This is a genomic window from Methylocystis rosea (assembly GCF_003855495.1).
In the GTDB taxonomy this organism is placed as follows: domain Bacteria; phylum Pseudomonadota; class Alphaproteobacteria; order Rhizobiales; family Beijerinckiaceae; genus Methylocystis; species Methylocystis rosea_A.
The window spans coordinates 2,491,256-2,547,439 of the sequence record NZ_CP034086.1 but is presented as its reverse complement, the minus strand read 5'-3'; the positions used below and the strand labels follow the sequence as shown (position 1 = coordinate 2,547,439).

Annotated in this window: 52 protein-coding genes and 1 other RNA gene (2 of these 53 only partly in view); 28 read left to right on the top strand and 25 right to left on the bottom strand. The window is 63.7% G+C overall.

The features are described from left to right. On the bottom strand, window positions 1-564 hold the 5' portion of the coding sequence (locus EHO51_RS12255; protein WP_245434576.1) for an MFS transporter. Its footprint begins 1,053 nt before the window's first position; the window shows 564 of its 1,617 coding nt (coding positions 1-564); the start codon lies at window positions 562-564; the stop codon falls past the left edge of the window. A 172-nt stretch (window positions 565-736) separates the two neighbouring features. Here EHO51_RS12255 and EHO51_RS12250 point away from each other — a divergent pair, with 172 nt between their 5' ends. Both EHO51_RS12250 and EHO51_RS12245 read left to right on the top strand, forming a co-directional pair. Then, window positions 737-1,948 (top strand): cation:proton antiporter, encoded by a 1,212-nt coding sequence (locus EHO51_RS12250; protein WP_124739136.1) that lies wholly within the window; start codon window positions 737-739, stop codon window positions 1,946-1,948. A gap of 125 nt (window positions 1,949-2,073) precedes the next feature. After that, window positions 2,074-2,316, top strand: coding sequence for a hypothetical protein (locus EHO51_RS12245; RefSeq protein WP_018405898.1), 243 nt, complete (start codon window positions 2,074-2,076; stop codon window positions 2,314-2,316). Window positions 2,317-2,352: 36 nt separating this feature from the next. Here EHO51_RS12245 and EHO51_RS12240 read toward each other — a convergent pair whose 3' ends face one another. Beyond that, entirely contained in the window at window positions 2,353-3,921 is a 1,569-nt protein-coding gene (locus tag EHO51_RS12240) for a phytoene desaturase family protein (protein ID WP_124739135.1), read from the bottom strand. A gap of 120 nt (window positions 3,922-4,041) precedes the next feature. On the opposite strand from EHO51_RS12240, the gene msrB reads away from it, so the two are divergent. From msrB to EHO51_RS12170, 13 genes are all read left to right on the top strand, one after another. Next, the gene (msrB, locus tag EHO51_RS12235; protein ID WP_124739134.1) at window positions 4,042-4,443 is read left to right on the top strand and encodes a peptide-methionine (R)-S-oxide reductase MsrB; all 402 of its coding nucleotides are present in this window, start codon (window positions 4,042-4,044) and stop codon (window positions 4,441-4,443) included. A 685-nt stretch (window positions 4,444-5,128) separates the two neighbouring features. Next, window positions 5,129-6,862 carry a formate--tetrahydrofolate ligase gene (locus EHO51_RS12225; RefSeq protein WP_124739132.1) on the top strand — a complete coding sequence of 578 codons (1,734 nt, stop codon included), beginning with the start codon at window positions 5,129-5,131 and terminating at the stop codon, window positions 6,860-6,862. A gap of 63 nt (window positions 6,863-6,925) precedes the next feature. Beyond that, the gene (locus tag EHO51_RS12220; protein WP_124739131.1) at window positions 6,926-8,119 is read left to right on the top strand and encodes an aminotransferase class V-fold PLP-dependent enzyme; all 1,194 of its coding nucleotides are present in this window, start codon (window positions 6,926-6,928) and stop codon (window positions 8,117-8,119) included. 90 nt (window positions 8,120-8,209) lie between these two features. After that, the gene (locus tag EHO51_RS12215; protein ID WP_124739130.1) at window positions 8,210-9,151 is read left to right on the top strand and encodes a D-2-hydroxyacid dehydrogenase; all 942 of its coding nucleotides are present in this window, start codon (window positions 8,210-8,212) and stop codon (window positions 9,149-9,151) included. 166 nt (window positions 9,152-9,317) lie between these two features. Next, window positions 9,318-10,178 (top strand): NAD(P)-dependent methylenetetrahydromethanopterin dehydrogenase, encoded by an 861-nt coding sequence (locus EHO51_RS12210; protein WP_109025184.1) that lies wholly within the window; start codon window positions 9,318-9,320, stop codon window positions 10,176-10,178. A 12-nt stretch (window positions 10,179-10,190) separates the two neighbouring features. Next, window positions 10,191-10,823 (top strand): methenyltetrahydrofolate cyclohydrolase, encoded by a 633-nt coding sequence (gene fchA, locus EHO51_RS12205; protein WP_124739129.1) that lies wholly within the window; start codon window positions 10,191-10,193, stop codon window positions 10,821-10,823. A 34-nt stretch (window positions 10,824-10,857) separates the two neighbouring features. Beyond that, complete coding sequence (locus tag EHO51_RS12200) at window positions 10,858-12,030, top strand: malate--CoA ligase subunit beta (RefSeq protein WP_124739128.1); 1,173 nt, start codon at window positions 10,858-10,860, stop codon at window positions 12,028-12,030. A gap of 17 nt (window positions 12,031-12,047) precedes the next feature. Continuing rightward, a complete protein-coding gene (sucD, locus tag EHO51_RS12195) occupies window positions 12,048-12,935 on the top strand; it encodes a succinate--CoA ligase subunit alpha (RefSeq protein WP_124739127.1) in 888 nt (295 codons plus the stop codon). Between the two features lie 101 nt (window positions 12,936-13,036). Then, on the top strand, window positions 13,037-15,790 hold the full coding sequence (locus tag EHO51_RS12190) for a phosphoenolpyruvate carboxylase (RefSeq protein WP_124739126.1): 2,754 nt from the start codon (window positions 13,037-13,039) through the stop codon (window positions 15,788-15,790). 22 nt (window positions 15,791-15,812) lie between these two features. Then, complete coding sequence (locus EHO51_RS12185; protein WP_018405886.1) at window positions 15,813-16,784, top strand: HpcH/HpaI aldolase/citrate lyase family protein; 972 nt, start codon at window positions 15,813-15,815, stop codon at window positions 16,782-16,784. Between the two features lie 172 nt (window positions 16,785-16,956). Continuing rightward, a complete protein-coding gene (locus EHO51_RS12180) occupies window positions 16,957-19,086 on the top strand; it encodes a hypothetical protein (RefSeq protein ID WP_124739125.1) in 2,130 nt (709 codons plus the stop codon). Next, window positions 19,056-19,808 carry a DUF3142 domain-containing protein gene (locus tag EHO51_RS12175; RefSeq protein ID WP_124739124.1) on the top strand — a complete coding sequence of 251 codons (753 nt, stop codon included), beginning with the start codon at window positions 19,056-19,058 and terminating at the stop codon, window positions 19,806-19,808. Before EHO51_RS12180 ends, EHO51_RS12175 begins: the two co-directional genes overlap by 31 nt. Before the next feature lie 129 nt (window positions 19,809-19,937). Beyond that, window positions 19,938-21,212 (top strand): glycerate kinase type-2 family protein, encoded by a 1,275-nt coding sequence (locus EHO51_RS12170; RefSeq protein ID WP_124739123.1) that lies wholly within the window; start codon window positions 19,938-19,940, stop codon window positions 21,210-21,212. A 159-nt stretch (window positions 21,213-21,371) separates the two neighbouring features. Here EHO51_RS12170 and EHO51_RS12165 read toward each other — a convergent pair whose 3' ends face one another. Continuing rightward, window positions 21,372-21,635: a BrnA antitoxin family protein gene (locus EHO51_RS12165; RefSeq protein WP_124739122.1), complete on the bottom strand. Its 264-nt coding sequence runs from the start codon at window positions 21,633-21,635 to the stop codon at window positions 21,372-21,374. Next, window positions 21,619-21,921 (bottom strand): BrnT family toxin, encoded by a 303-nt coding sequence (locus EHO51_RS12160; protein ID WP_124739121.1) that lies wholly within the window; start codon window positions 21,919-21,921, stop codon window positions 21,619-21,621. The genes EHO51_RS12165 and EHO51_RS12160 overlap by 17 nt, the downstream gene beginning before the upstream one ends. Window positions 21,922-22,010: 89 nt before the next feature. Here EHO51_RS12160 and EHO51_RS12155 point away from each other — a divergent pair, with 89 nt between their 5' ends. The 3 genes from EHO51_RS12155 to EHO51_RS12145 are packed head-to-tail and all read left to right on the top strand — an operon-like array spanning window position 22,011 to window position 24,916. After that, a complete protein-coding gene (locus tag EHO51_RS12155) occupies window positions 22,011-22,862 on the top strand; it encodes an NADPH-dependent oxidoreductase (protein WP_124739120.1) in 852 nt (283 codons plus the stop codon). 23 nt (window positions 22,863-22,885) lie between these two features. Further along, window positions 22,886-23,593, top strand: coding sequence for a class I SAM-dependent methyltransferase (locus tag EHO51_RS12150; protein ID WP_124739119.1), 708 nt, complete (start codon window positions 22,886-22,888; stop codon window positions 23,591-23,593). 3 nt (window positions 23,594-23,596) lie between these two features. Next, the gene (locus tag EHO51_RS12145) at window positions 23,597-24,916 is read left to right on the top strand and encodes an MFS transporter (protein WP_124739118.1); all 1,320 of its coding nucleotides are present in this window, start codon (window positions 23,597-23,599) and stop codon (window positions 24,914-24,916) included. 111 nt (window positions 24,917-25,027) lie between these two features. On the opposite strand, the gene EHO51_RS12140 is transcribed toward EHO51_RS12145, so the two are convergent. Both EHO51_RS12140 and EHO51_RS12135 read right to left on the bottom strand, forming a co-directional pair. Beyond that, entirely contained in the window at window positions 25,028-25,489 is a 462-nt protein-coding gene (locus EHO51_RS12140) for a pseudoazurin (RefSeq protein WP_124739117.1), read from the bottom strand. A 178-nt stretch (window positions 25,490-25,667) separates the two neighbouring features. Further along, window positions 25,668-27,479 (bottom strand): ABC-F family ATP-binding cassette domain-containing protein, encoded by a 1,812-nt coding sequence (locus tag EHO51_RS12135; RefSeq protein WP_124739116.1) that lies wholly within the window; start codon window positions 27,477-27,479, stop codon window positions 25,668-25,670. A gap of 100 nt (window positions 27,480-27,579) precedes the next feature. Here EHO51_RS12135 and EHO51_RS12130 point away from each other — a divergent pair, with 100 nt between their 5' ends. Next, window positions 27,580-28,254, top strand: a complete 675-nt coding sequence (locus EHO51_RS12130) for a class I SAM-dependent methyltransferase (RefSeq protein ID WP_124739115.1) — start codon at window positions 27,580-27,582, stop codon at window positions 28,252-28,254. On the opposite strand, the gene EHO51_RS12125 is transcribed toward EHO51_RS12130, so the two are convergent. The 11 genes from EHO51_RS12125 to EHO51_RS12075 form a co-directional block, all read right to left on the bottom strand. Beyond that, window positions 28,243-29,886, bottom strand: a complete 1,644-nt coding sequence (locus tag EHO51_RS12125; protein ID WP_124739114.1) for a L,D-transpeptidase family protein — start codon at window positions 29,884-29,886, stop codon at window positions 28,243-28,245. The genes EHO51_RS12130 and EHO51_RS12125 overlap by 12 nt on opposite strands. A 458-nt stretch (window positions 29,887-30,344) precedes the next feature. Continuing rightward, window positions 30,345-30,629: a type II toxin-antitoxin system HicB family antitoxin gene (locus tag EHO51_RS12120; protein ID WP_124739113.1), complete on the bottom strand. Its 285-nt coding sequence runs from the start codon at window positions 30,627-30,629 to the stop codon at window positions 30,345-30,347. A gap of 86 nt (window positions 30,630-30,715) precedes the next feature. After that, window positions 30,716-31,039: a HigA family addiction module antitoxin gene (locus tag EHO51_RS12115; protein ID WP_124739112.1), complete on the bottom strand. Its 324-nt coding sequence runs from the start codon at window positions 31,037-31,039 to the stop codon at window positions 30,716-30,718. Then, the gene (locus EHO51_RS12110) at window positions 31,011-31,289 is read right to left on the bottom strand and encodes a type II toxin-antitoxin system RelE/ParE family toxin (protein ID WP_124739111.1); all 279 of its coding nucleotides are present in this window, start codon (window positions 31,287-31,289) and stop codon (window positions 31,011-31,013) included. Before EHO51_RS12110 ends, EHO51_RS12115 begins: the two co-directional genes overlap by 29 nt. Before the next feature lie 46 nt (window positions 31,290-31,335). After that, the gene (locus tag EHO51_RS12105) at window positions 31,336-33,708 is read right to left on the bottom strand and encodes an ATP-dependent helicase (protein ID WP_124739110.1); all 2,373 of its coding nucleotides are present in this window, start codon (window positions 33,706-33,708) and stop codon (window positions 31,336-31,338) included. A gap of 170 nt (window positions 33,709-33,878) precedes the next feature. After that, window positions 33,879-34,163, bottom strand: coding sequence for a ribbon-helix-helix domain-containing protein (locus tag EHO51_RS12100; protein WP_124739109.1), 285 nt, complete (start codon window positions 34,161-34,163; stop codon window positions 33,879-33,881). Continuing rightward, a complete protein-coding gene (locus EHO51_RS12095; RefSeq protein WP_124739108.1) occupies window positions 34,160-34,357 on the bottom strand; it encodes a DUF4169 family protein in 198 nt (65 codons plus the stop codon). The genes EHO51_RS12100 and EHO51_RS12095 overlap by 4 nt, the downstream gene beginning before the upstream one ends. Then, a complete protein-coding gene (locus EHO51_RS12090) occupies window positions 34,357-34,947 on the bottom strand; it encodes an SspB family protein (protein WP_124739107.1) in 591 nt (196 codons plus the stop codon). Before EHO51_RS12090 ends, EHO51_RS12095 begins: the two co-directional genes overlap by 1 nt. Window positions 34,948-35,046: 99 nt before the next feature. Next, window positions 35,047-35,404: a transfer-messenger RNA gene (ssrA, locus tag EHO51_RS12085) on the bottom strand. Between the two features lie 50 nt (window positions 35,405-35,454). Then, window positions 35,455-36,060, bottom strand: coding sequence for an aminoacyl-tRNA hydrolase (pth, locus tag EHO51_RS12080; protein WP_124739106.1), 606 nt, complete (start codon window positions 36,058-36,060; stop codon window positions 35,455-35,457). A 64-nt stretch (window positions 36,061-36,124) separates the two neighbouring features. After that, window positions 36,125-36,766 carry a 50S ribosomal protein L25/general stress protein Ctc gene (locus tag EHO51_RS12075; RefSeq protein ID WP_124739105.1) on the bottom strand — a complete coding sequence of 214 codons (642 nt, stop codon included), beginning with the start codon at window positions 36,764-36,766 and terminating at the stop codon, window positions 36,125-36,127. Window positions 36,767-36,956: 190 nt separating this feature from the next. Here EHO51_RS12075 and EHO51_RS12070 point away from each other — a divergent pair, with 190 nt between their 5' ends. After that, on the top strand, window positions 36,957-37,346 hold the full coding sequence (locus EHO51_RS12070) for a PepSY domain-containing protein (RefSeq protein ID WP_245434575.1): 390 nt from the start codon (window positions 36,957-36,959) through the stop codon (window positions 37,344-37,346). 16 nt (window positions 37,347-37,362) lie between these two features. On the opposite strand, the gene EHO51_RS12065 is transcribed toward EHO51_RS12070, so the two are convergent. From EHO51_RS12065 to EHO51_RS12055, 3 genes are all read right to left on the bottom strand, one after another. After that, window positions 37,363-38,847, bottom strand: coding sequence for a CoA transferase (locus tag EHO51_RS12065; protein ID WP_124739104.1), 1,485 nt, complete (start codon window positions 38,845-38,847; stop codon window positions 37,363-37,365). A gap of 37 nt (window positions 38,848-38,884) precedes the next feature. After that, complete coding sequence (gene aspS / locus EHO51_RS12060) at window positions 38,885-40,666, bottom strand: aspartate--tRNA ligase (RefSeq protein WP_124739103.1); 1,782 nt, start codon at window positions 40,664-40,666, stop codon at window positions 38,885-38,887. Between the two features lie 238 nt (window positions 40,667-40,904). After that, complete coding sequence (locus EHO51_RS12055) at window positions 40,905-41,093, bottom strand: DUF1192 domain-containing protein (protein WP_124739102.1); 189 nt, start codon at window positions 41,091-41,093, stop codon at window positions 40,905-40,907. Between the two features lie 221 nt (window positions 41,094-41,314). On the opposite strand from EHO51_RS12055, the gene ppdK reads away from it, so the two are divergent. Further along, a complete protein-coding gene (ppdK, locus tag EHO51_RS12050) occupies window positions 41,315-43,993 on the top strand; it encodes a pyruvate, phosphate dikinase (RefSeq protein ID WP_124740140.1) in 2,679 nt (892 codons plus the stop codon). Between the two features lie 109 nt (window positions 43,994-44,102). Here ppdK and EHO51_RS12045 read toward each other — a convergent pair whose 3' ends face one another. Next, the gene (locus tag EHO51_RS12045; RefSeq protein ID WP_124739101.1) at window positions 44,103-44,774 is read right to left on the bottom strand and encodes a cyclic nucleotide-binding domain-containing protein; all 672 of its coding nucleotides are present in this window, start codon (window positions 44,772-44,774) and stop codon (window positions 44,103-44,105) included. A gap of 107 nt (window positions 44,775-44,881) precedes the next feature. Here EHO51_RS12045 and EHO51_RS12040 point away from each other — a divergent pair, with 107 nt between their 5' ends. Together EHO51_RS12040 and EHO51_RS12035 are read left to right on the top strand one after the other, a co-directional pair. Then, entirely contained in the window at window positions 44,882-45,298 is a 417-nt protein-coding gene (locus EHO51_RS12040; protein WP_124739100.1) for a secondary thiamine-phosphate synthase enzyme YjbQ, read from the top strand. Window positions 45,299-45,455: 157 nt separating this feature from the next. Continuing rightward, window positions 45,456-46,730, top strand: a complete 1,275-nt coding sequence (locus tag EHO51_RS12035; RefSeq protein WP_164479391.1) for a cell wall hydrolase — start codon at window positions 45,456-45,458, stop codon at window positions 46,728-46,730. A 729-nt stretch (window positions 46,731-47,459) separates the two neighbouring features. Here the strand turns inward: EHO51_RS12035 and EHO51_RS12030 are convergent. Continuing rightward, window positions 47,460-48,125 (bottom strand): aminotransferase class IV, encoded by a 666-nt coding sequence (locus EHO51_RS12030; protein ID WP_124739098.1) that lies wholly within the window; start codon window positions 48,123-48,125, stop codon window positions 47,460-47,462. Continuing rightward, window positions 48,074-49,258 carry an aminodeoxychorismate synthase component I gene (locus tag EHO51_RS12025; protein ID WP_124739097.1) on the bottom strand — a complete coding sequence of 395 codons (1,185 nt, stop codon included), beginning with the start codon at window positions 49,256-49,258 and terminating at the stop codon, window positions 48,074-48,076. Before EHO51_RS12025 ends, EHO51_RS12030 begins: the two co-directional genes overlap by 52 nt. Before the next feature lie 122 nt (window positions 49,259-49,380). Between EHO51_RS12025 and EHO51_RS12020 the strand changes: the two genes are divergently transcribed. Beyond that, a complete protein-coding gene (locus tag EHO51_RS12020) occupies window positions 49,381-50,223 on the top strand; it encodes a TIGR00282 family metallophosphoesterase (protein ID WP_124739096.1) in 843 nt (280 codons plus the stop codon). 23 nt (window positions 50,224-50,246) lie between these two features. On the opposite strand, the gene EHO51_RS12015 is transcribed toward EHO51_RS12020, so the two are convergent. Beyond that, window positions 50,247-51,296 (bottom strand): bile acid:sodium symporter family protein, encoded by a 1,050-nt coding sequence (locus EHO51_RS12015; RefSeq protein ID WP_164479390.1) that lies wholly within the window; start codon window positions 51,294-51,296, stop codon window positions 50,247-50,249. Between the two features lie 183 nt (window positions 51,297-51,479). Between EHO51_RS12015 and ypfJ the strand changes: the two genes are divergently transcribed. After that, a complete protein-coding gene (gene ypfJ / locus EHO51_RS12010) occupies window positions 51,480-52,367 on the top strand; it encodes a KPN_02809 family neutral zinc metallopeptidase (protein ID WP_124739095.1) in 888 nt (295 codons plus the stop codon). A gap of 6 nt (window positions 52,368-52,373) precedes the next feature. Here ypfJ and EHO51_RS12005 read toward each other — a convergent pair whose 3' ends face one another. Beyond that, window positions 52,374-52,943, bottom strand: coding sequence for a transposase (locus tag EHO51_RS12005; RefSeq protein WP_124739094.1), 570 nt, complete (start codon window positions 52,941-52,943; stop codon window positions 52,374-52,376). Window positions 52,944-53,012: 69 nt separating this feature from the next. Between EHO51_RS12005 and EHO51_RS12000 the strand changes: the two genes are divergently transcribed. From EHO51_RS12000 to EHO51_RS11990, 3 genes are all read left to right on the top strand, one after another. Continuing rightward, window positions 53,013-54,551 carry an NAD(P)H-hydrate dehydratase gene (locus EHO51_RS12000; protein ID WP_124739093.1) on the top strand — a complete coding sequence of 513 codons (1,539 nt, stop codon included), beginning with the start codon at window positions 53,013-53,015 and terminating at the stop codon, window positions 54,549-54,551. A gap of 236 nt (window positions 54,552-54,787) precedes the next feature. Next, window positions 54,788-55,435 carry a carbonic anhydrase gene (locus EHO51_RS11995; protein ID WP_124740138.1) on the top strand — a complete coding sequence of 216 codons (648 nt, stop codon included), beginning with the start codon at window positions 54,788-54,790 and terminating at the stop codon, window positions 55,433-55,435. A gap of 41 nt (window positions 55,436-55,476) precedes the next feature. After that, window positions 55,477-56,184, top strand: the beginning of a protein-coding gene (locus tag EHO51_RS11990) for a SulP family inorganic anion transporter (RefSeq protein ID WP_124739092.1). Its footprint extends 858 nt past the window's final position; only the first 708 of its 1,566 coding nucleotides appear in the window; the start codon lies at window positions 55,477-55,479; the stop codon falls past the right edge of the window.

Here is a 56,184-nt window from a genome sequence, read left to right as displayed (position 1 = left end):
CATCACATTGGAATAAAACAGCCAGCGCCAGTTGAAATATTCGGCCCAGAAGCCGCCCATGAAAACGCCGATGGTGAAGGGCGCCATGCTCATGACGCCCCAAAAGCCGACGCCGAGCGTGCGCTGATCATCCCGATATTGCCCAAGCGTCACGGATTGCGCGAGCGGAAGGGCGACGCCGCCAATAAGGCCGAGCAGAAAGCGCATCGGCGCGAAGAACCAGATCGTCTCGCTCGCTGCGCACATCAGGGAAACGGCGGCGTAGGCCACAAGGGCGCCGACCAGCACGCGATAGGCGCCAAGTCGTCCCGAGAGCCACCGCGATAATGGAAGGCCGAGCGCGATCCCCACCATATGGTCGGTCGTCGCCCATGTGCCATAGCTCGGCGTGACGCCCTCGAGGCTTCCGGCCGCGTAGGGCGCGAGCACCGTATAGCCCGGCACATTCGACAACATAACGACGTTGGCCGCGCCCGCCGCGACGTTGAGCAGCAGGAATCGCCAGCCTTTCATTCGCGCCTGTGTGACCACCGTTACGCTCCAGCCGGGAGCGCGGAGCGCCAAGCCGATCGCAGGTCGCCTGAAGAGCGCAGGTTCATCCGTTTTCTCATTTGCGCGTGCGAGTCATGGCTCAAAAAAGCGCATTTGTCACGAAGCGCATGTGCGCGAATAACGCCGCAATCTTGTCAATGGCCGGCGCCATGCGCCATACCAGCCGCTTGGAAGGGGAAGGCCTATGACGGGGATCTGGTTTCAGGTGGCGCTCATACTCGGCCTCGCGCTCATCGCCGCGATGATCGCCGCGAGATTTCGCATCTCGACGGCGCTGACCGAAATTATCGTCGGCATGTGCGCCCGGACGATTTTCGCCGCGACTGTCGGCGCCGAAATCTTCAGCGTCCAGGAGCCTTGGGTTAAAACGCTCGCCGGATTGGGCGCCATCGCGCTGACCTTTCTCGCGGGCGCCGAACTTGATCCCGATGTCTTTAAGATGAAGTGGAAGGAGGCTGCGTCGGTCGGCGCTGCGAGCTTCCTCGCCCCCGCCATCGGCTGCTGGGCGGTCGCCTATTATCTGCTGGGGTGGGAGAGTTCGCCGGCGCTGCTTGCCGGCATCGCGCTCGCCGCCACCTCGGTCGCCGTCGTCTATACGGTGATGATGGAATATGGCTTTAACCGCACGGACTTCGGCAAGACCATTCTCGCCGCCTGTTTCATCACCGATCTCGGCACCGTCGTGACGCTCGGCCTCGTCTTCGCGCCCTTCACCTGGAAGACCGCGGCGTTCGTCGTGGCGGTCGGCGCGGCGTTTGTCGGATTGCCGCGGGCGACGCCGGTGATCTTTGCGAAATTCGGCGGACGCCCTTCGGAATTCGAGACAAAATTCCTGTTCTTCGCGCTGATGGCGCTTGGCGCGCTCGCGACCTGGGCCGGAAGCGAAGGCGTCTTGCCGGCCTATCTGATCGGCATGGCGCTCGCAGGCTCCGTCGGGCGCGACCATGCGCTCATTCGCAAGATTCGGGCGGTGACCATCGGCCTGCTGACGCCCTTCTATTTCATCCGAGCCGGATATTTTGTGTCCATCCCGACCGTTCTCGCCGCGCCGCTTGGCGTCGCCGCCTTTCTTGCCGTCGAGATGGCGACCAAGGTCGTCAGCGTCTATCCCGTGGCGCGCCGATTCGGGTCGCCGCACAAGGACGCCATGTATACGACGCTGCTGATGGCCTCCGGCCTCACATTCGGCACGATTTCGGCGCTTTTCGGCCTGTCAAACAATATCATCGACGAAAACCAATATTCGACGCTCGTCGCAGCGATCATCGCGACGGCGATCGTGCCCACGATGATTGCGAACAGTCTCTATTTGCCGCGCCATCGGCTGCCCCGAGAGACGGCGCCGCAGCGCGTTCATTCCGCGGATCCGGCGAAGGAGTCCGTCCTCGAAGGATAAATGCGACTTGATTCCCGGCGGGCGCGATGCAATCAACGTCCCCATTGTCGCTCGAGGAAGCGCGCCTGGCGAGTGGCGCGCCTGCGGTACGCCTCGAAGCGCGGACAACAGGAAGGACAATCTGAATGCGCATCATTCTGAGGCTATCGGCTATTCTGGCTCTTTTTGCGCTCACGCCGGCTTTCGCTCAAGGCACGCCCGAACAGCGCGAGGCCTGTGAAGGCGACGCGAATCGCGTCTGCGAGGCGTATATTCCGGACGCCGTCGCCATCGAGCGATGCCTGAGAGCCAATGCGGGATCAATCAGCGCCGCCTGCAAAGCCGAACTCGGCCTCGCGTCGGCGGGCGGCAAAAAGCGCAAGCGCTAACAGCGCGCGGCGCAACGCGTCGCGCCTTACGCAGCATCAGGTCGCGACGGCGAGCCGTCTTTCGGCGAGCCGCGCGGCCTCGGCGCCCGACAACATCGCGCCGTTGAAGCCATGCTCGCCGCCAAAAGCCGAGGCGAGATAGAGTCCGGCGATCGGCGTTTGCGGCGTTCGCGGAAATCCCATCAAGATCGGCGCTTCGGCGGGCAGCGCCGCAAAGCCGTACACGGCGCCTTCCGGCGTGTTGAGATAGCTCGCCATCGAATAGGCGTTGAGCAGCATGCGCGTCGTGACCAGGCCGGAAAAGCCTGGATAGTCGCGATCGAGAGAAGCCTGTATGGCGTCGAGCCAGCGTTCGCGGCGCGCGAGCGCCGCGTCGCGCGGCAGATCGCGCCAGTTCTCGACGCGATCGAGGCCCAGCACGCTGACGAGGATCGGCGGCTCCTCCCAAAGACCTGAATCGACCGCGGTGAAATTGGCGATCGTATGCAGGGGCAATTCCCCCTTGGGATCTTCCGCCATCGCGCCGGCGCCATCGCCATATTGATCGAAGCGCCGCATATTTTGCGGCATCACGACGGTCGTGAAATCCGTCAGCCCGACTGTGGATGGTTTCGCGCTCAAGCCGAAATTGGCCGAAAACAGCGATGTTGAAAGCCGGCGGGACCCAAAGGTCTCCTCCATTTTCGCGCGCGCTGGCGCGTCCATCATCGCCGCCGCCTCCGAAGGCGCGCAATTCGCCATCGCCACGCGCGCTTCAATGCGCTCCTCGCTGTCGCCGGCGCGCCGCGCGACATGGCGTATGGCGATCACATTGCCGCCCGCATCGGTCTCGATGGCGCTGACCTGCCGGCCCATGCGCACGACGCCGCCGGTCTTGGTGATGCACTTGGCGAGCTTGAGGCTCAACTGTCGCGAGCCGCCTTTAATATAGGCGCCACCTGAACCGATGTAAGCGCCCTGCGCAATTGCATAATAGATCCACCACAGCCGGCGCGGGTCGTCGCCGTAATAGGCGAGATTGGCGCCCAGCGCGCATTTCAGGGCCTCGCAGCCGGCAAAATCGCGCTCCATGATCTCGTGCAATGAATTCTGCCAGCCGGCCGCGGCGGGCGCGACTTCCCAAAGTCCGCGCGCCAATTTGGCGAAGGAGCTCTCCTCGCGGGCCTGTTTCAAGGTCCACAGCGCGTCGTGAATCTGCTCGACCTCGCCGAGAAATCTTTGGATGGCGGCGCGCTTGTCGGGGAAACGGGCGGCGAGCGCCTCATATGCGGGGGCAAAGCCGAAAGGCAGTTCGAAGGCGTCGCCAACCGGGCCGCCGCGCACCGTATAAAGGGCGCCGGTGGGCAGCCATTCGATTTCATCGAGAATTCCCAGGCGGCGCAGGATGTCGTGCTTCACGTCGCGTGGGTTGCGCGCGTCGGAGGTCTGATGAAGCGAGGCTTCCACGGTCAGCGGACCGACCTTGTATACCGACGCCGCGCCGCCGAGGCTGAAATTGCGTTCGAGCAGGCAGACGCTGTAGCCGTCATGCGCAAGCATCGCGCCCGCCGTCAATCCGCCCAGTCCCGAGCCGATCACCACGGCGTCGAATTTCTTGTCGCTCATTCTTGAATCTTCTTTCCCACTGAAAGATCGCCACTCTATCCCGCCAAGCCCCTCTGGCGAAAGGCGGCGGTCGATACAAGATAGGACCCAAGTCCACGAATCTCAGACAAGGCGCTTGCGATGGCCGACGAGATCTTTCCCGTAACCCACACCGACGCCGAATGGCGCGCGCTTCTCACTCCCGAGCAATATGACGTCATGCGCGGGCATGGCACCGAACGCCCGGGAAGCTGCGCGCTCAATCATGAAAAGCGTCGCGGCGCATTCAACTGCGCGGGCTGCGGCCAGCCGTTGTTTCGCTCGGGCGAGAAGTTCGAAAGCGGCACCGGTTGGCCGAGTTTCTTCGATCCGCTTCCCGGCGCGCTCGGCTCGACCGTCGATCGAGGCTACGGCATGGTGCGCACGGAAGTGCATTGCAGCCGTTGCGGCTCCCATCTCGGGCATGTCTTCAACGATGGCCCGCCGCCGACCGGGCTGCGCTATTGCATCAATGGCGTCGCGCTCGATTTTCAGCCGGAGTAGGCGTCAAGAGACTATCGAGCCTCGTGATCGCCCGATAGAGTCAAGGCTGCGACGCTGACTGCGACAAAATTTTTTCGAGGGACGTCGCAACGGATGCTGCGCCCGCTGGCTTGCGGTTTCTTCGGATAGGTAAGGATGGGGCTCGGTTTCTCCCCAGCGCGAGCGGCGAGCCTGTCCAGACCCGTCGCATCAGCTTTTCGGCCGTGTAGGAAACGTCACAATTCTTGTAGCAAATGCGCGCATTGATAAATGCGCACGCAGCCTGTCTCTTCCTGTTCTATTGGGTAGGTGAAGGATAGGTGGCCAGCCCGGCTTGTCGAATAAGCGATTCGCCTCGCGCGTGTGTCGCGCGAGCGGGAGCCGCATCGCGGCGCCCGTGACGTCGTCACGCCGCTTGCGGCTCTGCCGGCTTGACGATCAATTTTGATTCCCGTCATACGAGGTGTCCGCCAATGAATTTTCAGTAAGCGGATTCATGCGCGCGTCGGCTCGTTGCGGCGAACCGCGGGCCTTGATGCGTGAATTGGAGAAAACTACGGTCGCAAAAAAGGCTGCAGCCTGCATCGGCAGGATTTCAGCCCGGTCGGCCGGGAGCGGGATCGGCGGCGCCGACGCTCGGTTCTCGATGACCGAAAAAAACGAATTGTGGGCTTGTGCGACGCAGGCCTGATAGGGAGTGGACTGCATGTCAGAACGGTCAGCCGCCGCGCCGGGCGCGAGCGGAAAGGACAACCAGCATCTTGCGCCGAAGTCCGACATCGAGATTTCGCAGGCCGCCAAGATGCGGCCGATTATCGACGTCGCGCGCGACAAGCTCGGCATCCCGGCCGAACATGTGCAGCCCTACGGCCACTACAAGGGCAAGATCTCCCTCGACTACATTTCCTCGCTCGACAGCCAGGCCGACGGCAAGCTGATCCTGGTCACGGCGATTACCCCGACGCCCGCCGGCGAAGGCAAGACGACGACGACGGTCGGCCTCACCGACGGCCTCAATCACATCGGCAAAAAGGCGCTGTGCTGTCTGCGCGAGCCCTCGCTCGGCCCCTGTTTCGGCGTTAAGGGCGGCGCCGCCGGCGGCGGCTATGCGCAGGTCGTGCCGATGGAGGACATCAACCTCCACTTCACCGGCGACTTCCACGCCATCGGCGCGGCGAACAATCTGCTCGCGGCGCTGATCGATAATCACATCTATTGGGGCGGCGAGCCCAAGATCGACTCGCGCCGCGTTGCATGGCGGCGCGTCGTCGACATGAACGACCGCGCATTGCGCTCGATCGTGTCGTCTCTCGGCGGAGTCTCGAACGGCTTCGCCCGCGAAGACGGATTCGACATCACCGTCGCGTCGGAAGTGATGGCGATCTTCTGCCTGGCTTCGGACTTCGCCGATCTGCAGCGGCGGCTCGGCGACATTGTTATCGGTCAGACCCGTGACAAAAAGAGCGTGCGCGCCTCGGAAGTGAAGGCGGCGGGCTCCATGGCCGCGCTGCTCAAGGACGCGATCGCGCCCAATCTCGTGCAGACGTTAGAGAACAACCCGGCGATCATCCACGGCGGGCCTTTCGCCAATATCGCGCATGGCTGCAATTCGGTCATCGCGACGAAGGCCGGCTTGAAGCTCGCCGATTACGTCGTGACGGAGGCGGGCTTCGGCGCCGATCTCGGCGCGGAGAAGTTCTTCGACATCAAGTGCCGCAAGGCGGGCCTCAAGCCCGACATCACGGTGATCGTCGCGACGATCCGCGCGCTCAAGATGCATGGCGGCGTCGCCAAGGACGATCTGAAAGCCGAGAATGTCGCCGCGGTCGAGAAGGGCTTCGAGAATCTGAAGCGCCATATCGGCAATGTCCGCAAATTCGGCGTGCCGGTGCTCGTCTCGATCAACAAGTTCTCGTCCGACACCGCGGCCGAAATGGCGGCGCTCGACAAGCTCTGCAAGGCGGAAGGCGTCGAATGCGTCGTCGCCGACAATTGGGGCTCCGGCGGCGCCGGCGCGGCGGATCTCGCCAGGGCGGTCGTCAACACCATCGAGACGCAGCCCTCGAACTTCAAGCCGCTCTATCCGGACGACATGCCGCTTGCCGAGAAGGTGCGCACGATCGCCAAGGAGCTCTACGGCGCCGCCGATATCTCTTATGATTCGAGCATCAAGGCGCGCTTCGCCGAGCTGGAGAAGGAAGGCTTCGGCAACTTCCCGGTCTGCATCGCCAAGACGCAATACAGCTTCTCAACGGATGCGAACGCCAAAGGCGCCCCCTCGGCCTTCACGATCCCGATCCGCGAATTGCGTCTCTCTGCGGGCGCCGAGTTCATCGTGGTGGTGTGCGGCGACATCATGACGATGCCGGGACTGCCGAAGGTCCCTGCCGCCAACAACATCTACGTCGACGATTCCGGCCGCATCGCCGGCCTGTTCTAGCGCGTTCACGGCGTCATCGACGCCGCGCGATCTGAAACCCGCCGCTCGAAAGGAGCTTGAGAAATGTTGAATTCCAGAATTCCCGGCAAGAACTTCCTGTTTGTGCCGGGCCCGACCAATCTTCCCGACCGCATCGTGCGCGCCATGTCGGTCGCGTCCGAAGACCATCGCTCGCCGACGTTCCCCGATCTCGTCAAGCCGCTCTTCCCCGGCCTGAAGAAGATCTTCGGCACTGAAAAGGGCCATGCCTTCATTTTCCCGGCGTCGGGCACCGGCGGCTGGGAAGCCGCGATCACCAACACGCTGTCGCCGGGCGACAAGGTTCTGGCGCAGCGCTTCGGCCAGTTCTCCCATCTGTGGATCGATCTTTGTAAGCGTCAGGGCCTGGAAGTCGTCGTGCAGGAGCGCGAATGGGGCACCGGCAATGATCCGGAGCTGATCGAAGAGACGCTGAAGGCCGACAAGAATCACGAAATCAAGGCTGTTCTCGCCACGCATAACGAGACGGCGACGGGCGTCACCTCCGACATCGCCGCGGTGCGCCGCGCGATGGACAACGCCAAGCACCCGGCGCTGCTCTTCGTTGACGGCGTGTCCTCGGTCGCGTCGCTCGAGTTCAAAATGGACGAGTGGGGCGTCGACGTGATCGTGTCGGGCTCGCAGAAGGGCTTCATGCTGCCGGCCGGCCTGCTGCTGATGGCGGCGAGCCAGAAGGCGATCGCCGCCGGCAAGTCCAACAAGGGCCGCCGCGCCTATTTCGAATTCCAGGACATGATCGCCCAGAACGCGAACGGCTATTTCCCTTATACGCCCTCCGTGCCGCTGCTCTATGGCCTTAAGGAATCGCTCTCGATCCTGTTCGAAGAGGGCCTTGATCAGGTCTACAAGCGCCACCATCACCTCGCCGAGGGCGTTCGCGCGGCTGTCTCCGCGTGGGGCCTCAAGTGCTGCGCCAAGGAGTCGAAGTGGAACTCCGACACCGTCACGGCGATCGTCGTGCCGGAGGGCTTTGACGCCGCCAAGGTCATCGAGATCGCCTACAAGCGCTACAATCTCGCGCTCGGCGCCGGTCTGTCCGAAGTCGCGGGCAAGGTGTTCCGCATCGGCCATCTCGGCGACCTCAACGAGCTGATGCTGCTCGGCGCCATCGGCGGCGCGGAGATGGCCATGTGCGACGTCGGCATCCCCGTGACTCCGGGTTCAGGCGCTGCGGCCGCGCAGGCGGTCTATCGCGCCAATCCGCTGCTCAAGATGTAAATCGGCGACCGGCGGTCGGAGCCTTCCGACCGCCGGAGCCCGATGCACGACTGCCAAAAAAAGAATTGAGAAAGAGGGGGATACCAGGACATGTCGCACAAAATCGTCTTTCTCGATCGGGAAACGCTCGACGCCAATGTGCGCAAGCCGAATTTTCCTCACGAATACACGGAATACGCCCAGACGGCGCCCGACCAGATCGTTGAACGCCTGAAGGGCGCGACGATCTGCATCACCAATAAGGTGCCGCTGCGCGAATCGACGTTGAAGCAGCTTCCCGACCTCAAGCTCATCGCCGTCGCCGCGACCGGCACGGACGTCATCGACAAGGCCTATACGAGCGGCAACGGGATCGTCGTCTCCAACATTCGCAACTACGCGTTCAATACGCTGCCCGAGCATGTGTTCGCGCTGCTCTTCGCGCTGCGCCGCAATTTGGTAAACTACTATAATTCCGTTCGGCAGGGGCGCTGGGGCGAAGCCAATCAGTTCTGCTACTTCGATTATCCGATCTATGACATCGCCGGCTCTACGCTTGGCATTATCGGCTATGGCGCTCTCGGCAAGGAGATTGAAAAGCGGGCTGTCGCGCTCGGCATGAAAGTGCTGATCAACGACGTTGCAGACGTGCCGAACAAGGTCGATGTCGCGACCGTTTTGCGCGAGGCGGATGTCGTCACGCTCAACCTGCCGCTGACGCCAGAGACCAAGAACATGATCGGCGCGAAGGAGCTTGCGTCGATGAAGAAGTCCGCTTGCATCATCAATACGGCGCGTGGCGGCATCGTCGACGAGGCGGCGCTCGCCGACGCGCTGCGTAAGGGAATCATTGGCGGCGCCGGCTTCGACGTGCTGACGGTCGAGCCGCCCAAGAACGGCAACATCCTGCTCGATCCGACGATTCCCAATCTCATCATCACGCCGCATGTCGCCTGGGCCTCGAAAGAGGCGATGCAGGTGCTGGCCGACCAACTCGTCGACAACATCGACGCCTTTGTCGCCGGCAGCCCGCGCAACCTCGTGACGGCGTGAGGCTTACGCCCCCTCCCGGCGCTTCGCGCCACCCTCCCCCGCAAGCGGGAGAGGGGATCAACGCCCGAGGTTGCGCGAATGCGCGTCGATGGCCGAGTCTGCTCCCTCTCCTGCGCGAAGCGCGGGGGAGGGTTGGGGAGGGGGCCAGTGAAAGGTTCGAGTCCCAATGACCAAAAAACTGCTTTTCCTTTTTGACACCGATCCGGTTCCGAGCGTTTTCGACACGGTGGTCGGCTATGACGGCGGCGCCGACCGCATCATCGGCTACGGCGGCGTGACGCCCGAAAACGTCGGGGCGCTGGTCGACGGCTGCATCTACACGCGCGGTCCGAAAGAGAAGCAATATACGGCGATCTTCGTCGGCGGCGGCGACATGACGGCCGGCGAAGCCGTGTTCAAAGCGGTGAAGAAGCGCTTCTTCTCGAATTTCCGCGTGTCGGCGATGCTCGATTCAAACGGCTCGAACACGACCGCCGCGGCCGGCGTCGCGCTCCTCGCCAAGGCGAGTTCGCTCAAGGGCAAGAAAGCCGTCGTGCTCGCCGGCACCGGCCCGGTCGGCATGCGCGCCGCGGCGATGCTCAACATCGAAGGCGCCGAAGTCGCCATCACCTCGCGTCAGAAGGCGCGCGCCGAGGCGGCCGCCAAAGCCATTCAGGAGCGCTTCGGCTTCACGCCCGCGGCGATCGAAGCCGCGGATAACGCAGCGCGCGCTCAGGCCGTCAAGGGCGCTCAGATCGTCTTCGCGGCGGGCGCCATCGGCGTCCCGCTGCTCGACGAGACGGATTGGCAGAACGATCCCACGATCGAACTCATCGCCGACTGCAATGCGCAGCCGCCACTCGGCGTCGGCGGCGTCGAGGCGACCGACAAGGCCAAGGAGCGCCACGGCAAGATCGTCATCGGCGCGCTGGGACTGGGCGGGCTCAAGCTCAAATTGCATCGCGAATGCGTCGGCAAGCTGTTTGACGCCGCCGACCAGGTGTTCGACTGCGAAAACATTTATGCGCAAGCCAAAGAGCTCGCCTGAGCGAGGAAAGATATGAGCGCCAAGAACGATACGATTGGAAAATTCCTCGACGAACTCGCCAGCGATGCGCCGACTCCCGGCGGCGGCGGCGCGGCGGCGCTGTCGGGCGCCATGGGCGCGGCGCTGGTTTCGATGGTGTGCAATCTCACCATCGGCAAAAAGAATTACGAAGCCGTTTCAGCCGATCTGCAGCAGACTCTCGCCAAGGCTGAAAAGCTGCGCGCCGAGCTGACCGCGGGCGTCGATGAAGACGTCGTCGCCTTCAACACGCTGATGGGCGCCTATGGCCTGCCGCGCGGCACCGATGAGGAGAAGGCGAAGCGCTCGGAGACGATTCAGTCGGCGCTGAAAGAAGCGACGCTGGCGCCGCTGAAGACGTGCAAAATCTGCTATGACGTCATCAGCCTGTCGAAAGAGGCCGCCGATAAGGGCAACCTCAACGTCATCAGCGACGCCGGAGTCGCGGTGCTCGCCGCCAATGCCGGGCTGCGCAGCTGCGCGCTCAATGTCTTCATCAACGCCAAGGCGATCAAGGATCGCGGCTTCGCCGAGCAACAGCTTGCCGAAGTCAATGCGCTTCTCGCCAAGGCCGCGGCCGAAACGGAAGCGGTCTATGAGACGGTCAAAGCCAAAATAGGCGGCTGAGGAAGCCGCGCCGCATTGCGAGGAGAGGACTGAAATGGACGTCCACGAGTATCAGGCCAAGGAAATACTGGCGAGCCACGGCGTCGAAGTTCCGCCCGGCACCGTCGCTTTCAGCCCGGACCAGGCGGTCTATGCCGCGACGGAGCTTGGCGGCTCGCATTGGGTCGTCAAGGCGCAGATCCACGCCGGCGCGCGCGGCAAGGCGGGCGGCGTCAAGCTCTGCCGCACCTATCACGAAGTGCAGCAGGCGGCGCGCGACCTGCTCGGCAAGCGGCTGGTCACGTCGCAGACCGGGCCGGAAGGCAAGCCGGTGCAGCGCGTCTATGTCGAAGTGGCCGATCCTTTCGAGCGCGAGATTTATCTCGGCTATGTTCTCGACCGCAAATTGGAGCGCGTGCGCGTCATCGCTTCGAAGCACGGCGGCATGGATATCGAAGAGATCGCCAAGAACACCCCTGACGAACTGCTCCAGGTCATCGTCGAGCCCGCCGTCGGCCTGCAGCCGTTTCAGGCGCGCGAACTCGCCTTTCAGCTTGGACTCAATATCAAGCAGGTCTCACGCGCGGTGAAGACGATCATGGGCGCCTATCGCGCCTTTCGCGATAATGACGCTACCATGCTCGAGATCAATCCGCTCGTCGTCACCAAGGACGACAAGGTTTTGGCGCTCGACGCGAAGATGTCCTTCGACGACAATGCGCTGTTCCGCCGTCACAATATCGTCGACATGAACGACCCCTCGCAGAGCGATCCGCGCGAGGCGCAGGCGTCGGAGCACAGCCTGAATTACATCGGCCTCGACGGCGAGATCGGCTGCATCGTCAATGGCGCCGGGCTCGCCATGGCGACGATGGACATGATCAAGCACGCCGGCGGCAATCCGGCGAACTTCCTCGACGTCGGCGGCGGCGCTTCGCCGGAGCGCGTCGCGACGGCGTTCCGTCTCGTTCTGTCGGATCGACGCGTGAAGGTCGTGCTCGTCAACATCTTCGCCGGCATCAATCGTTGCGACTGGGTGGCGCAGGGCGTCGTTGACGCGGTGCGCGCCGAGAAGATCGAAGGCGTTCCGCTCGTCGTGCGCCTCGCCGGCACCAATGTCGAAGCGGGCAAGAAGATCATCGCCGAAAGCGGCATTCCGATCATCCAGGCCGACACGCTGGCCGAAGCCGCCGAGAAGGCTGTCGCCGCCTATCAGGGCGCCAAGTAAGCGCCGGAGAACGACACATGAGCATTCTCATTGACGAAAAGACGCCGATCCTGGTCCAGGGTATCACCGGCGACAAGGGCAGTTTCCACACCAAGGAGATGATCGACTACGGCAGCAATGTCGTCGCCGGCGTCACGCCCGGAAAGGGCGGCAAGACACACCACGGCGTGCCGGTGTTCAACACCGTGCGCGAAGCGGTGCGCGAAACCGGCGCGCAGGCGTCGATCACCTTCGTCGCGCCGGCCTTTTGCGCCGACGCGATCATGGAGGCCGCCGACGCCGGCGTCCGCCTGATCTGCTCGATCACTGACGGCATTCCGGCGCAGGACATGATGCGCGTGAAGCGCTACTTCCTGCGCTTTCCAAAAGATCGTCGGCCGATGCTGGTCGGCCCGAACTGCGCCGGCATTATTTCGCCGGGCAAGGCGATGCTCGGCATCATGCCTGGCCACATTTACAAGCAGGGTCCGGTGGGGCTGATCTCGCGCTCCGGCACGCTTGGCTATGAAGCGGCGTCGCAGTTGAAGGCGCTCGGCCTCGGCATATCGACCTCGGTCGGCATCGGCGGCGATCCGATCAACGGCTCGTCGTTCCTCGACCATCTGGTGCTGTTCGACAAAGATCCCGAGACCCAGGCCGTGCTTATCATCGGCGAAATCGGCGGTCCGCAGGAGGCAGAAGCCTCCGCCTGGATCAAGGAGAATTTCTCCAAGCCGGTGATCGGCTTTGTCGCCGGCCTCACGGCGCCCAAGGGCCGCCGCATGGGCCATGCCGGCGCCATCATTTCGGCGACGGGCGACAGCGCTGCGGAAAAAACCGAGATCATGAAGTCTTACGGGCTCACGGTCGCGCCGAGCCCGGCGGAATTCGGAACGACTGTCGCCAAGGTACTGCAGAGCGCTTGAGGAATGCTGCATTGGCGTCGGCGCCGTCGCGCGCCGCCGCCCGGCCGCATTTTCCGAAGCCGTTCATCCTGCGCGGCGTCGTGAGCGCCTAAGGAGTTTTGATGACCGCCGAGACCCAGACATTTAAGAGCCTGTCTTCGACCGGCCTGCCGTCTGCTTACGCGACTCGCTCGGTCACCGAAGCTTCCGACTTCCTGCGCGAGCAGTTGCTCACCGTGATTCGCCGTCACACGCCGGAGATCGAGGCCGTCGTGCGCGACTCAAAGGCGGGCGCCGGTCTGGAGCCGCGGCAGATGGCGCGCGCGCTGCAGGCGCAGGGCATCCTGTTTCAGCTCGTCTCCATCGCGGAGCAGGCCTACGCCATGCGCCGGCGCCGCCGGATCGAGCGCGAAAAGGGCCACGACAAGCTGCTCGGCACGTTCGATTACGTCTTGTCGAGCGCCGCGGCCTCAGGCGTCGCTCCCGACGAAATACGCGCGCAATTGCAGTCGCTGCGCATCAGGCCCGTGATCACCGCCCATCCGACCGAGGCGAAGCGCGTTTCGATCCTCGAAAAGTATCGCCGCATCTATCTGCTGATGCGCGAACTTGAATCGACCCGCTGGACGGACCGCGAGCGCGAAGCGCTGGTGAAGTCGATCTATGATCAGATCGAACTTCTGTGGCTCACTGGCGAATTGCATCTCGAAAAGCCCACGGTCGACCAGGAAGTCGCGTGGGGCCAGCACTTCTTCCACGAGAGCATTTTCGATCTTGCGCCGGAGCTTCTGTCATCCTGCGAACGCGCGCTGCGACGCCACTATCCCAACGAAACATTCGAGGTCGCGCCTTTCTTCCAGTTCGGGTCCTGGATCGGCGGCGACCGCGACGGCAATCCGTTCGTGACGAATGACGTCACCCGTCGCACCATGCGCGAAAACGCTGCGGCGAGCTTGAATTATTACCGTACCCGCTTCGTCGATCTCGCGCGCATGCTGTCGATCAGCCAGCGCGCCGCCGATATTCCTCAGTCGTTCCGCGAGGAGTTGGCTGAACGCCTCGCCGCGCTGCCGGACGGCGCAGCGATCGAAGCGCGCAATCAAAATGAGCCCTACCGGCAGTTCGTGATGACGATTCTGCGCAAGCTCGACCAGACGTTGCGCGCGGTGAACGCCGAACCGGCGACAGGTCCGCGCTATGCGAGCGCCGACGAACTCATCGCCGACCTGCTGGCGCTCGAAAAGGCGCTCAATGAAGCTAAGAGCGACGCGCTCGCGACGGATCTCGTGCGTCCGCTGCGCCGCGCGGTGGAAACTTTCCGCTTCAGCACGGTGCGCCTCGACATCCGCCAGAACACGACCCGGACGACGCAGGCGCTCGAGGAGCTGTGGCGCGTGAAGACGGGCGGCGAGGCGCCGCCCGACCTCGATGCTCCCGAATGGCGCGAATGGCTGCTCGCCGAGCTTGCGAAGCCGCGGACGACGCCTCTCCCGCGCGACACGCTTTCCGCCGATACGCGCGACGTCATCGAAATGTTCGAGGTCGTCGCCGAGATGCGGACGCAACTCGACCGTGAAGCCTTCGGCGGATTTATTTTGTCGATGACGCGTTCGGCGGTCGACGTCCTCGGCGTGTATCTGCTCGCCAAGGAGGCGGGGCTTTTTCTCGACGAACCCGGCGTCGAGATCCTCACGCTGCCGATCGTGCCGCTCTTCGAGACGATCGGCGATCTGCGCGCCGCGCCGGCGATCATGCGCGATCTCTTGCAGGTTCCGGTGGTGCGCCGCTCGACGCGCTGGCAGGGCAATCTGCAAGAGGTGATGATCGGCTATTCCGACTCCAACAAGGACGGCGGCTTTCTGTCGTCCAATTGGGAGCTGTTCAAGGCGCAGGCCCGCCTCAGTCAGGTCGGACGCGAGCAGGGCGTCGCCATCGCCTTCTTCCATGGGCGGGGCGGCTCGGTGTCGCGCGGCGGCGCGCCGACCGGCCATGCCATCGCGGCGCAGCCGGCTGGTTCTATCCGCGGCCGTTTTCGCGTCACCGAACAGGGCGAGGTCGTCTCGTTCAAATACGCCAATCGCGGGACCGCGGCCTATCAGATGGAGCTGTTGGCCTCCTCCGTGTTCCAGCATGCGCTGAAGTCCGAACGCGAGGAAGCGCTCGCCCCGCATGCGGAATTCGACGAGGCGCTCGAGGAGATTTCCGGCGCCTCTTTCGCCGCATACGCCAAATTCATCGGCGATCCGGATCTTGTCGCTTACTTTCAGGCTGCAAGCCCGCTTGAAGAGATTTCGCTGCTCAACATCGGGTCGCGGCCGGCGCGGCGCTTCGGCGCCAAAAGTCTGGCGGATTTGCGTGCGATCCCCTGGGTCTTCGCCTGGGCGCAGAATCGCCATTCGATCACCGGCTGGTACGGCGTCGGCTCGGGGTTGAAGAACTTCATCGACGTGCGCGGCGACCGCGGCTACGAGCTGTTGCGCCGCATGTTCGAGGATTCGCGGGTTTTCCGGCTCATTATCGACGAGGTCGAGAAGACCCTCGCGCTCGTCGATCTCTCGATCGCCAAACAATATGCGGGGCTTGTCGCTGACGAAGCCGTGCGAACCAAAATCTTCAAGGCCATCGAAGAGGAATTTGCTTTGACGCGCGAGATGGCCTTGCGCGTCACCGGCGGCGTCGAACTGGCGGAGCGCTTCAAGGAATATCAGGCGAGGCTTTCGCATCGCCTGCAGACCATCAACGAGGTCAATCGCGAGCAGGTGGCGCTGCTTCGCCGGTTCCGCGAGGCTCAAGACGAAGCGGAAAAAGAGGCCGTCAAAGTGCCTCTGCTGCTCTCGATCAGCTGCGTCGCCGCCGGCCTCGGGGCCACAGGCTAATTCAACAGGAAGGGGAAAAAATATGAGCTTCACTTTAATCGAGCAGGCCACGCCGCGTCTGCATCGTTCGGAACTCGCCGTGCCGGGCTCAGCGCCGGGCATGTTCGAGAAGGCCGCGCAGTCAAAGGCCGATCAGATCTTTCTGGATCTCGAAGACGCCGTCGCGCCCGACGACAAGGAACAGGCGCGTAAGAACATTATCCAGGGCCTCAACGATATCGACTGGGGCAAGAAGGTGATGACGCTGCGCATCAACGGTCTCGATACGCAATACTGCTATCGCGACGTCGTTGACGTTCTCGAGAACTGCCCGCGCCTCGACATTGTGCTGATCCCGAAGGTCGGGGTTCCGGCCGACGTCTACGCGATCGACATGATGATCACGCAGATCGAGCAGTACAAGAAGCGCACCAAGAAAATCGGCATCGAAATCCTGATCGAGACCGCGCTCGGCATGGCCAATGTCGAGGCCATCGCGCAATCGTCAAAGCGCCTTGAGGCCATGTCCTTCGGCGTCGCCGACTATGCGGCGTCGACCCGCGCCCGCACGACCGTCATCGGCGGCGTCAATCCGGATTACGGCGTGCTGACCGACAAGGACGAGAGCGGCAATCGCGAATATTACTGGGCCGATCAGTGGCATGCGGCGCAGACGCGCATGATGGTCGCCTGCCGCGCCTACGGCCTGCGTCCGATCGACGGTCCCTTCGGCGACTTCGGCGATCCGGACGGCTATATCGCCGCCGCCAAGCGCGCCGCCGTGCTCGGCTATGAGGGCAAGTGGGCGATCCATCCCTCGCAGATCGAACTCGCCAATCAGGTCTTCACCCCATCCGACGCCGAGGTCACGAAGGCGCGCCGCATTCTCGACGCGATGACCCAGGCCGCTAAGGAAGGCAAGGGCGCCGTCTCTCTCGACGGCCGCCTGATCGACATCGCCTCGATCCGCATGGCCGAGGCGCTGATCGAAAAGGCCAACGCGATGGCGGCGTAAGCCGCAGCCCGCCAAAGAGCGGGGCATATCAGGGGCGAGGGACGGCGTGACGCCGCCCTCGCCCTATTTTTGAAGCGTAAGAATTTTTCTTGATTATTTTCAACAGACGCGCCCCGCCAATCCGGTACGAAGCCGTCTGACGCAGCTTGCCGGCCACATTCAGGGAACCGCCATGCGCCAGCTTTTTTCGACTCTCGCATCGCTCATGCTGCTGTGTTCCGCGAGCCAGGCGTTCGCCTGCGCGGGCGATGGTCTCGGCCGCGCCGGATGGAAGCTGGATCACAAGGACTTTTCCAATCGCGACAATTTGCCGTTCCTCAGTCCGGGCAATGACAGCCGCGTCAACGCGCAGTTCCTGATGATGGATGCGCGGCCTTGGCCCGTCGACGCGCGAAAAGACGAGGTGAAACTCGACATCTATCCCGACTATTTCGTGCTTTTCGCGCGCGACGCTTTTAACGACGCCTTCGCGCGAAACTCTTGCGATTATGCGGGCCGGCCCGTCAAAGACGTGACGACGACGCCGAGCGACTTCTTTGACGAAGGCACGCGATGCGTCTCTGCTCAAAGCGGCGAAGACGCCTTTATTCAGGCTGCACAAGCCGAAAAGGCGCTTAGCGAAGCTGAACGCGCTGCGCTGATCCGTTCACGCAAGGAACTAACGACGGCCTGCCAGGGAAAGGAAGCGGCGTCCACCGCCGCAAAGGCTTATGTCGCGGGCGCCGACGCATCGGCGGCCGCGCGCGAATTCGCCGCTTATCTTGCCGGCGCGGAGTCCTTTTACGGCGGCGCATTCGACGCTGCGCTCACAGCTTTTCGCAGCCTCGCGAAAGCGCAGAATGTGTGGGTGCGCGAGAGCGCACGCTACATGATCGCCCGCACGCTTCTGAACAAGGCGTCGGTCGGCGCCTTCGCCGAACTGGATGGCGCGCCCGAGCCAAAAATATCGGATCGCCAATCGCTGAAAGCGGCGGAATCCGAATTCAAATCCTATCTCGCCGACTATCCGCACGGCCGCTACGTGGCTTCGGCGCGCGGCCTGTTACGTCGCGTCTATTGGCTCGCTGGCGACCGGTCTCAGGCCGCGACCGAGTATGCGTGGCAGCTGAGGCATGCGCGCGATCCGGACGCCAATCTGCGCAGTTCGGATCTCGCCGCTGAAATCGACTCGAAACTCGGGCTCGACTCAAAAGACGTCCATGACGCAAATCTTCTCGCGATCGACGATTTGACGATGATGCGGCCCGTCGATACGTCGCAGAAGAAGTTCTCGGCGGCCGATCTCGACGCGCAGGCGCGAGACTTCGTGGGCCATGAGGCGCTATTCGCCTTTCTGAAGGCGGCGCGCGCCTACTATGTCGACGGGGACTATGCGACGGCATTGAAGCTGTTAGGCGATCCGACTCCCGGGCCGTTGTCGCCGCCCTATCTCGGTTTCAGCCGCGAAGTTCTTCGCGGTCAGGCGCTGATGGCGTCGGGGCAATATGCGGCGGCGATCGACCACTGGAGGCGGCTGCTGCCGCTCGCCACGCAGCCCTGGCAGAAGGAGGCGGTCGAACTCGGACTCGCGCTGAGCTGGGAACGCTCCGGAGAGGTCAACAAAGTCTTCTTGAAGGACACGCAACTGTCGTCGCCGCGGATTCGTGCGATGCTGCTGCGCTATGTTGCAGGTCCGATCCTGCTGCGGATGGCCGTCGCGGACCCGGCCTCGGCTGAGGAGCGCAAGCTCGCGCGCTTCGTGCTTCTCCTCAAGGAGGCGACGCACGGCCAGTATGCGGGCTTCCTTCGGGATTATTCTGCGGAGGGACTGGCGAAGGATGACGCCGACACCGCGCGGCCCGGGCAATATCCCAATTACCAATCCAGCGTCTTGCTGTGGAGCGGCGGCGCCGACAAGGGCTACGCTTGTCCGGACCTCAAGTCGGTTGTCGGCGAACTCGCCGCCAATCCTCAGGACCCGCACGCCATGTTGTGCTTTGGCGACTTCATCCGCGTGAACAGTCTCGACGGCTTTGAGGCGTCCCGGCCGGCGCCCGACGAACTTGGCGGCGGCAAATCCATATTTCCGGGCGAACCCTATGCGCGTGGCGAGGTCTATAAGAAGCTCATCGGCTCGCCGGCGACGCCCGCGCGCGATCGGGCTTATGCGCTCTACCGCGCGATCAATTGCTACGCGCCGGCGAACAACAACACTTGCGGCGGCAAGGACGTCGAGAAGGCGCAGCGCAAGGCCTGGTATGACCAGCTCAAGGCGCAATATGGCGCGACGACATGGGCGAAAAGCCTGAGATTTTACTGGTGACGATGTCGCGGCGTGTCGCCGCCGCCTGTCTGCTCGCTGTTGGCGTCATTTGGACGGCGGCGGCCGATACGATTGTGCGCGCGGCGGATTATGACGCCTATTGGCTATGGGCGGGCGTGCGCGCGCGTCCCGAACTCGCTTCCGCCAAGACCATCTATCTGCTGCAGGCTGAAATCGGACCCGATGAGTCAGGCGAGATGCGTGTAAAGGCGCAGGGCGCCACCGAGCCGAGCCCTCATCCGCAAGCATTATGGCTGGTCTATCGCGTGCGCAGCATCGACTGGACGCCCGCGATTTTTGCGGCGGTCAAGCGTCGGCTTGCCCAGTGGCGCGCCAAGTCGGACAAGGTCATCGGCGTTCAGATCGACTTTGACGCCGCGACGCGTGGCCTGACGACATACGCAGCCTTCCTTGCGGAGCTACGTCAGACGTTGCCGGCGGATTGCGCGCTTGGCGTTAGCGGCCTGATGGACTGGGCCTCTCAGGCCACGCCGGAAGACATTGACAGACTCGGTCGGAGCGTCGACGAGGTCGTGTTTCAGACTTATCGCGGCCGCGCCACCGTTGACCATATCGACGATTATTTGGCGCGCGTCGGGCGTGTCCATACGCCTTTTCGGCTCGGCCTCGCGGAGGGCGCCGTCTGGTCGCCGCCGGAAACGCTGGCGCGTCACCCCTATTTTCGCGGCTATGTCGTGTTTTTGCGTAATCCGCCGCAATAAGCGAGTCGCGGCGCGCGACTCCGCGCCCGGTTGACGGGCGCTTGAGATGCTGAAAAGACAGCGCCGACGGTTGTCGCAGCTCCGCGGCGCTAACCGACGAATTGCCAAAAGAACAAGGTAAAATGCGCGATGTCCGACGATTTCCGCACCCTCCTTCGCGCCATGTTTGACGCCGCCGTCGGCGCCGCGTCGCCAACGGTCTGCCTGCCGCCCTATCTCGTGAAAATCGCGCCGCCGAAGGGCCGCACGATCGTCGTCGGCGCTGGCAAGGCCGCGGCCTCCATGGCGGCGGCGGTGGAGGCGCATTGGCGAGGCCCGCTCGAAGGGCTCGTCGTCACGCGCTACGAGCATGGCGCGCCGACAAAACACATCGAAGTGATCGAAGCGTCGCACCCGGTGCCTGACGCGGCGGGGCGCGAGGCGGCCAAGCGCATTTTGCAAAAAGTGCAGGGGCTTTCGCAAGACGATCTCGTTCTCGCGCTGATTTCCGGCGGCGGCTCGGCGCTGATGGCGCTGCCGGCCGAGGGCGTCACGCTTGAGGAAAAGCAGGCGGTGAACAAGGCGCTGTTGAAGAGCGGCGCGAACATCTCCGAGATGAATTGCGTGCGCAAGCATCTCTCGGCCATCAAGGGCGGACGTCTCGCCCGCGCCGCGGCGCCGGCGCGCGTCATCGCGTTGATGATCTCCGACGTGCCGAATGACGATCTTTCGGTGATCGCCTCCGGCCCCACGGTTCCCGATCCGACCACGCGCGAAGACGCGCTCGCCGTGATCGCCAAATATAAGATCGACGCGCCGGCGGCGGTGCTCGCGCATCTGCAAAAGAGCGAATGCGAAACGCCCAAGCCCGGCGACGCCATCTTCGAGAAAGTGCAGAACATTCTCATCGCCACGCCGCAAGGCTCGCTCGACGCGGCCGCGGCGGTCGCCAAGGCGGCCGGATTTACGCCCTGCATTCTGGGCGACCTCGAGGGCGAGTCGCGCGATGTGGCGCTCGTGCACGCCGGCATCGCAAAGCAGATCGCCCTACATGGCCAGCCTTTCGAACCGCCCGTCGCCATCATCTCGGGCGGCGAGACGACCGTCACCGTGCGCGGCAAGGGACGGGGCGGACGTGATGCGGAGTTCTTGCTCGGATTGACGCTCGCGCTCGAAGGCTTCGGCGGCGTATCGGCGATCGCCTGCGATACCGACGGCATCGACGGCAGCGAAGACAACGCCGGCGCGATCATGACGGCGGATTCATTCGAGCGCGCGAAAAAGGCCGGCGTCGATCTGAAGGCGCATTTCGCCAACAATGACGCCTACACGGCGTTCGAGAAGCTCGGCGATCTCGTCGTGACCAAGCCGACGCGCACCAACGTCAACGACTTCCGCGCGATCCTGGTGCCGAAGCGGGTGTAAATACGCATCTGGCCGAATGTCATTCCCGACGCGCGTTTTGCGCGATCGGGAATCCAGAGTCACAACAAACATCTCGAACAACGCTCTGGGTTCCCGGTCAGGCCTTCGGCCTGCCGGGAATGACGCGCGCCAAGCGTAGCTCAGCCGACTTTTTGTCGTTCAGCGGACCTTTTCTGCGAGCCAGATTTTTATGAGCGACTGATAGGGCACGTCGCGTTTATTGGCTGCGATCTTTATCTGCTCGAGCAGACTGATCGGAAGCCGCAGGGAAATCGAGGTTGTCGACGGTTTGAGATTCGGCATTCGAACGCGCTTCGCCTTGCTCCAGTCGACATGTTCCGCGGAGTCGTGACTTTCCCAATAAGCACGTTCGTCTGCTTCGGTTGCGAACGTCGGCGGCGGAGTCTTAGTCGTCTTGCTCATAGCGTTGTCGTTCCTTGCGACTCATATCGCGGGCGGAGATAACTCGAATGCGCGTCCCGTTTGAGCGCAGCGTGAATGTGACATGCAGCAATCGAGATGCGTCCGTTCGACCGAGGGCGTGATAGCGTGGCTCGCTCTCGTTGTGTGCCAAGTCGTCCGTCACGATCAGCGGATCATTGGCAAAAATCTGCTCAGCCTCCGCTTGGCTCACGTCGTGTTTTTCGACGCTCTTGCGCGCGTTGCCATGGTCCCATTCGAAACCGGCGACATGCTCGAAATTGACCATTTGTGTATATTTCCATAATATACAACGGAGTCAACAAAGCGACAGGGCGGAATGTTGCGCCAGCAGAGCAACCCGCCTAAAGGAAGCCCATGAACAAGCCTTTGAGCCCGCAACCCTTCGATCCGCGCGGCGCGGCGGCGATGTTTGAACGCTATCGCCGCGACGATTCGCCAAAGCCCAAGCAGTGGAACGACACGCTCGATCTCATTCTGGCGCATCGTTCGCATCGGAACTTTCTGCCCGAGCCGCTACCGGAAGGCGCGCTGGAGATCATCGTCGCGGCCGCGCAGTCGGCCTCCACATCGTCGAATCTGCAAGTCTGGAGCGTCGTCGCGGTGCAGGACGAGGCGCGCAAGACCCGTCTCGCCGATCTTGCCGGCGGCCAGAAGCACGTCCATCACGCCCCGCTGTTTCTCGTCTGGCTCTGCGATCTCGCGCGGCTCGAAAATCTCGGGCGCGAGAAAGGGCGTGATGGCGCCGGACTCTCGTATTTCGAATTGTTCCTGACCGGCGTGGTCGACGCCGCGCTCGCCGCGCAGAACGCGGTCAGCGCGCTTGAATCGATCGGCCTGGGCTGCTGCTATATCGGCGCCATGCGCAACAAGCCGGAAGAGGTCGCCAAGGAATTGAATCTGCCGCCGAACGTCTTCGCCGTCTTCGGCATGGTCGTCGGCGTTCCTGATCCGGCCGCCAACGCCGCCGTTAAGCCTCGTCTCGGTCAAGGGGCCGTGCTTCATCACGAGCAATATGAATGGGGCGATGCGCAGCGCGAGGCGATCGAAACGCTCGATGAAAAGTTCAAGGAATTTCAGAAGGAGCAGGGGCTGCCGGATCAGGGGTGGATTCGTCAGGCGCTGTCGCGTGTGCGCGGTCCGGAGGCGTTGAGCGGTCGCGACCGCATTCGCGAAGCCCTCAACGCGCTCGGCTTCGCTCTTAAGTGAATCGACGAGAAAAAGGCTGGCTTATGAACGCCGATGTAAAGAGCGCATACTCAGGCGAGATTTTCGATCTCTGGGACACCTATGAAAAAGTCGTCGTCAAAGATTTCATGTTCCATGCGGCGCTCGGCGAAGAGGTCGAGCGCGCCTTGCGCGAGCGCTTCGAGGGGCGCGCCTTTTCTCTGCTCGATCTCGGTTGTGGCGATGCGCATGTCTTTGCGCCGATTCTGCGCCGCATCCCGCCGGCAAGCTACAAGGGGATCGATCTTTCGGACACCGCGCTCGCGCTCGCAGCCGAAAATCTGAAATCTCTGCCATGCCCCGTGCAGCTCTCGCACAGCGACATGCTGTCGGCTCTTTCCGATGGCGTCTCCTATGATGTCCTCCACAGCAGTTTCGTTCTGCATCACTTGTCGACCGAGGACAAAGCGGAATTCTTCCGCCGCGCATCGCGCGCGCTCGCGCCGGGCGGATTGCTGTTGCTGGTTGACACGATGCGCGAGGAAGACGAAACGCGCGATGACTATCTGAGGCATTATTTCGCCTGGATCGAGAAGGACTGGACCGGCCTATCGCGAGCTGAGAAGGACGCGATTTTCGATCATGTCTCGACAAGCGACTATCCGGAGCCATTATCGCTTCTGGAGCAGCAGGCGCGCGCGGCAGGTCTCAAGCGCTTGCCGGGCGGCGTTCCGCATCGCTGGCACCATCTCATGCGCTTTGAGCGGGCTTAACTTATGTCGGATGCGGCCGTCGCAGCGCCCCCCAAGCTCGGCGCGCCGCATGAAACCGTCGACGCCGACCGCGTCGTCGCGAAAGTGGCGCGGCGACTGATTCCGTTTCTCGTCACGGCTTTTATCGTCGCCTATCTCGACCGCGTGAACATTGGCTTCGCCGCCCTGACAATGAATGCCGAACTTGGCTTCACGCCGGAATTCTTCGGCTGGGCCGCCGGGGTTTTCTTTATCGGCTATTGCCTGTTCGAAGCGCCGAGCAATTACATCATGCATCGCGTCGGCGCGCGCCTTTGGATTGCGCGCATCATGGTGAGTTGGGGCCTTGTTTCCGCGCTCACCGCCTTCATCTGGAGCGAGGCGAGCTTCGTTGTATTGCGTCTGCTGCTCGGCGTGATGGAAGCCGGTTTCGCGCCGGGCGTCATTCTCTATCTCACCTATTGGATTCCCGCCGCCCAGCGCGCGCGCGTTCTCGCCAGCTTCCTGATTGCGGTTCCTCTTGCCAGCGCGATCGGATCGCCGATCTCGGGATTCATCCTCGCCTCGCTGAACGGCGTCGGCGGGATCAGCGGCTGGCGCTGGCTGTTCCTGATGGAGGCGTTGCCGTCGATCATTCTCGGGGTGTTCTGTTTTTTCTATCTGCCTGACGGACCTCAGTCCGCGAAATGGCTCACGTCCGGCGAAAAGGCGTCGTTGCGCGCCGTGCTCGAGCGCGAGGCCGGGCGCGATCATGGCGACCATTGGCGCGCGCTCAAGGATGTGCGTATTCTGATTCTCGGCGTCGCCTATTTCGGGATCGTCATCGCGCTCTACGGCTTGAGCTTCTGGCTCCCGCAAATCATCAAGGCTTTCGGATTCGGCGTCATCGCCACGAGTTTGCTGGCGTCAATTCCTTATATTTGCGCCGCGCTGGCGATGTGGGCCTGGAGCCGCAGCTCCGACCGGCGGCGTGAGACCGTCGGCCACACGGCGCTCGCCGGCGTCGTCGGCGCAATCGGGCTGGCCTGCGCCGCCTATGCGCCGACGCCGTTGCTGTCGATGATCGCGCTTTCTGTCGCCGCCGTGGGCGCGATCGCGGCGCTGCCGACCTTCTGGAGCTTCACGACGCTGGCGCTCGGAACGGGCGACGCCGTGGTCGGCGTCGCGGTGATAAATTCGATCGGCAATATCTCGGGTTTTGCCGGGCCGTATCTCGTCGGTCTCGTCAAAGGCGCGACGGGCGAATTTTCTGACGCGCTACTCGCGCTCGCCCTGGGACCGCTGATCGCGGCTTTGCTGATTCTCCGCATCGGCAGGGTCGGCTTTCGATTTCTTCGCGCCTGATGTCTCGTTCCAGCCATTTCTCAGTTCTGGAGAGAGGCTTTCGCCGCGGCGAAAGCCTCTCTCGTTGCGGCTGATTGGACGTTCGCCAACGCCGCATTTAGGCGCGAAGACTCAGAGGCTCCCCAGAAGTTTCGTCATGACCTCGCCCGCCTTGCCGGGCAGCTTCGCCTGCTTGGCGGCGTCGAGATTGGTCGGCTCTCCGACGATGACAACGCCGACCATTCCCAGCGTGTAGTGCGGATCGCAACGGAAGCCATAGACGCCGGGCGTGGACAGCGTGATCGCCAATTCCTCATTGATCTTGCCGCGGAATGGCTCCGCGCCCGAGGGGAGCAACTCCTTTATGGTGACGGCGTTGTGCCCCTTGTCGGCCGCGACGAATTTAATCGTGTCGCCCGGTTTGATCCGCACGACCTCCGGCTCGAACACCATGTAACGATCCGCACCCTTGTTGAGCATTTTGATCTCGACGGTTTCGCCCGCCATCGAAGGGCGCGACCATCCGACGAGGATCGCAAGAGCCAAAGCCGTCGCGCCGAAACGGCGGCCGAAGGTGAGATATGCGCGTGTCACGAAGCTTTCTCCCTGGAACTATTATTAGTTGACGCGCCAATGCAAATTTCTGTGCAACGGCGCTTCTCTTGGAAGAGAGCCCGACATCTAGCTATGCTGTTTTCGATCATCAATAACGAGCGGCAAAACTTCGCATGGAAGACTTCCATTGTGCCGACTTCTGTAGAGCGGAATTCTTCTAGTTTGACCGCTCTTCCTCGCGCTTGATTTCGAGCGCGAGCCACTCATCTTCTGCCTTGGCGATGTCGGCTTGAAGCACGGCGAATGCTTCGCTCGCCTTGGCGAATTTACCCGGATCGCGCGCATAGAGCTCCGGGTCGTCAAGCAGTCTCTGCAATTTCGCGCATTGCTCCCGCAACGCGTCGATCTTGCCGGGCAGGGTCGCGAGCGCATGCTGGTCCTTGAAGGACAGCTTCTGTTTGCCCGCCGCCTTCTCGCGCGGCGCGGGCTTTTCTTTCGTCTCTCGCGCCGAGGCGATCACGCCCCGCGTCTCAACGCCCTTGCCGCGCTGAGCGACCATGTCGCTATAGCCGCCGGCGTATTCAATCCAGCGGCCGTCGCCATCGCTCATCAAAACGCTGGTCGCGACGCGGTCGAGAAAATCGCGATCATGGCTGACGACGATCAGCGTGCCGGGATAATCGGCGAGCATTTCCTCTAAGAGATCGAGCGTTTCGAGATCGAGGTCGTTCGTGGGTTCGTCGAGCGCGAGGAGGTTCGACGGCTTCGCCAGCGCCCGCGCAAGCAGCAAGCGTCCGCGTTCGCCGCCCGAAAGCCTGCCGATGGGCGTGCGCGCCTGTTCTGGCTTGAACAGGAAATCCTTCATATAGCCGATGACGTGACGGCGCTCGCCATTGATCTCGATCGTGTCGGAGCCGCCGCCGGTCAGCGCGTCCTGCAAAGTGGTTCCCGGATCGAGACTCGCGCGGCTTTGCTCGAGAGTCGCCATTTCGAGATTGGCGCCTAATCTCACCTTGCCGCTGTCGGGCGCGAGCGCGCCGGTCAGCATGTTGACGAGCGTCGTCTTGCCGGCGCCGTTCGCGCCGATGATTCCGATTCGGTCGCCCCGCAGAATGCGCGTCGTGAAATTCTCGACGATAACGCGTTCGCCATAGGTCTTGCCGATCTTGATCGCCTCGATGACAAGCTTGCCGGAAAGCTGCGCTTCGCTGGCTTCGAGTTTCACGTCGCCGGTCGGCATGACGCGATCGCGGCGCTCCGCGCGCAGATGATGCAGCCCCCCGAGTCGCTTCATGTTGCGCTTGCGCCGCCCCGAAACGCCGTGGCGCAGCCAATGTTCTTCGGCGACGATCTTGCGCTCCAACTTGTGCTGCTGCTTTTCCTCTTCCTCCAATTCGCGATCGCGCCAGGCCTCGAATTCCTTGAAGCCACGCGCCAGATGGCGCGTGCGGCCGCGGTCGATCCAAAGCGTTTCCCGGGTCAGATCCTGAAGAAAGCGGCGGTCGTGGCTGATGAGCACGAGCGCCGACCGCAACGTCGCGAGCCTTTCTTCGAGCCACAGGATCGTTGGCAGATCGAGGTGGTTCGTCGGCTCGTCGAGCAGCAAAATGTCGGGCTCAGGCGCGAGAACGCGGGCGAGCGCCGCCCGCCGCGCTTCGCCGCCCGAGAGGCGCGCGGGGTTTTCGTCCCCCTCGAGCCCCAGATCGTTGAGAAGGGTTCTGGCGACGTGAGGATCGTCGAGCGGCCCGAGGCCAGCTTCGACATAGGCAAGCGCCGTGGCGAAGCCCGAAAAATCCGGCTCCTGCGGCAGATAGCGCAGCGATGCGCCGGGCTGCAGGAAACGCACGCCGGCATCCGGCTCAATTTCGCCGGCCGCGATCTTGAGCAGCGTTGATTTGCCCGAGCCGTTGCGGCCGACGACGCACAGCCGGGCGCCTGTCGCGACGGCGAAATCGGCGCCTTCCAGCAGCGGCTTCCCGCCGAGCGTGAGCATGACGCCCTGGAGGGCGAGGAGGGGCGGAGGGGCCATTGGAAGCTTAGCGGCGTCTTATGAACATGAGATAAGCTTCTTCCACGCAGGCGGGCCGCTTGTCACCCCCGAAGCCGCCGATAGTTCCGGAGCGAGAGCGATGCCGATCACCACCGAGCAAATTCACGCCGGACAGGCGGTCTACACGCCGAAGATGCTCGCGATCTACGATGTGCTGGTGCTCGGCCTGTCCAATCGCTGGATCTGGAAATGTCCGACGCCGCGGCTGCTCGCCCATTACGATCAACACATAAGCGGCAATCATCTCGATGTCGGCGTCGGCACCGGCTATTTTATCGATCGCTGCAGGTTTCCCACTCCGACGCCGCGCATCGCGCTGATGGATTTAAACCGCGATGCGCTGCAGTTCTCGGCGCGGCGCATCGCCCGCTACGAGCCGGAGACCTATGTGCGCAATGTGCTGGAGACGATCGACTTTGACGGCGCCAAATTCGACTCGCTCGGCGTCAATTATCTCCTGCATTGCCTGCCGGGCGACATGGCGACAAAGGCGCGCGCTTTCGATTGTCTGTCGCCGTTGATGTCGCCAGGCGCCGTCGTCTTCGGCTCGACGCTGCTGCAGGGCGGCGTCGCGCGCAGCTTCGCCGCGCAGAGATTGATGGCGTTCTATAATTCCAAGGGCGTATTCTCGAATACGCAGGACGATTTGGCGACGCTGACGCGCGAACTCGAAAAGCGCTTCAGCGCGGTCCGCGTTGAAACGGTCGGCTGCGCCGCGCTGTTTTCGGCGACGGTGAAAGGTTCAGGCGCCTAGCCCCAAAGCCTTCCGCACCCGCGCCGAATAGCCGTAGAGATCAGGGCGCAGCACGATCCGCCCGCCTTCATCGACATAGGCGGTGAAATATTCGATGTGGATAGGCAGCGGCTTGGCGAGATTGATGTAGCGCTCCGAGCCGCCGATCAGTCGGCGTACGCGGCTCTCCGACCAGCCGCTGCCGGGGCCGAGCACGGCTTCGGCGAATGCGAACGGCGCGTCGACGCGCATGCAGCCATGGCTGAAGGCGCGATGTGATGCGGAGAACAGGTTGCGCGACGGCGTATCGTGCAAATAGACCGAGAAATCGTTCGGGAACATGAATTTGATGCGCCCAAGCGCGTTGCGTTCGCCGGGCGGCTGGCGCACCACGAGCTTGCCGCCGCGATAGGACACGTTGAAGCCGCTCGCCGCGATGGCGGCGACGTCGCCATTCGCTTTCGGCAGCATCTCCTTGTTCAGGATCGACGGCGGCACGTTCCAATACGGATTGACGATGAGGTACTGCAGCGCGTTGGAGAAGATCGGCGTCGGAGTCGCCTCTTTGCCAACGATGACGCGCGTGCGATGCGTCACCTCGCCATTGCGCACGACGGCGAGTTCGAAATCGGGAATATTCACCTCGACCCGTTCTTCGCCGAGGTCGCGCGGCAGCCAGCGCCACCGCTCCATATTGGCGATGATTTCGGCTTCGACTCGCGAGGTTGAAGCTTTGGCGAGCCCGGCGGCGCGGCGCCGCTTGGACTTGCTTGCGGGCGGCAGGACGTCGCTCTGGGTGACGGTTCCCGAGGCTGCGGCGTAAAGTCCGTCAGAGGCCGGCGCGCTGGCGCGCTGCGTTCTCAGCTCGATGAGTTTTTCGCGCAGCTGCTGATAGCCATAATGCGTGGGATTATAGGCCTGTAGCGCGTCGCCGGCGTTTACGCCCGCGCCGGCGACTTCCGCCACGGCCAGCGCCGGATCGGGGAGGGTCGTTTTCGCCCCGACGAGCCGCGAAATGCGCTCAGGCTCGATCCGGGCGCCGCGCGCCTGCAGCGCATAGGCGGCGACGGCCTCCGACAGAGCAAGTTCGTCCGCCGCCGTGGGCGCCGCCTTCTCTGCGTCGGGCGCCGCATAGGCGCGAAGATCCAGCCCGTCGTCGGCCGCGAGCGCGAGGCGCGCGAGCGCGGCCCGAGCCGAGGCGCGCCATTCTCCATTCTCGATCCATAAAGGCGCGAGATCCCGAGCGGCGTAGGCGGTGGCCAGCGCCGCGCGCAGCCAATGGCGTTCTGGCCCGAGAGCCGCGCCGCCGGACGTCGCCCAGGCCTCGAGCGCCACGGCGAGATCGCGCTTCTCCTCAGGCTGAAGGCTCCAGGCGAGGTCGAGCGGGTCCGATTTTACAGGCTCGGCGCGCAGCTCGACGTCGAGCAAAACTGCGGCGGGCGCGGCGTCCGTGACGGCGAAGTTCGGATTGTCCAAGGCCGCGCGCGTGGGGACGCGCACCACGTCAAACAGCGCGACCAGCGGCGGCGGGTCGAACAGTTCGGCGCGGCGCGGCGGATACTGCGCCGCGACCGCGGGAGCGGCGAACGCCGACAGGGTCGCGGCCGCAAGCGCGGCGCGGAGAAGTCGCTTGGCTTTTTCGCCAGCGGTCATAGCGGTTCCTTGCGCAAAATCCCGTCGCGGCGAGATCTGCGGCGCCTTTCCAGTCAAGATATGGGTGGAGCGCCGCCGCGCGGCAATCCTCCATTGCTTCGCCGGAACAGTAACGCGCGCCGTCAGGCTTGTGAATCGGCGCGAGGCCACGCGCCCCGCTCACCATCCGAAAAAGCCGGACTGTGGCGGCGACGCCACAACCGCTCCGGGCTCCGAATCCAGGTTGGCGAGGCGTCATCTCGCCGCGTCATGGCCGCGCTTGTCGCGGCCATCCACGCGACGATACGATGTAATCGTGAGAACATGAGCCGAATGCCTCCGCGCGACGCGTTTCGCGATGTCCCGGCGTGGACGCCCGGCGCAAGGCCGGGCATGACGGCTGAGAGTCCGAGTTGAAGCCGGAACAGTGGCGACGGGCGATGGCGGCCAGGCGCGATCGATCCCGTCCAGTCGACCGATCAAGCGGCTTGACGCAAGGGATGATGTTCAATGAGCGCGACCATGTAGCGCGCTATGTCTTCCGCGATGTTCGGATCGCGCTTCAACTCGGTCAACGCCCGTGGCGATGGAACCGCGTCGCCGTGTTCTTTCGCGACATCGATCCACAGAGCGAGCGCCTCGGCGGCGTTCGTCATCGCCTCATCCAATGAGTCGCCGGCGGAGATGCAGCCGGGCAAGTCGGGAAACCAGACGCCGACAGCCTTCCCTTCTTCCTCATCGACAATGGCGACGTAATGCGTCATTCGCGTCAGTCCTTCGGCTGCCCCGCCGCCTTGTAGATTTTCCAGACCAAGCCAGGGCCAAGGTCTTTTTTCGGATGGGGCAAAGGCTAAGCAGCGCCGGGCTGCACTTCCGCAATGACGCGCGCGCCGATTTCCGCTTCCGCGATCGCGAGTTCATATGCGGTCTGAAGGTTGAGCCAGAAACGCGCGCCATTGCCGAAATAGCGGCCTAGTCGCAGCGCCGTCTCGGGCGAGACGCCGCGTTTGCCGTTCAATATGTCGACGATCCGGCCGGAGCTTAGTCGCAGCGCGAGCGCGAGGCGATTCGCCGACATGTCGCGCGCCGCGAGTTCGCGTTTGAGAATTCGGCCAGGATGGACGGCGCGAATGGCGCCGCGCGGCTCAGTGGTAGTCGATGATTTCGACGTCATGGGCGTGTCCGTCCTCGAATTTAAAACATATTCGCCATGGGCCATTCGCTTTGATCGCCCACTGTCCGGCGCGGTCACCGCTCAACTTATGCAGCCCGACCGATTTTAGCGGGCTCAGGTCACTCAGTTTCTCAGCTGCGTCCAACGCCGCCAACAAATCTAGGGCCAGCTCTTCATCCAGGCCCGAGAACTTGTTCTTCCCGTCCTCGGCGAACCGCCGTGTAGCGCTATTCGCCCATGACTTGATCATGGCTAAATGTTACTACGTTTCGCGTTCTACGGCAAGCGTAGTATGCTCACCCCACCTCAACAAAACTCTCCAGCACCATCTTCCTGCCGGCCTTGTCGAAATCGACCGTGAGTTTGTTGCCGTCGACCGCCGCCACGGAGCCAGGCCCGAACTTCAAGTGAAACACCCGCGCGCCGACTACGAAGCGCGAACCGCCGCTTGAGCGCGCGATCACTTCGCCCTCGATCGTCACGGGCTGCTTGCCGCGTGCGCCGTGCGACTCGCGCGCCGCGCCGCTGCGCGCGGAATCGCTGCGCGTCGAATCTGCACCCGCCTTGGCCCGCTTCCATCCCGGCGTCGAATAGTCGGAGCCGTAGACGTCGAGATTGGCGAAACGCGAGACGCCATAGGAGCCATATTGCGAGCCGCTCGGCGCCTCGACCACCTCGACATTGTCCGTCGGCAGATTGTCGATGAAGCGTGAGGGCACGGTCGCCTGCCACAGCCCGTGAATGCGTCGGTTGCTGGCGAAATAGATCTTGGCGCGGCGCTTGGCGCGCGTCAGCCCGACATAGGCGAGACGGCGCTCTTCCTCGAGGCCGGCGCGTCCCTGTTCATCGAGCGTGCGCTGGCTCGGAAACAGCCCTTCCTCCCAGCCGGGAAGATAGACGGTTTCGAACTCGAGGCCCTTGGCGCCATGCAGCGTCATGATCGAGACGCGCTCTTGATCGACGGCGCTGTCGGCCTCCATGACGAGCGACACATGTTCGAGGAACGACTCGAGGTCGGGAAAGGCCTCCATCGCCCGGACGAGCTCTTTCAAATTGTCGAGCCGCCCGGTGGCCTCTGGCGTCTTGTCCGAACGCCACATCTCCGTGTAGCCGGATTCATCAAGCACCTGCTCAGCAAGCTCATGCTGCGGCTTTGAATCGATCAGCGTGCGCCAGCGGTCGAGATCGCCGATGAGGCCGCGCAGCGCGCCGCGGGGCTTCGGCTTCAGCTCCTCGCTTTCGACAAGAACGCGCGCCGCCTGCATCAGCGGAATGGCTTCGCGCCGCGCATATTCATGCAGCATCTGCAGTGTCGCGTCGCCGAGGCCGCGTTTGGGCGTATTGATGATGCGCTCGAAGGCGAGATCGTCGGCCGGCTGCGCGACGCAGCGCAGATAGGCGAGCGCGTCGCGAATTTCGAGCCGCTCGTAAAAGCGCGGGCCGCCGATGACGCGATAGGGCAGGCCGATTTCGACGAAGCGCTCTTCGAATTCGCGCATCTGAAACGACGCGCGCACGAGAATGGCGATCTCTTCGAGCGAATGGTCCTTGCGGCTCAGCTGCTCGATGTCCTCGCCGATGCTGCGCGCTTCTTCCTGGCTGTCCCAGACGCCGGTGAGCGTCGGCTTTTCGCCCTCGCCGCCATCGGTGAACAGCGTTTTGCCGAGCCGGCCTTCATTATGCGAGATGAGATGCGAGGCGGCGGCGAGAATATGTCCGGTCGAGCGGTAGTTGCGCTCCAGGCGGATGACCTTGGCGCCGGGAAAATCCTGCTCGAAACGCAGGATGTTCTCGACCTCGGCGCCGCGCCAGCCATAGACGCTCTGATCGTCGTCGCCGACGCAGCAGAGATTTTGTTTGCCCGGCGCCCTCTGCGAGATCAGCCGCAGCCACAAATATTGCGCGATATTCGTGTCCTGATATTCATCGACCAGAATATATTTGAAGCGGCGCTGATAGTCGGCGAGCACATCCGGATTGTCGCGAAAGAGCCGCAGGCTCTCCATCAGGAGATCGCCGAAGTCGACGGCGTTCAAGACCTTGAGCCGCTCCTGATAGAGCGCGTAAAGCGCCGCGCCTTTGCCGTTGGCGAAGCTCTCGGCGTCGCCGGCGGGCACCTGCGCCGGCGTCAAGCCGCGGTTCTTCCAGCCGTCGATGCGCATGGCGAGCGCGCGCGCCGGCCAGCGCTTATCGTCGATGTTCTCCGCGCGCAGCACCTGCTTCAAGAGGCGGATCTGATCGTCGACATCGAGAATGGTGAAGTTGGGCTTCAGCCCGACGAGTTCGGCGTGGCGGCGCAGGATCTTGGCGCTGATCGCGTGAAAGGTGCCGAGCCATTGCATGGCCTGCGCGCCTTCGCCGACGAGCGCTTCGACGCGCTGGCGCATCTCGCGCGCCGCCTTGTTGGTGAAGGTGACGGCGAGAATTTCATAGGCGCGCGCCTTGCCGAGCGCCAGGATGTGGCCGATGCGCGTCGTCAGCGCGCGCGTCTTGCCGGTGCCGGCGCCGGCGAGCACGAGCACCGGGCCGTCGAGCGTTTCGACGGCGGCGCGCTGCTCGGGGTTGAGCGCGTCGAGATAGCGCGGCCGTCCCGCGCTCGCCGCCGCGCGCGCGGCAAGCCCGCCCGTCTGCGGCGCGTAATCGTCGATCTCGGGCGGAGGGCTCTTCATGATTCTTCAATCATATAGGAGAACGGAAGGCGAATCACTGTTTCCGCCGGTTATGGCGCGCCAATCCCCCGGCCCCTCATCTCTCTTCTCCCCGCAAGCGGGGAGAAGAGGCGGCCGACGTCGCGCAAAGGTTTGCAAAAGGAGCGCTGTCTCTATGACCCCTCTCCCGTTCACGGGGAGAGGTGAGGTGAGGGGCTTGGGGACGTTGCACGCCCATCCAACGCCCGCTCCAGCACGAACACCCGCAGCGCCGAGGATAGATTCGCCTCTCCGCGCCCCGCATCCACCCGGGCGATGAGCGCCGCGAGCGACACCCGCTCCTGCGCGGCGATGTCCTTAAGCGCGCGCCAGAAGGCGTCCTCAAGCGAGACGCTGGTGCGGTGGCCGGCGATGACGACCGAATGCTTGACGACCCGGCGGGAACTGGCGTCCTGAGGCCCCTCGGCCTCGCTCACGCCTGATCGTCCGCTTCTTCCCGCTCGCGCCGATGCGCCTCGATCCTGGCGCTTTCCAGCTGCGCCTGCGCGGCGGTCAATTCCCGTTCGGATTTGCTGCGGCCGAAAGCTGCGCGCTTTGCTTGCGCGGCGTCGTCCTTGGCGCGGCGGTCGCGCTCTTTGCGCGCGCGCCGAAGATTGACGACCTCGCCCATCAGGGCTTTTTGCGGAAGGCGTCGATCGAGACGACCTTCTCGTCGGCGTCTTCCTTGGCTTCGACAGGCTTAAGTTTTCTTTGCCTGTCGGCGCTCGGCGTCTTGTTCGGCTCCGCTTTGGCGGGATCGACCTTGGCCGGCTTGAACTCCTTCACCGGCTCCGGCGTTTTCACGACAAGGCTTGGTCCGGCGGAAGGCGCGTCCTCGTCGTCGCTGTCCTCAAGCGCGTCATCGGCGCTCTCAAACCGCAGGCCGAATTCGACGGCAGGATCGAAAAAGCCGGTGACGGCCGAGAACGGCACGTAGAGATGCTCGGCGACCGAGCGGAACGATAGGGTGACGCCGAAACCTTCTTCGTCGACTTCAAGATCCGAATATTGATGCTGCAGGATGATCGTCAGCTCGCTCGGCCATTGCTCGGCGAGGCGGCGCGACATCGTAACGCCCGGCGCGTCGGTGCGGAAGCTGATGGTGAAGTGATGGTCGCCGGGCAGATAGCCATTCTCGGCGACGTCGCCCAGCACTTTGCGCATGACGCCGCGCATGGCGTCCTGAACGAGAAGATCGTAGCGAATAATGTCTTTAGCCATTGCGTCGCGCCAGACTGCCATCTGTATGTCGACCGGCTACCGCTTCCGACCGCCATGCCTGCCGCGCTTGCATCACGGCGGCGCGGCGCGAGAAATTGAAGTGGAGGCTTCTGTTGCCAGGCGCCTCCTGACCCCGCCTAGAAGTGCTAACCCCTAGGGCTTAATTCCCAGTTTGGGCGCCGCATTACGCGGCGACGGCCACCGGAGCATAGTTGTCGTTGGCAACTATAAGTTTGACCCGATAACGGCGGTATCATGCCGAGCAAAAAATCACCCTTTACACCCTCGTCAATCCTATTTCGCCCCCGCCGAAACCCGCCGCCCGGACGGGCTTTGGTGGAGGCGCCGGGTACCGCCCCCGGGTCCGAATGGTTTATTACGGTGTCCGTTTATCGCCATAGCCGACGCAAGCGCCGGCAAAGTGAATATAGGCGCTTGCGGGATTTTGTGAAAGTCCCCCACCGTCTGCGTCTTCAGCGCTTATGTCGAAGCGGGCGGCGCCTGAACCTATTGCGCGCCGACGCGCTTCACCGCGCCAAAGCCCTTCGCGTCCATGGCGAGGTGCAGCCGGTTCTGCAGTCCGGCGTCGTCGCCCTTGACGAGCAGTCCGGCGTTTTCGGCGATCGCCTCGCAGAGCGCAGCCACCCAGGGCTCCTCGCTTTTGGCGAAATCGCTGAGCACATAAGCGTGGACCAGCGCCTTATCGCCGGGGTGGCCGATGCCGAGCCGCAGCCGCCTATAGTCGTTGCCGATATGCGCGGTGATCGAGCGCAGCCCGTTATGGCCTGCGACGCCGCCGCCTGTCTTGATCCGGCATTTGGCCGGCGCGAGATCGAGTTCGTCGTGAAGAACCACGATCTCATCGAGGCCGATCTTGTGAAAACGCGCGGCTTCGCCGACAGAACGGCCGCTCTCGTTCATATAGGTCTGCGGCTGCAGCAGCATGACCTTTTCGCCGCCGATCGCCCCTTCGCTGACGAGGCCTTGGAAGCGCGCCCGCGCTGGTGAAAAGCCGTGTCGCTTGGCGATCGCTTCGAGCGCCATAAAGCCGATATTGTGCCGGTTCTTGGCGTAGGCGCGTCCGGGATTGCCCAGTCCGACAAGGAGCAGCATGTGAGCCTCTGACATAAAAATGGCCGGGCGAACCCGGCCATTATCACGGTAAGCTTCGCAGCGCTTACTTCTTCTTTTCTTCCTTGGCGGGAGCGGCCGCAGGCGCAGCCGCCGCAGCCGGCGCCTCCTCGGCGCCGCCGCCCGCCGGCGGCGTTAGGCTCGCGACGGTGAAGTTCTTGTCGGGGTTCGTGGGCTTGCAGCCCTCCGGCAGAGGAATCGCCGAAATATGCAGCGAATCGTTGAAGTCCATGCCCGTCAGGTCGGCGGTGATGGCCTCCGGAATATTGTCCGCCGGCACCCACATCTCCACCGTGTGATAGACGATGTTGAGCGCGCCGCCGCGCTTGATGCCAGGCGCCGCTTCCTGGTTGATGAAATGCACCGGCACTTGCACGCGCAGCCGCGAACCCGGCTTCAGGCGCAGGAAATCGACGTGCATCGGCGTATCTTTGATGACGTCAAGCTGATAGTCGCGCGGGATGGCGCGCTCTTTCTTGCCGTCGATGTCGAGCTCGAAGATCGTCGTAAGGAAGTGCCCAGCGAAAATCAGCTGAGAGAGGCTCTTCTTCTCAAGCGAGAGCGGCTGCGGCGCTTCGCCGCCGCCATAGAGCACTGCTGGTATACGGCCCTCACGGCGAACGCTGCGGGCGGCCCCCTTGCCTGTCCCGCTGCGCACCGTGGCCGCGAGCTTTTTGGTCTCGGCCATGTCGGTGTCCTTTAAATCAAAAGAAAAGGCGCTGCTTCGCCTCCAGGGGTGTCGGAAACGCAGGCGCCGCGGCGCTTATAGGGGACCGCGCCACGGGAGGCAAGGCGGAGGGCCGAAACATTCAGTCCGACCCCTTTCCGATAGCGGCTGACGCCTCATATGGCCGCAGATCGCCGGCCTTTTGGGCGGCATGGCGCAGCCGCGGCTTCGTTCCGGCTGCAAGAGAAAGGGTTCCAACATGCGTACTCTGGTGACTTGCATCGCGCTTCTCGGGCTCGTCGGCATGGCGGCGACGCCGGCCCAGGCCGACCGTCGGCTCACCCGCGAAGAGAAATCCAGCATCCGTTCAGCGATGAAGGACGCGCAGTGTTCCGGCGGCAAGATGGAATTTGACGACGGGAAATTCGAAGTCGAGAACGCGAAATGTCAGGACGGCAGGCGCTACGAGCTCAAGTTCGATCGCAATTTCAAGATGACCAGCAAGGAGCTCGAAGACAACAATGGCCGTCGCGAATATTATGGCAGCGGGCGGTACAACAAGCGCGATAACACCCGCGACAACAGGCGCGACACCTATTAACGCGCCTCTCGGGCGTTCATAGGATTTGCCGTCCGCGCATGTGCGCGACGCCGCGCCGGAAGATCGAGGTTGGCCGGTGCGGCGGCGCGTGTGGCGCGAAAGGATCAGGCCCCCACCCGATGTCGAGCGTCGAGGAGCCCGGAAAGCTTCCGGCGCGATCCACATAGGGTGGGGTTTTCTCCAGCTGAATCGCCGGCGCAACCCGCGTCAACAGACCGAGCGGGGAGTCCTGATCGACCAGATAGTGATTGAGATCGTCCTGGCTGATGGGAATTGGCGCTTGCGCGTTGGCGGCGAAACGCAGGCCGAGCATGGCCGTCCCCGCAAGCGACACACGGACGATCCAGCGGCCGCCTGCCTCTGCGCGGCGCAGTAGAGCGGAAAGAACGCCGAGCGCGCCGAGGCAGCCTGAACCGTAATCATTGAAATAGGCGGGAATGAGCGCCGGCTCGCCAAGTTCAGCGCTGTGCATGGCGGCGAGGCCGGTCGCCGCCTGAGCGAGCTGCTCCCAGCCGCGCCGCTCGGCCCAGGGACCCTGAAAACCGTAGGCGTTGACCTCGACGTAGATCAGCCGCGGGTTGATCCGCCACAGCTCCTGCGGCCCGAATCCTCGCTCGGCCAGCGATCCCCAGCGAAATCCCTGCACGAAAACGTCGCAGTCGCGAACGAGATCGAGCGCGCGGGCGCGATCGGCGTCGGCGTGCAGGTCGATATAGGCGGTCTTCTTGCCGAAGGACGTGTCGATGTCGAAGCCGAGAATATGGTCGAGATAGGGGTTACGACAGTGAATGACGTCGGCGCCATGCTCCGCCAGCAGTTTGCCGATCGTCGGCCCGGCGACGACATGCGTGAAATCGAGAACACGGAGCCGCTCGAGCGGCCGCGCGGCGGCAGGCGTGAAAGGAACGGGCGCCGCGTCGCCCTGCCGTATAAGCTCGATCGGCGGCGTATCGCCGATCGCGCGACCCTGCGGATGCGCGCGCCACTCCTCGGGGCTTCGCAGGATCGCCGCGCAGAGGCCGAGCGCCGAAAGTTCGTCCTCGAGCGTCTGCGCGTCAAAGCGCGCAACGCTTTTGGCGATGGCTTCACGCGCGTTCGGACAGTCGAGATAGCGCAATATGCCGTCGCGCAGATGCTGGTAGGCGCCGTTGAAGAAAATGTGTCGCCCGTCGCGGGTGCGGTAGAAATTATTCACCGCCGTATGGACGGCGCTGATGTCGAATTGCCAGCCGCTTTGAAAGAAATAAGCGATCTCGTTGAACAGCAGGCCGGCGTGCCGCCGGTCGATTCGCACCTGCTGCGCGCCGAGGCCGCGACTTTCGCCGATCGAGGCGATTGTTGCGCCGATCGCGCCCATCAGCGCGACGGCGAAGTCATGGACCTCGATGGGCGAGTCGACATAGCCAGGCGTCTGATCGACGTGAACAGGCGACGCATGTTGAGGGAGGTTCAGTCCTTGCGCGATCGCCGCGAGAATTTCTTTTTGCCGCGCGCTGTACAAGTCTTCAACTCCGCAACGCGCGCCTTGGCGACTGTCGCTACGCCTTGGTCTCCGGCAGATTCAGCCTGATATGCAGTTCGCGTAGATGCTTCATCGTCACTTCCGACGGCGCGCCCATCAGCAAATCCTCGGCGCGCTGATTCATCGGGAACAGCGTCACTTCGCGCAGATTTTCCTCTTCCGCGAGCAGCATCACGATGCGATCGACGCCCGGCGCAATGCCGCCATGCGGCGGCGCGCCATATTGGAAGGCGCGATACATGCCGCCGAATTTCTCGATCAGCACATCTTCGCCATAGCCGGCGATCTCGAACGCCTTCTTCATGACGTCGGGCCGATGGTTCCGGATCGCGCCGGACGATAATTCGACGCCGTTGCAGACGATGTCATATTGGTAGGCGAGGATGGTGAGCGGGTCCTGACTTTCCAGCGCCTCCATGCCCCCTTGCGGCATCGAGAAGGGATTGTGCGAGAAGTCGACCTTCTTCTCGTCCTCGTTCCACTCGTACATCGGGAAGTCGACGATCCAGCAGAATTCGAAGACGTCTTTCTTCGATACGCCGAGTTCGTCGCCGATGCGCAGCCGCGCCATGCCGGCGAGCCTTGCGGCGGCGGTCTCTTCGCCGGCGGAGAAGAACACCGCGTCGCCCGCCTTCACGCCCGCCTTGGCGGCGATCGCGGCCTGCGCCTCCGCGGGAATGAATTTGGCGATCGGGCCCTTGCCGGCGAGCGCGCCGCCTTCTTCCTCAAAGATCACATAACCGAGGCCCGGCGCGCCTTCGCTGCGCGCCCAGTCGTTCAATTTGTCGAAGAAGCTGCGCGGCTGCGCGGCGGCGCCCGGCGCGGGTATGGCGCGCACGGTCTTGCCTTTGAACGCCTTGAAGCTCACGTCCTCGCGGGCGAATTCCTCCGACACGTCGGCGATGAGCAGCGGGTTGCGCAGATCCGGCTTGTCGGTGCCGTATTTGAGCATCGACTCGCGGAAGGAAATGCGCGGAAATTTCTGCGTAACGGCTTTCCCGTTCGCGAACTCCTCGAAGAGTCCGCGCAGCACCGGCTCGATCGCGCCGAACACGTCTTCCTGCGTCACAAAGCTCATCTCGACGTCGAGCTGGTAGAACTCTCCCGGCGAGCGGTCGGCGCGCGCGTCCTCGTCGCGAAAGCAGGGCGCGATCTGGAAATAGCGATCGAAGCCGGCGACCATGATGAGCTGCTTGAACTGCTGGGGCGCCTGCGGCAGCGCGTAGAATTTCCCCGGATGCAGGCGCGAGGGCACGAGAAAGTCGCGCGCGCCCTCGGGTGAGGAGGCGGTCAGGATCGGCGTCTGGAATTCGAAGAAGCCGGCCTGCTTCATGCGCATGCGGATCGAGTCGATGATCCGGCCGCGCAGCATGATGTTCTGGTGCAGCTTTTCGCGACGCAGGTCGATGAAGCGATATTTGAGCCGAGTGTCCTCGGGATAGGGCTGGTCGCCGAAGACCGGCACCGGCAATTCGGCGGCGGCGCCCAACACCTCGATCTCGTTGACGTAAACCTCGACCTGTCCTGTCGGCATGTCGGGATTTTCGGTGCCGGCGGGGCGCTTGCGCACCTCGCCGTCGAGCCGCACCACCCATTCGGAGCGCAGTTTCTCCGCCTGCGCGAAGGCGGGCGAATCGGGATCGACGACGCATTGCGTCAGCCCGTAGTGATCGCGCAAGTCGATGAACAGCACGCCGCCATGATCGCGGATGCGATGGCACCAGCCGGAGAGGCGGATTTTCTGGCCGACGAGCGCCTCATTGGGCGCGCCACAATTATGCGAACGGTAGCGATGCAAGGCTCGGCTCATGGGGTGGAGGTGTAAAAGAACGGGGTTCGGGAACGATCGGGCGTTTTCGCGCGCAGAAAGGGCATGGGCCGTCGTCGGCTGTCAAGCCGAGCCCCTTCGGCAAGCGGGGCAATCGGGTGAGTAAAAATGCGCGAAAACGGGCTTCCTCGTCCTTCGAGACGCATGCGGCGCACGCTCCTCAGGATGAGGACGCCCTTCACCCGATCGCCTCTGCGCCGGCAAGAGGCTATTTCCTGAAGAACGCTTCCGCCGCCGCGCTCGCCGCTTGTTTGGCCGCGCGCTTGGCCTCGAGCCGGGCGATCTCCTGCCGTAGTCTTTCGATGCGCTCGTCGAGTTCGGCGACGGACAGAAGATCGAGCGGCTGGCCGATCTCGAAAGCCGCGGGACGCGGCGCGTCATCCTGTTCGCTTTTCATCACCGCGCGACCTCGGCTGGATTTCTTCACTCGCTGGCCAAAATAGCGCTCAAGGAGTCATGCGCCAACTTGTGGACGCGCGTCATTTGAGCGTAACTTCCGGCGCGCTTGATGATCCGCGCAGGCGGGGCGTCGGCGGCCGCCCAGGCGCGGCCGGAAGCGCCAAGACCGCCCAGGCGCGGCGCGTCCCGCGCCCGCCTCTCTCGCCGGACGAAATAGGTATGACCAAGTGGGTGTATAGTTTCAGCGCCGGTCGGTCCGAAGGATCGGCGTCGATGAAAGAGCTTTTGGGCGGCAAGGGAGCCAATCTCGCCGAAATGGCGGCGCTCGGACTGCCGGTGCCGCCCGGCTTCACCATCACCACCGAGGTCTGCGCCTATTTTTACGCCAACGGCAAGACCTTTCCCGCCGATCTCGCCGGGCAGGTCGACGCCGCGCTTGCCGACATCGGCCGCGTCGCCGGGCACGCCTTCGAAGACCCGCAGCAGCCGCTGCTCGTCTCGGTGCGTTCGGGCGGCCGCGCCTCAATGCCCGGGATGATGGACACGGTGCTCAATCTCGGTCTCAACGACGAGACCGTGGAAGCGATCGCGCGCAACTCCGGCGACGAACGCTTCGCCTGGGACTGCTACCGACGCTTCATCGAAATGTATTCTAGCGTCGTGCTCGGCGTCGAACATCACCGGTTCGAGGAGGCGCTGGAGCAAATCAAGGAGAGCAAGGGTTTCGCGCTCGATACGCAGCTGACGGCCGACGATTGGCGCAAGGTCGCCGCGCAATACAAGGCGATCGTCGAACAGGCCGCAGGCAAGAGCTTCCCACAGGATCCCCGCGAGCAATTGTGGGGCGCGATCAAGGCGGTGTTTTCATCCTGGATGAATAATCGCGCCATCGTCTATCGCGGCCTGCACAACATCCCCGAAAGCTGGGGGACCGCAGTCAATATTCAGGCGATGGTGTTTGGCAATATGGGCGCGCAATCGGCGACCGGCGTCGCCTTCACGCGCAACCCTTCGACCGGCGTGCGCGAGCTCTATGGCGAATATCTGATCAATGCGCAGGGCGAAGACGTCGTCGCCGGCATTCGCACGCCGCAACCGATCGCCCAGTCCGCGAGCCACGCCTCCGGCTTCGAGAAGATTTCGCTCGAAGCGGCGATGCCGGCGATCTTCGCCGAATTCAAGGGCTACGCCGACAAGCTCGAACGCCACTTCCGCGACATGCAGGACATGGAGTTTACGGTCGAGCGCGGCAAATTATGGATGCTGCAGACGCGCGCCGGCAAACGCACGGCGCGCGCGGCGCTCAAGCTCGCCGTCGACATGGCCCGCGAAGGCCTCATCGGCAAGGATGAGGCGATCACGCGCGTCGAGCCGCAGTCGCTCGAACAATTGCTGCATCCCACGATCGATCCCGCGGCGAAGCGCAATATTCTCGCCACGGGTCTTCCCGCCTCGCCGGGCGCGGCTGTCGGCGAAATCGTCTTCGATCCGGAAGAAGCCGCGAAGCTCGCCTCGAACGGACGCAAGATCATCCTCGTGCGCATCGAGACGAGTCCTGAAGACATCACCGGCATGCATGGGGCGGAAGGCATTCTCACCGCGCGCGGCGGCATGACCTCGCACGCCGCCGTCGTGGCGCGCGGCATGGGCAAACCCTGCGTCACCGGCGCCGGCGCGCTGCGCATCGACTATGAGGACCAGAGCTTTACCGTCGCCGGCAAGCGTTTCGGCAAGGGCGACCGCATCACCATCGACGGGTCGGCCGGGCAGGTCATCGCCGGCGAGGTGAAGATGCAGCGGCCGGAGCTCACCGGCGAATTCGCCGTGCTGATGTCCTGGGCGGACCAGAAGCGACGGCTGAAAATCCGCGCCAACGCCGAAACGCCGTCAGACGCGCGCGCCGCCCGTCGTTTCGGCGCCGAGGGCATCGGCCTCGCGCGCACCGAGCACATGTTTTTCGAAGGCGAGCGCATCGTCGCGGTGCGCGAGATGATTCTCGCCGACGACGCCGAAGGGCGCCGCCTCGCGCTGGCGAAACTGCTGCCGATGCAGCGCGAGGACTTCAAGCAGCTGTTCGAGATCATGTCGGGCCTGCCGGTCACGATCCGCCTGCTCGATCCGCCGCTGCACGAATTCCTGCCGCATTCGGACGCCGAGATCGCCGCCGTGGCGCGGGCGATGGGCGCCGATCCGGTGAAGCTGCGCCGCCGCGCCGCGCAGCTTTCGGAGTTCAATCCGATGCTCGGCTTTCGCGGCGTGCGGCTCGCCGTCATCTTCCCCGAGATCGTCGACATGCAGGCGCGCGCGATCTTTGAGGCGGCGATCGAAGCCAGTCTTTCGACGGGCGAACCCGTCGACATCGAGATCATGGCGCCGCTCGTTTTCACACGCGCGGAGCTCGATCTCGTCAAGGCGCGCGTCGCCGAAATGGCGAAGCTCGTCGAGGGCGAGACCGGGATCAGGCCGAATTACCACGTCGGCACCATGATCGAATTGCCGCGCGCGGCGCTGCGCGCCGGCGACATCGCGCCGTCGGCGGATTTCTTCTCCTTCGGCACCAACGACCTGACGCAAACGACGCTCGGCATTTCGCGCGACGATTCGGGCTCCTTCCTCAACGCCTATGTCGAGAAGGGGCTGCTGCCGGCCGACCCGTTCGTGACGATCGATCAGGAAGGCGTCGGCGAGCTTGTAGAAATCGGCTGCAAACGCGCCCGCGCCGCGAACCCGACGATTACGCTCGGCGTCTGCGGCGAGCATGGCGGCGATCCGGTTTCCGTCGCCTTCTTCGACAAGATCGGCTTCGACTATGTGTCCTGTTCGCCGTTCCGCGTGCCGATCGCGCGGCTGGCCGCCGCTCAGGCGGCGCTCGGCGAAAAGGCGTCGAGCACAGCGTGATCGTGCTCGAAGAGCAGCGCTAAGAAAGACGCGCGGTCAGCCGCTCGTCATGGCCGGGCTTGTCCCGGCCATCCACGCAGGAGAGACGCCGCGCGCGCTCCGCCGCGCCTCACGCGCTCTCCAGTTCCTCGCCGCGGTGATTCATCTCAAAGCGGCGCACGATCAGCCGCACGAGATAAAGGCCGAATTCGGGGTTTTGAAAATAGAGCTGTTCGAACTGCTCATAGGTGATGACGAGCAGACTGACGTCGCTTTTGCAGCGCGCCGTCGCGGTGCGTTTGCCGTTGGTCGTAAATAGCGCCATCTCGCCGAAAATGGCGCCGGGCGAGAGAAGCGCGCCGCGTTCGACGATTTCGACTTGTCCTTCGACGACGACAAAGGCCTCGTCGGCTGCGTCGCCCTTCATGAAGACCGCTTCGCCGCGTCGCAGCGTGCGCGGATGCATGAAGGGCTTCAGCCATTCGATGTTCAGGTCGGTGCCGTTGGCTACGCGCACGCTGGCGATGAGCTTGCGCATTTCGCGCATGCGGGTGAAATTGAGCGGCAGGTTGATGGCATGTTTGGCGATCGTCGGCGGGCTGGCGATGATGAGCCCCAAGGTCACGCCGAGCACATTGCCAAGCATCGCCGTGATGCGCAGCGGGATCATCCGCTTCATGTAAGCGGCGCCGACGACCGTGGACGCTTCGGCCCAGGCGAGCGCCGTCAGCGCCACCCCGCCGACGGTCTTTCCCGTATCCGACGCGGCCCAGCTCATTAGCGTATCGATCAGTTCGGACATTGCAGCTTCCATCCTTACGGCGCGCTTAACCTTTGCGCGTAACCAAGACAAGCGTTCAAAAAGCCTGCGGGACTGGACTTTCCCATGCGCTTTCGCACATTCGCTCCATGCGACAAACGAGCCGAATCCTGCGGATCGACACAACCGGGCGCGGATTTTACGAATTTACCGAGGCCGTCCGCGACTTTGCCCGCGGCGCGCGGATGACGCAGGGGCTGGCGACGGCGTTCTGTCGCCACACCTCCGCGTCGCTGCTCATTCAGGAAAACGCCGATCCCACCGTGCTGAGCGATCTCGAAGCCGTCTTTGCAAGGCTCGCGCCCGAAGGCGCGGATTACGCCCATGATACGGAAGGCACTGACGACATGCCGGCGCATATCCGCGCCGCGCTCACGCAGACTCAGCTCTCCATTCCCCTCATTGGCGGCGCGCTGGCGCTTGGAACTTGGCAGGGCGTCTTTCTTTTCGAGCACCGCCGGCGGCCGCACCGGCGCGAGGTCGCGCTGCATCTGATCGGCGAATGATCGCGCCGTTGCGTCATTCTGGCACGATGGCGGCGCCGCGCCGGCAACGGTTCCGCAAGGCTAATGAACGATAAGGTTTTGCGAAGGATCGCATCCGAGGCGGAGCGACGCAAATCGCGGCGCCTTGCCAGACGCGCCGTCGCACATGGATCAGTCTATGCGTCGTCAGTCGAGAACGCGTTTCGTGCGCAGAGGGGTTGCGCCCTGGGTCTTTAGCGTAACGGCGCCCTGGGCGCTCGGCGTCGGCATGCTGGTCTCCTTCACCGCAGTCGCCGGGCAGGACCCCGTCGCCGATTGGCGCGTTTCTCCGCTCGCGGCGCGCGCGCCCGGGGCGCTGGCGCTCGGCTTCAGCGAGGCGGCAAGCGGCGATTACGGCTTCTATGGGCCCAGCCGCGCCCAAATTCAGCAGGCGCGCCTCAACGTCGGCGGCCCGGAGGAGGGCGTTTCCGACGAGCGCGAGCCGCATGTCGATCTCAAGCCCGACGTGAAGCATTTTCCCCAGGTCGATCGACGGCATAAGGGCGATCCGGTGGTCGCCATGCGGCCCGGCTTCGAGACGCGCCGGCCACAGCCTGCAAATTTAGGGCTGAGCGAATCGCCGCCACTCTCCTTCGGCCTCGATGGCAAGTCGACTCGGCCGACGGCGACGCCGCTTGCGCCTCGCGGCAAAACCCCCGGCGACGAAGCGCTCGAAGAGGCGGACGCGGGCTCCGCGCCGGAGCCGGCGACGACGCAAAAGTCGATGGCGGCCGCCTCGCCGGCGCAGAGTTCGTCGATCTCGACGCCGACGGGGGCCGACGCGCCCCGCGACCTCGGGCGGGAGGCGCTGACCGAACGCGCCCTTCATGGGGCAAGCCCGCAGACGCCGCGCGCCGTCGCGCTGGGCTCATCGACGCCGGCGCAGCCGGACGCCGTGCCCATCGAAGTGTCGTCCTTCCCCGGCGCGACGCTGGCGCTGTCGACGCCAGGCCAGGCGTTGAGCGCGTCACGTCCGGATTACGCCGCCTCAATCGATCCGGAAAAGCTTGGCCGCGAGGCCCGCTGCCTGGCGGAAGCGGTTTATTTCGAGGCCCGCAGCGAGCCCGAGGCCGGGCAGGCCGCCGTCGCGCAGGTGGTGCTCAACCGCGTTCAGAGCGGGCTTTATCCTGCAAGCGTCTGCGGCGTCGTTTATCAGAACCGCTATCGCTATCGCGGCTGCCAGTTCTCCTTCGCCTGCGAGGGCAAGTCGCTCCGCATCACCGAAGGCGACGCCTGGGAACAGGCGGTGCGCGTCGCCAAGGAGGTCATGGCGGGTCGAACCTACATCTCCGACGTCGGCCGTTCGACGCATTACCACGCCAATTACGCCCATCCGCGCTGGGCCCGCGCGCTCCGAAAGATGGATGTTATCGGCAGGCATATTTTCTACCGGCTGAAACCGGGGCAGACCTGATTTTTTATAGCGCGACAGATCGGATGGTTAAGCGGGACTCGGCTCCGGGCGCGCGAAAGCGTTGTCGTCCAACGCGCCTCCCGCTGTTGCCGTTCCGTGCCGCCTGGGCGGGAACAAGCAAAGCGGGGCTCGCGTTACAGGGGTGGACGTTGGGGTTTTACAAGGACCTGGCTGAGCCTAGACGAAGGAGTTCTACCAATGACGAACTCACGCAAGATAATTACTGCGGCGCTCGCCGCCACTATGGCGATCGGTATGATGTCAATTTCCACCCCAGCTTCCGCATGGAGCCGCTGTGTCAGGGATGGGGGGCACCGCCAATTGGGCTACCACGGCATGGCGCCGGGCGTGGCGACAAGCTACCCGTATAGCTACGGCTATGACGGCTCTGCCTCGGGGTCCGGCTATTATGGCTCTGGGAACATCGGCTATTACGGCGCCGCTCCGTCCGCGACTGTCGCGAGCGAGGGGTATTACTGTGCGACCAACGTGAAGACCTGCTTGCTCAACGAGCCCGGATGGCTCGGGACTGGTTGTTCCTGCAAAGTGTCGTTCGGCCGTGCACGCGGGATAGTTGAATAAAGCGTAGCAAATAAGCTGCGGCCGAGATAAGCAATCGGCCGCAGTGTTTCGATAAATTGTCAATAAGGCGGCGAGCCTAAGTATCGCAGCGCTGCTGCTGTTTGGGCGCGAACGAGAGCGAGAGGGTCGCTTTCGGCCGCTCGCCCGTTAATCGACGAGCCGCGCGCGAACCAGCCCGCGCACCGAATTGCCGAGAAAAAACTCTGACTGCGAAATATCTTCGAGCCGCAGAACCGACTCGCGGGCGCGTCCTTGCGCGATGAGCGCGGCGCGCAGCGTTCCCGGCAGCAGGCCGCAGGACTGCGGCGGGGTCAGCAAAATGTCGCCATGAGGCGCGAAGAGGTTGCAGCGCGCCGCTTCGCAAAGCTCGTCGCGCTCATTTTGAAAGACAACTTCATCGGCCCCGTAGCGCTGCGCCGCCTCGGCGAGCGCGTCTTCATAGAGCGCGCGCTGCGTCGTCTTGTGCCGCAACAGCGGATCGGCTGAGGAAAAGCGCCGCTTTGCGACGGCGACGCGCCAGACGGTATCGCTCGGAATCGGCTCAATCGGCGTGACGGCGGTTTCGATAGTTCCGTCGCGCGCCAGGACCAGCCGCACGCGAAGGCGCCCGTTCGACGTCCCCGCGACAGCGGCGTACAGCGCGTCGCGGACTCGCGCCTCATCATCGGCGAAGCCGAGCGCGGCGCTCGAAGCCGCAAGCCGCGCGAGATGTTCGGCCAGCAAGCCGAAGCCCTCGTCGCGCGTCCACAGCAGCGTTTCGATCAGGCCGAAGTCGTTCTCGCGCCCGTCAGAAAGCGCGCCTTGATTAGACATTCCTCATACTCTTCGCGCGCGCGGGAGTCGGCGACGACGGCGGAGCCGACATTGCAAACGAGGTCGCCTTCCGGAAAAATGGTCAGCGTGCGGATCGCGACGTTGAAACGAATGTCGCCATCAGGCGCGATGACGCCGAGCGCCCCGCAATAGACGCCGCGCGCGGCACATTCGAGATCGCGGATGATTTCCATCGCGCGGATCTTGGGCGCGCCGGTCACCGAGCCGCAAGGGAAAAGCCCGGTGAACAGATCCTTCAGCGTCACGTCGTCGCGCAGCCGCGCCTCGATGCCCGACGTCATCTGATGCAGCGTCGGATAGGTTTGGATGGTGAAAAGATCCGTCACTTTCACGGTGCCGACGACGGCGAGGCGAGAGAGATCATTTCGAAGAAGATCGACGATCATCAGATTTTCGGCGCGTGACTTTTCGTCTTCGACGAGATATTGCGCGCGCGCCATGTCTTCGGTCGGCATCACGCCGCGCTGCGCCGTGCCTTTCATCGGGCGAGCGCGAATGTCGCGGTCCTGCGCCTCGAAGAAGACTTCCGGCGACAGCGACACGACGGTTTCGGCTTCCAGCGCGACGACGCCGCCATAAGCGACCGGCTGGCGCTTGCGCAGACCGCGATACAGCGAAAGCGCATCGCCGTCATAGCGTCCGTACAGGGGGAAGGTGAGATTGATCTGATAAACGTCGCCGGCGAAAATATAGTCTCGGCACGTGTTGAATCGCTGCGTGTACTCCTCCTGAGTCCAGGCAGGGGATAGCGGAACGTTCGGCGCCGCGCTCTCGGCGGGCGGCAGCGACCAGGGCCGCGGCGCTCGAAACGCGCCGAAAAGGAGCAGCGGCGTCTGCGCGTCGGGCGTCGCTTGAGCGGCGAATCTGGGCTCGAGCGCATAGCCGAGTTCGTAACCCGCGTAGCCGGCGAGATAGAGGCCCCGCTTCGTCGCCGCCTCCATGCGTTCGAACGCCGCCGCGACGTCTTTCGCCGCGCGCGCGACAATGATCTCTTCCGGCTCCTCGAACAGCAGCGCCTGTCCGTCGCTGCGGCCGTCTTCGAAAACGACGTAAGGCCGCGCCGGCGCGTCTTTTTGCGTCAGGACGGCGGGGCGTTCGGCGGCGTCTTGCATTTTTGGCGGGGCTCGCAATGGAATGTGATGTTACATCAGCCGGCTCCAGTTATGAAACGCCGCGTCGTCGCGCAACCTCCGATCCGCTTTGCTCTGGCGGCGCGCGCGGGCTATGACGGCCCATGTCGAAATCCCCGCCGCTCCGCATTCTCTTCATCGGCGACGTTCTGGGCCGTTCGGGCCGCGCGGCTTTATCGCGCTTTGTGCCGCGACTGCGTGAAAAATGGGCGCTCGACTTCGTCGTCGCCAATGGCGAGAACGCCGCCGGAGGCTTCGGCATCACCGAAGCGATCTGCGATGAGATGCTCGGCCTTGGCGTTGATTGCGTCACGCTCGGCAATCACGCCTTCGATCAGCGCGAGGCGCTGGTTTTCATCGAGCGCCAGCCGCGGCTGCTGCGCCCGGTCAATTATCCGCCGGGAACGCCGGGACGCGGCGCCAGCCTCTATACAGCGGCGCGCGGGCAGCAGGTGCTCGTCGTCAATCCGATCGGCCGGGTCTTCATGGACGCGCTCGACGACCCTTTTGCCGCCATCGAGCGCGAGCTGGGCGCCTGCCCGCTTGGCGTCGGATGTGACGCCATCTTGATCGACATGCACGCCGAGGCGTCGAGCGAGAAAATGGCGATGGCGCATTTCGTCGACGGCCGCGCGTCCGTGGTGGTCGGCTCGCACACGCATACGCCGACCGCCGACGCGCAGATCCTGCCGGGAGGCACCGGCTATCAGACCGACGCGGGCATGACGGGCGATTACGACTCCGTCGTCGGCATGGACAAGGAGGAGCCGCTTCGCCGCTTCCTGCGCAAGACGCCCGGCGCGCGCTATGAGCCCGCCAATGGCGAAGCCACCTTCTGCGGCGTGGCGGCCGAAATCGGCGCCGACGGGCTGGCGACGATGATCTCGCCGGTGCGGCTCGGCGGCCGGCTGCGGGAGGAGTGGCCGAAGGAATGGGACGCGTCGTGAACTGCGCAGGTTTTCGCTAAGGTCTATCGAGATGCCGCGCGATCGACGAGCGACGCAGCAAAATGCTGGACGAGGTTGTAAAGGATGACCGGCAGCATCACTTGCGGATGCTCGGCAAGGGCCGTTGAGGCAAGCACCAGCGCCGTGCCGTTGTTGTTCATCCCCAGACCGAACATCATCGAAGCTGTGTCCGCCCGAGTGGCGTCCAAGGCCCGGGCGAGACCGTAGCCAGCCGCGAACATCACGAGGCATAAGCCGCCGACGATCGCCAGAATCGCCGCCAAAAAATCCAAGTCGGGATGAGCGACGACGTTCGGCAAGGACAGCGCCGCGTTCGAATAATTGAGCAGCGCCAGGACGATCATATTCGCGATCTTCAGGTAAGGGCTTGCGACTCCGACCCCGGCTTGCCCCACGAACCTGTTGACCGCGAGTCCTAAAACCGTCGGCAGGATCACCCATGCGCCGAGAAAGGCGAATGCGCCGCCGGAGGCGAGTTCGTGCAGGTCTTCGGAATAGTCCCCGATCGTCACATAGCCGACTCCATGCAGAACAAGCGGCGTCAGTATCGGACTGAGCAGCGTCGTGAGCAGCACGAGTGAGAGGCTGAGCGCGAGATTGCCATTCGCATTTTGCGACCAAGCCGTCGAAGCGCCCGCAATCGGCATGGATGCGATAAGCGCGAGTCCAACCAGGATCTGTTGAACCTCTTGGGGATTGTGCCAAAACAACAGCGTGCCGCTCATCGCGGCGATAAAGGCGAGCGGCACCAGAATATTGGCCGCCAACCCTGACGCCAAGAGGGTCGGCCGGCCCAGCAAATTTTTGATGTCGGCGGTCTTGGCGGAGAACCCTGCATTGAAAAGCAGGAGCGCCAACATGATCGTCGGCGGCGAAACATGCAGCTTCACCGCGAAGAGATCGAGTGGCGCGAGTTCTACGCTGCGAATCTTCAGGCCGGCCGTTGGCCAAAGCGCGGCTGCACAGTAGGAAGCTCCGACGATGTAAATAAAATAGTGATGAATAAAACCCGCTATTGTTTGAGCGTGACTCTTATTTTCAAGAGGCTTCATCGCGAGGCTGCCGCTGGCTGAACGAGCTGAAGTTGAGATCTTTGCATGTGTTTTGCGCCCAAACGGTTGCGGTCGGCGTCTGCGCGCCGGCCGCCGCCTGCATAAACTCTACCAAGAGCCGATAAGCTCGCTTAAATAGCCATCGAGCAGCGCCCCCCGGGCGCCGGTCCGGAGCGCGCGAATATGAAATGGGAAGATCTCCAGTCGTCCGAGAATATCGAGGATCGCCGCGGCGGCGGGCCGATGGGAGGCGGGCCCCGCATGGGCGCGGGGGGCCTCGGCCTTGGCACGATGGTGATTCTCGGATTGATCGGCTGGGCGCTTGGAATTAACCCCGCGATTCTCATCGGCGGCGCGCAGATGATCAACAATATGCGCCAGGAGCGCGAGGTGGCATTGCCCCGCCAGGAGGCGCCGCGGCAAAGCGCGCCGACCGATCAACTGGGGCGCTTCGTCGCAAAGGTGGTGGGCTCCAACGAGCAGGTCTGGTCGCGAGTGCTTCCCGAGCAAAAGGGCGTGCGCTTTCAGCCGCCGCGGCTCGTTCTCTTCAACGGCTACACCCAGTCGCGCTGCGGAACGGCGCAGTCGGCGATGGGGCCGTTCTATTGTCCGATTGACCAGCGCATCTATCTCGACACGTCCTTCTTTCGCGACATGCAACGGCGCTTCGGCGGCGGCGGCGATTTCGCCTATGCCTATGTAATCTCTCATGAGATGGGCCATCACATCCAAAACTTGCTGGGCATTCTGCCGAAGATTCAGAGGGCGCAGCAACTCGCCGGCAGCCGTTCGGAGGCCAATGCGCTTTCGGTGCGCGCGGAGCTGATGGCGGATTGCCTCGCCGGGGTCTGGGCCAACAACGCCAACAAGCAGAAGCCCATTCTCGAAGAAGGCGACATCGAACAGGCGGTCGCTTCGGCGCAGGCGATCGGCGACGACCGGCAGCAAAGGGCGACTCGCGGCTATGTGGTGCCGGATAGCTTTACGCATGGCTCGGCGGCGCAGCGCACGCAATGGCTGCTGAAAGGCTTGCGCACGGGCAGCATCGACGCCTGCAACACGTTCAATTAGTGAAAGCTACAAGACTCGGCGGGCGCGGGTCCTCAGATCGGCTCCCCGCATCTTTCGCGCAAGTCGCGCGAGATCCGCGCCTTCGGCGGATAAGAGCGCGCTTTTTGGCGCAATGAGCCCCACCGGACGCGCCAGACCCGGCGCAAGACGAGTGATCAAGGAATCCGGAGCCAGCCGAAGCGTTCGGGCGCGGCTGGCGTCGCCAAAGGCAAAAAAATCCTGCGCTTCCTCGGCGAAGTCGCGCTCAACGGCGAAACCGGCCAGCAAAAGGAGAAGATGGTCGCGCTGCGCCGCTTTCACCGCCTGCGCCAAGCCGTCGGCGGCGTGCGGCGTTTCGATCAGCGCGCAGCCGGCTTCATCGGCGATCCGGGCCAGGCCTCGTCCCGGCGCGGCGAGAATCAGAGCGTCGGCGATCAGTCCTTGAACGCACGACTCGACGAGCGAACCGAGGCTGCGCGCCACGGCCTCCCGGCGCAGCGGCGCGGCGGGAGAGTCAAAGGCGATGAGCGCGGCGGTCAGCATGTCCATCATGACATACCGGAAACCGAGGCGCGACGGAATGCGGCGCCGCGTCATCGGGCGTTGCGTCCATCTTGTGAACCGGCGCCCATTGCGCGGGCGGCGGCCTTCGGTCACCATCGCGCCATGCCCTCCGCTTTCCCGCTCGAAATCCTCACGACGGATCAAATGGCGCGCGCCGATCGCCTAACGATCGAGAGCGGCGTGCCGGCGATGTCGCTGATGGAGAGCGCCGCCGCGGCGATCGCGCGGGCGACCAGCCAAATTCTCCAACGCACCAGCGGGCGGCGGGTCTTGGTGCTCTGCGGTCCTGGCAACAATGGCGGCGACGGTTTTGTCGCGGCGCGGCTGCTGCGCGCGCTGCGCTATAAAGTCCGCGTCGCTTCCCTGACCCCGCTCGACCAATTGCGCGGCGACGCGGCGCAAGCGGCCGCTGCTTGGCCTTGTCCAGTCACGTCCGCGCTCGACTGCAGCTTCGACGGCGTCGATCTCGTGATCGACGCTCTGTTTGGGACCGGCCTCGCGCGCGATCTGGATTCGAACGCAAGCGCGCTCGTCCGCCGCCTGAACCGCTGGCGTCGCGAAAGCGGCCAGAACGTCGTCGCCGTCGATATTCCCAGCGGCGTCGACGGCACGACCGGCGCGGTGCGCGGCGCGGCGGTGGAGGCCGACGCGACCGTCACCTTCTTTCGCGTGAAGACGGGCCATCTGCTATTGCCCGGCCGTCTGCATTGCGGCGCGCTCACCTGTACGCATATCGGCATTCGACCCTCCGCGCTCGATTCGCTCGCCGTTGAGACGTTCGTCAACATGCCGCAGCTCTGGCGCGACGCGCTGCCGCTGCCGCAAGTCGAGGGCCACAAATATTCGCGCGGCCACGCGCTGGTCGTTTCGGGCGGCGCCTCCTTTACAGGCGCCGCGCGGCTTTCGGCGGCTGCGGCCTTGCGCGCCGGCGCGGGCCTCGTGACGCTCGCCAGCCCAATGGAAGCGCTCGCGGTCAACGCCAGCGCGCTCACGTCCGTCATGGTTCGGCCGGCCGACGGCGCGAACGGCCTCGCCAAGGTTCTCTCCGATGAACGAAAGAATGCCGTGGCCATCGGTCCGGGGCTGGGCGTCAGCGAGGAAAGCTGCGCACAGGTCGAAACAGCGCTTGCGCCGCAGGCCTATCGCCGCGCCGCGGTCCTCGACGCGGACGCGCTCTCGAGCTTCGCCGGCGATCCAGAGCGGCTGTGGCGCGCAACGCGCGCTGCGCCGGGCCCGGTGGTGATGACGCCGCACGCCGGCGAGTTCGCGCGGCTCTTCGCCGCTTGCGAGAGCGACTGCGGCTGCCGCTCGAAACTCGACAAGGCGCGCGAGGCGGCGCGCGCCAGCGGCGCAGTTGTGCTCTTCAAGGGGGCGGACACGGTCGTCGCCGCACCGGACGGACGCGCCTCAATCCTCCCTTATGCGACGCCGTGGCTTGCCACCGCAGGCTCGGGCGACGTCTTGACCGGCGTCATCGCCGGCTTGCTGGCGCAGCGCATGGACGGCTTCCTCGCGGCGTCCTGCGCCGCCTGGATGCATGCGCGCGCCGCCGAGATTTTTGGACCCGGGCTGATCGCCGATGATATCATCGCCGCCTTGCCGCAGGTGTGGCGGGAACTCTGCGCGGCCCAACAAAAGTAGGCCCGAAGCGAGCGGCGTCCTTGGCTGTTTTATGAGCGTGGCCCCATGCGCCGATAAGCCGGCGGACACTTGTGGTGACCTCAAGACCTTCGTAGACTCGCCTGCTTGAGCGAGGGCGCTCGACTTCGACGATAATCGCCGTAGTTCGCGCTCCTGTCCGAGCGGCTTCCGTCGCTGTCACATTGCTGTCGCAGCCAGACCGCTTTTGAGGCGATGGCCGAAAGAAAACGGGCGTGATGAAATCCTTCGAAAAATTGTTGCTTGAGAACAAAGCCTGGGCCGAGGAAGTCCGTGAGCGCGATCCCGGCTATTTCGAACGTCTCGCGGCCAATCAGAAGCCCGAATTCTTGTGGATTGGCTGCTCTGACAGCCGCGTGCCCGCCGACATCATCGTCAACGCGCTGCCGGGCGCCATTTTCGCGCACCGCAACATCGCCAATCAGGTGATCGCCACGGACTTCAACTGTCTCAGCGTCATTCAATACGCTGTGCAGGTGCTCAAAGTTCAGCACGTCATCGTCTGCGGTCACTATAATTGCGGCGGCGTTCGCGCGGCGCTTGACCGACAGCGTCCCGATCTGGCGCTGCTCAATAAATGGCTGATGCATATCAAAGACGTCTATCGAATGCACAGAGATGAGATCGACGCGCTCAACTCTCAGACGGAACGCGCCAACCGACTGGTCGAAATCAATGTGATCGAGCAGGTGATGCGTTTGTCGCAACTTTCGATTGTTCAGACCGCCTGGAAAGAGGACCAGCAGCCGATGCTGCACGGCTGGGTGTTCGGACTCGACGATGGAATCCTGCATCAGCTCATCACATTGCCGCCGGGCAGCGAAGTGGACGTCATCTATCAGCAACATGGCGGCGAGGATTTCTAACCGGCCGCGCGGCATACACCGCCCATAGGGAGAATTCAGGCGTGTTTAGGAGACATCTCGACTATTACGTCCGCTACCTCGATCATGACATTCCGGCGGGGGTCGTGGTGTTTCTCGTCGCGGTGCCGCTGTGCCTCGGCATTGCGGTCGCTTCCGGCGCCCCGCCGTTCTCCGGAGTTATCGCCGGGATCATCGGCGGGCTCGTGGTGTCTCTTGTCAGCGGTTCGCAGTTGAGCGTTTCGGGTCCTGCCGCAGGCCTGACCGTCATTGTCGCGGCCGCGGTCGAAAAACTTGGTTTTGACGCCATGCTGCTTGCGGTGGCGCTGTCGGGCCTCCTGCAAGTGGTGATGGGTTTTCTGCGGGCGGGCGTCATCGGCGCGTTTTTTCCGTCAGCCGTGATTAAGGGCATGCTCGCGGCGATCGGCTTGATCCTGATCATGAAGCAGCTGCCGCACGCGGTTGGCTACGACGCCGACGCGGAAGCCGACTTGTCGTTCCTCGAGGATGACAGCCACACGCGTCTCTCCTTCCTCTGGGACGCCTTTCGCTCTTTTTCGACGGGAGCGGTGATCGTCAGCCTTGTATCGCTCGCGATCATGCTCCTTTGGGATACGCCCTACATCAAGAAGCATCGCTACCTTTCGATCGCGCCCGGTCCGCTGGTCGCGGTGCTGTTTGGCATCGCCTATAACGTCGTGGCTCAGACGCTGTTTCCCTCTTTGGCGATCGCGCCGCAACATCTCGTCAAT

Excerpts from the sequence above, each read along its gene's own strand:
- EHO51_RS12240 (WP_124739135.1), bottom strand. The coding sequence starts at position 3,921 with ATGAGCGACAAGAAATTCGACGCCGTGGTGATCGGCTCGGGACTGGGC.
- EHO51_RS12220 (WP_124739131.1), top strand. The coding sequence starts at position 6,926 with ATGTTGAATTCCAGAATTCCCGGCAAGAACTTCCTGTTTGTGCCGGGC.
- EHO51_RS12055 (WP_124739102.1), bottom strand. The coding sequence starts at position 41,093 with ATGAAAAGCGAACAGGATGACGCGCCGCGTCCCGCGGCTTTCGAGATC.
- EHO51_RS12000 (WP_124739093.1), top strand. The coding sequence starts at position 53,013 with ATGCCCTCCGCTTTCCCGCTCGAAATCCTCACGACGGATCAAATGGCG.
- EHO51_RS12030 (WP_124739098.1), bottom strand. The coding sequence starts at position 48,125 with ATGTCTAATCAAGGCGCGCTTTCTGACGGGCGCGAGAACGACTTCGGC.
- EHO51_RS12135 (WP_124739116.1), bottom strand. The coding sequence starts at position 27,479 with ATGGCCCCTCCGCCCCTCCTCGCCCTCCAGGGCGTCATGCTCACGCTC.
- EHO51_RS12245 (WP_018405898.1), top strand. The coding sequence starts at position 2,074 with ATGCGCATCATTCTGAGGCTATCGGCTATTCTGGCTCTTTTTGCGCTC.
- pth (WP_124739106.1), bottom strand. The coding sequence starts at position 36,060 with ATGCTGCTCCTTGTCGGACTGGGCAATCCCGGACGCGCCTACGCCAAG.
- EHO51_RS12130 (WP_124739115.1), top strand. The coding sequence starts at position 27,580 with ATGCCGATCACCACCGAGCAAATTCACGCCGGACAGGCGGTCTACACG.
- ppdK (WP_124740140.1), top strand. The coding sequence starts at position 41,315 with ATGACCAAGTGGGTGTATAGTTTCAGCGCCGGTCGGTCCGAAGGATCG.
- fchA (WP_124739129.1), top strand. The coding sequence starts at position 10,191 with ATGAGCGCCAAGAACGATACGATTGGAAAATTCCTCGACGAACTCGCC.
- EHO51_RS12145 (WP_124739118.1), top strand. The coding sequence starts at position 23,597 with ATGTCGGATGCGGCCGTCGCAGCGCCCCCCAAGCTCGGCGCGCCGCAT.
- EHO51_RS12035 (WP_164479391.1), top strand. The coding sequence starts at position 45,456 with ATGCGTCGTCAGTCGAGAACGCGTTTCGTGCGCAGAGGGGTTGCGCCC.
- EHO51_RS12150 (WP_124739119.1), top strand. The coding sequence starts at position 22,886 with ATGAACGCCGATGTAAAGAGCGCATACTCAGGCGAGATTTTCGATCTC.
- EHO51_RS11995 (WP_124740138.1), top strand. The coding sequence starts at position 54,788 with ATGAAATCCTTCGAAAAATTGTTGCTTGAGAACAAAGCCTGGGCCGAG.
- EHO51_RS12120 (WP_124739113.1), bottom strand. The coding sequence starts at position 30,629 with ATGACGCATTACGTCGCCATTGTCGATGAGGAAGAAGGGAAGGCTGTC.
- EHO51_RS12090 (WP_124739107.1), bottom strand. The coding sequence starts at position 34,947 with ATGGCTAAAGACATTATTCGCTACGATCTTCTCGTTCAGGACGCCATG.
- EHO51_RS12160 (WP_124739121.1), bottom strand. The coding sequence starts at position 21,921 with ATGGTCAATTTCGAGCATGTCGCCGGTTTCGAATGGGACCATGGCAAC.
- EHO51_RS12170 (WP_124739123.1), top strand. The coding sequence starts at position 19,938 with ATGTCCGACGATTTCCGCACCCTCCTTCGCGCCATGTTTGACGCCGCC.
- EHO51_RS12210 (WP_109025184.1), top strand. The coding sequence starts at position 9,318 with ATGACCAAAAAACTGCTTTTCCTTTTTGACACCGATCCGGTTCCGAGC.
- EHO51_RS12225 (WP_124739132.1), top strand. The coding sequence starts at position 5,129 with ATGTCAGAACGGTCAGCCGCCGCGCCGGGCGCGAGCGGAAAGGACAAC.
- EHO51_RS12180 (WP_124739125.1), top strand. The coding sequence starts at position 16,957 with ATGCGCCAGCTTTTTTCGACTCTCGCATCGCTCATGCTGCTGTGTTCC.
- EHO51_RS12110 (WP_124739111.1), bottom strand. The coding sequence starts at position 31,289 with ATGATCAAGTCATGGGCGAATAGCGCTACACGGCGGTTCGCCGAGGAC.
- EHO51_RS12095 (WP_124739108.1), bottom strand. The coding sequence starts at position 34,357 with ATGGGCGAGGTCGTCAATCTTCGGCGCGCGCGCAAAGAGCGCGACCGC.
- EHO51_RS12005 (WP_124739094.1), bottom strand. The coding sequence starts at position 52,943 with ATGACGCGGCGCCGCATTCCGTCGCGCCTCGGTTTCCGGTATGTCATG.
- ypfJ (WP_124739095.1), top strand. The coding sequence starts at position 51,480 with ATGAAATGGGAAGATCTCCAGTCGTCCGAGAATATCGAGGATCGCCGC.
- EHO51_RS12070 (WP_245434575.1), top strand. The coding sequence starts at position 36,957 with ATGGCGCAGCCGCGGCTTCGTTCCGGCTGCAAGAGAAAGGGTTCCAAC.
- EHO51_RS12020 (WP_124739096.1), top strand. The coding sequence starts at position 49,381 with ATGTCGAAATCCCCGCCGCTCCGCATTCTCTTCATCGGCGACGTTCTG.
- sucD (WP_124739127.1), top strand. The coding sequence starts at position 12,048 with ATGAGCATTCTCATTGACGAAAAGACGCCGATCCTGGTCCAGGGTATC.
- EHO51_RS12015 (WP_164479390.1), bottom strand. The coding sequence starts at position 51,296 with ATGAAGCCTCTTGAAAATAAGAGTCACGCTCAAACAATAGCGGGTTTT.
- EHO51_RS12045 (WP_124739101.1), bottom strand. The coding sequence starts at position 44,774 with ATGTCCGAACTGATCGATACGCTAATGAGCTGGGCCGCGTCGGATACG.
- EHO51_RS12040 (WP_124739100.1), top strand. The coding sequence starts at position 44,882 with ATGCGACAAACGAGCCGAATCCTGCGGATCGACACAACCGGGCGCGGA.
- EHO51_RS12200 (WP_124739128.1), top strand. The coding sequence starts at position 10,858 with ATGGACGTCCACGAGTATCAGGCCAAGGAAATACTGGCGAGCCACGGC.
- EHO51_RS12125 (WP_124739114.1), bottom strand. The coding sequence starts at position 29,886 with ATGACCGCTGGCGAAAAAGCCAAGCGACTTCTCCGCGCCGCGCTTGCG.
- EHO51_RS12115 (WP_124739112.1), bottom strand. The coding sequence starts at position 31,039 with ATGACGTCGAAATCATCGACTACCACTGAGCCGCGCGGCGCCATTCGC.
- EHO51_RS12250 (WP_124739136.1), top strand. The coding sequence starts at position 737 with ATGACGGGGATCTGGTTTCAGGTGGCGCTCATACTCGGCCTCGCGCTC.
- EHO51_RS12185 (WP_018405886.1), top strand. The coding sequence starts at position 15,813 with ATGAGCTTCACTTTAATCGAGCAGGCCACGCCGCGTCTGCATCGTTCG.
- EHO51_RS12075 (WP_124739105.1), bottom strand. The coding sequence starts at position 36,766 with ATGGCCGAGACCAAAAAGCTCGCGGCCACGGTGCGCAGCGGGACAGGC.
- EHO51_RS12105 (WP_124739110.1), bottom strand. The coding sequence starts at position 33,708 with ATGAAGAGCCCTCCGCCCGAGATCGACGATTACGCGCCGCAGACGGGC.
- EHO51_RS12215 (WP_124739130.1), top strand. The coding sequence starts at position 8,210 with ATGTCGCACAAAATCGTCTTTCTCGATCGGGAAACGCTCGACGCCAAT.
- EHO51_RS12165 (WP_124739122.1), bottom strand. The coding sequence starts at position 21,635 with ATGAGCAAGACGACTAAGACTCCGCCGCCGACGTTCGCAACCGAAGCA.
- EHO51_RS12025 (WP_124739097.1), bottom strand. The coding sequence starts at position 49,258 with ATGCAAGACGCCGCCGAACGCCCCGCCGTCCTGACGCAAAAAGACGCG.
- EHO51_RS12190 (WP_124739126.1), top strand. The coding sequence starts at position 13,037 with ATGACCGCCGAGACCCAGACATTTAAGAGCCTGTCTTCGACCGGCCTG.
- EHO51_RS12175 (WP_124739124.1), top strand. The coding sequence starts at position 19,056 with ATGGGCGAAAAGCCTGAGATTTTACTGGTGACGATGTCGCGGCGTGTC.
- EHO51_RS12155 (WP_124739120.1), top strand. The coding sequence starts at position 22,011 with ATGAACAAGCCTTTGAGCCCGCAACCCTTCGATCCGCGCGGCGCGGCG.
- msrB (WP_124739134.1), top strand. The coding sequence starts at position 4,042 with ATGGCCGACGAGATCTTTCCCGTAACCCACACCGACGCCGAATGGCGC.